At 58.4% G+C, this 56692-nt stretch carries 49 protein-coding genes and 5 tRNA genes (2 of these 54 running past the window's edge); 36 read left to right on the forward strand and 18 right to left on the reverse strand.

The window, feature by feature from the left end; translation table 11 throughout:
- Positions 1 to 224, reverse strand: the 5' portion of a protein-coding gene (locus tag ACIX8_RS03715) for an SDR family NAD(P)-dependent oxidoreductase (protein ID WP_044177712.1). 529 nt of this gene lie to the left of the window's left edge; 224 of the gene's 753 nt are visible here — the first part of the coding sequence; its start codon is at positions 222 to 224; its stop codon lies beyond the left edge, outside the window.
- 16 nt (positions 225 to 240) lie between these two features.
- On the opposite strand from ACIX8_RS03715, the gene ACIX8_RS03720 reads away from it, so the two are divergent.
- Positions 241 to 909, forward strand: a complete 669-nt coding sequence (locus ACIX8_RS03720) for a TetR/AcrR family transcriptional regulator (RefSeq protein ID WP_052310561.1) — start codon at positions 241 to 243, stop codon at positions 907 to 909.
- Between the two features lie 331 nt (positions 910 to 1240).
- Here the strand turns inward: ACIX8_RS03720 and ACIX8_RS03725 are convergent, their stop codons facing one another.
- Genes ACIX8_RS03725 through ACIX8_RS03735 form a run of 3 tightly spaced genes read right to left on the reverse strand, consistent with a single transcriptional unit; the run spans position 1241 to position 4120 of the window.
- Positions 1241 to 2023, reverse strand: coding sequence for a LytR/AlgR family response regulator transcription factor (locus tag ACIX8_RS03725; RefSeq protein WP_014263985.1), 783 nt, complete (start codon positions 2021 to 2023; stop codon positions 1241 to 1243).
- Positions 2020 to 3132 (reverse strand): sensor histidine kinase, encoded by a 1113-nt coding sequence (locus ACIX8_RS24325; protein WP_014263986.1) that lies wholly within the window; start codon positions 3130 to 3132, stop codon positions 2020 to 2022. The genes ACIX8_RS03725 and ACIX8_RS24325 overlap by 4 nt, the downstream gene beginning before the upstream one ends.
- A gap of 7 nt (positions 3133 to 3139) precedes the next feature.
- On the reverse strand, positions 3140 to 4120 hold the full coding sequence (locus ACIX8_RS03735) for a tetratricopeptide repeat protein (protein ID WP_044176105.1): 981 nt from the start codon (positions 4118 to 4120) through the stop codon (positions 3140 to 3142).
- 390 nt (positions 4121 to 4510) lie between these two features.
- Between ACIX8_RS03735 and ACIX8_RS03740 the strand changes: the two genes are divergently transcribed.
- The 3 genes from ACIX8_RS03740 (at position 4511) to ACIX8_RS03750 (ending at position 7924) form a co-directional block, all read left to right on the forward strand.
- A complete protein-coding gene (locus ACIX8_RS03740) occupies positions 4511 to 5293 on the forward strand; it encodes a HipA family kinase (RefSeq protein WP_014263989.1) in 783 nt (260 codons plus the stop codon).
- Positions 5271 to 5660, forward strand: a complete 390-nt coding sequence (locus ACIX8_RS03745) for a DUF3037 domain-containing protein (protein WP_014263990.1) — start codon at positions 5271 to 5273, stop codon at positions 5658 to 5660. Before ACIX8_RS03740 ends, ACIX8_RS03745 begins: the two co-directional genes overlap by 23 nt.
- 335 nt (positions 5661 to 5995) lie before the next feature.
- Positions 5996 to 7924, forward strand: coding sequence for an NHL repeat-containing protein (locus ACIX8_RS03750; protein ID WP_014263991.1), 1929 nt, complete (start codon positions 5996 to 5998; stop codon positions 7922 to 7924).
- Positions 7925 to 8576: 652 nt separating this feature from the next.
- Here the strand turns inward: ACIX8_RS03750 and ACIX8_RS03755 are convergent.
- Both ACIX8_RS03755 and ACIX8_RS03760 read right to left on the reverse strand, forming a co-directional pair.
- A complete protein-coding gene (locus ACIX8_RS03755; protein ID WP_014263992.1) occupies positions 8577 to 9953 on the reverse strand; it encodes a PQQ-dependent sugar dehydrogenase in 1377 nt (458 codons plus the stop codon).
- 86 nt (positions 9954 to 10039) lie between these two features.
- Entirely contained in the window at positions 10040 to 11053 is a 1014-nt protein-coding gene (locus ACIX8_RS03760) for a hypothetical protein (protein WP_014263993.1), read from the reverse strand.
- 223 nt (positions 11054 to 11276) lie between these two features.
- Here ACIX8_RS03760 and ACIX8_RS03765 point away from each other — a divergent pair.
- From ACIX8_RS03765 to rplK, 12 genes are all read left to right on the forward strand, one after another.
- Positions 11277 to 11352: transfer RNA gene (locus tag ACIX8_RS03765), tRNA-Thr, on the forward strand.
- A 167-nt stretch (positions 11353 to 11519) separates the two neighbouring features.
- Positions 11520 to 11606 (forward strand) — tRNA-Tyr (locus tag ACIX8_RS03770).
- Between the two features lie 44 nt (positions 11607 to 11650).
- Positions 11651 to 11818, forward strand: a complete 168-nt coding sequence (locus tag ACIX8_RS25830; RefSeq protein ID WP_014263994.1) for a hypothetical protein — start codon at positions 11651 to 11653, stop codon at positions 11816 to 11818.
- A 45-nt stretch (positions 11819 to 11863) separates the two neighbouring features.
- Positions 11864 to 11938, forward strand: a tRNA-Thr gene (locus ACIX8_RS03775).
- A 24-nt stretch (positions 11939 to 11962) separates the two neighbouring features.
- Positions 11963 to 12037, forward strand: a tRNA-Gly gene (locus ACIX8_RS03780).
- Positions 12038 to 12072: 35 nt separating this feature from the next.
- Positions 12073 to 12423 carry a hypothetical protein gene (locus tag ACIX8_RS03785; RefSeq protein ID WP_014263995.1) on the forward strand — a complete coding sequence of 117 codons (351 nt, stop codon included), beginning with the start codon at positions 12073 to 12075 and terminating at the stop codon, positions 12421 to 12423.
- A gap of 104 nt (positions 12424 to 12527) precedes the next feature.
- Positions 12528 to 13715, forward strand: a complete 1188-nt coding sequence (gene tuf / locus ACIX8_RS03790; protein WP_014263805.1) for an elongation factor Tu — start codon at positions 12528 to 12530, stop codon at positions 13713 to 13715.
- A 290-nt stretch (positions 13716 to 14005) separates the two neighbouring features.
- Positions 14006 to 14155 carry a 50S ribosomal protein L33 gene (rpmG, locus tag ACIX8_RS03795; protein ID WP_014263996.1) on the forward strand — a complete coding sequence of 50 codons (150 nt, stop codon included), beginning with the start codon at positions 14006 to 14008 and terminating at the stop codon, positions 14153 to 14155.
- Positions 14156 to 14239: 84 nt separating this feature from the next.
- Positions 14240 to 14315: transfer RNA gene (locus ACIX8_RS03800), tRNA-Trp, on the forward strand.
- 81 nt (positions 14316 to 14396) lie between these two features.
- A complete protein-coding gene (secE, locus tag ACIX8_RS03805; RefSeq protein ID WP_014263997.1) occupies positions 14397 to 14660 on the forward strand; it encodes a preprotein translocase subunit SecE in 264 nt (87 codons plus the stop codon).
- Between the two features lie 76 nt (positions 14661 to 14736).
- The gene (gene nusG, locus ACIX8_RS03810; protein WP_150110479.1) at positions 14737 to 15411 is read left to right on the forward strand and encodes a transcription termination/antitermination protein NusG; all 675 of its coding nucleotides are present in this window, start codon (positions 14737 to 14739) and stop codon (positions 15409 to 15411) included.
- A 145-nt stretch (positions 15412 to 15556) separates the two neighbouring features.
- Complete coding sequence (rplK, locus tag ACIX8_RS03815) at positions 15557 to 15994, forward strand: 50S ribosomal protein L11 (protein ID WP_014263999.1); 438 nt, start codon at positions 15557 to 15559, stop codon at positions 15992 to 15994.
- A gap of 156 nt (positions 15995 to 16150) precedes the next feature.
- On the opposite strand, the gene ACIX8_RS03820 is transcribed toward rplK, so the two are convergent.
- Positions 16151 to 17425, reverse strand: a complete 1275-nt coding sequence (locus ACIX8_RS03820) for a tetratricopeptide repeat protein (protein ID WP_014264000.1) — start codon at positions 17423 to 17425, stop codon at positions 16151 to 16153.
- Between the two features lie 397 nt (positions 17426 to 17822).
- On the opposite strand from ACIX8_RS03820, the gene ACIX8_RS03825 reads away from it, so the two are divergent.
- Positions 17823 to 20111: a sulfatase-like hydrolase/transferase gene (locus ACIX8_RS03825; protein WP_083836610.1), complete on the forward strand. Its 2289-nt coding sequence runs from the start codon at positions 17823 to 17825 to the stop codon at positions 20109 to 20111.
- 103 nt (positions 20112 to 20214) lie between these two features.
- Here the strand turns inward: ACIX8_RS03825 and ACIX8_RS25530 are convergent, their stop codons facing one another.
- On the reverse strand, positions 20215 to 20412 hold the full coding sequence (locus tag ACIX8_RS25530; protein ID WP_150110480.1) for a hypothetical protein: 198 nt from the start codon (positions 20410 to 20412) through the stop codon (positions 20215 to 20217).
- A gap of 120 nt (positions 20413 to 20532) precedes the next feature.
- On the opposite strand from ACIX8_RS25530, the gene ACIX8_RS24330 reads away from it, so the two are divergent.
- Positions 20533 to 20895, forward strand: coding sequence for a hypothetical protein (locus ACIX8_RS24330; protein ID WP_150110481.1), 363 nt, complete (start codon positions 20533 to 20535; stop codon positions 20893 to 20895).
- 40 nt (positions 20896 to 20935) lie between these two features.
- Here the strand turns inward: ACIX8_RS24330 and ACIX8_RS03835 are convergent, their stop codons facing one another.
- Positions 20936 to 22126, reverse strand: a complete 1191-nt coding sequence (locus tag ACIX8_RS03835; protein WP_190273743.1) for a retropepsin-like aspartic protease — start codon at positions 22124 to 22126, stop codon at positions 20936 to 20938.
- Positions 22127 to 22359: 233 nt separating this feature from the next.
- Between ACIX8_RS03835 and ACIX8_RS03840 the strand changes: the two genes are divergently transcribed.
- The 3 genes from ACIX8_RS03840 to rbsK all read left to right on the forward strand — a co-directional run bounded on the left by ACIX8_RS03840 (position 22360) and on the right by rbsK (position 25757).
- Positions 22360 to 23580, forward strand: a complete 1221-nt coding sequence (locus tag ACIX8_RS03840; RefSeq protein WP_044176123.1) for an acyltransferase family protein — start codon at positions 22360 to 22362, stop codon at positions 23578 to 23580.
- 93 nt (positions 23581 to 23673) lie between these two features.
- The gene (locus ACIX8_RS03845) at positions 23674 to 24654 is read left to right on the forward strand and encodes a GRP family sugar transporter (RefSeq protein ID WP_014264005.1); all 981 of its coding nucleotides are present in this window, start codon (positions 23674 to 23676) and stop codon (positions 24652 to 24654) included.
- Between the two features lie 161 nt (positions 24655 to 24815).
- Positions 24816 to 25757 (forward strand): ribokinase, encoded by a 942-nt coding sequence (gene rbsK, locus ACIX8_RS03850; protein ID WP_014264006.1) that lies wholly within the window; start codon positions 24816 to 24818, stop codon positions 25755 to 25757.
- 8 nt (positions 25758 to 25765) lie between these two features.
- Here the strand turns inward: rbsK and ACIX8_RS03855 are convergent, their stop codons facing one another.
- Positions 25766 to 26485: an SDR family oxidoreductase gene (locus ACIX8_RS03855; RefSeq protein WP_014264007.1), complete on the reverse strand. Its 720-nt coding sequence runs from the start codon at positions 26483 to 26485 to the stop codon at positions 25766 to 25768.
- 82 nt (positions 26486 to 26567) lie between these two features.
- Here ACIX8_RS03855 and ACIX8_RS25535 point away from each other — a divergent pair, with 82 nt between their 5' ends.
- Positions 26568 to 27506, forward strand: coding sequence for a LysR family transcriptional regulator (locus tag ACIX8_RS25535; protein WP_014264008.1), 939 nt, complete (start codon positions 26568 to 26570; stop codon positions 27504 to 27506).
- A 7-nt stretch (positions 27507 to 27513) separates the two neighbouring features.
- On the opposite strand, the gene ACIX8_RS03865 is transcribed toward ACIX8_RS25535, so the two are convergent.
- Entirely contained in the window at positions 27514 to 28626 is a 1113-nt protein-coding gene (locus ACIX8_RS03865; protein WP_014264009.1) for an SPL family radical SAM protein, read from the reverse strand.
- Between the two features lie 185 nt (positions 28627 to 28811).
- Here ACIX8_RS03865 and ACIX8_RS03870 point away from each other — a divergent pair, with 185 nt between their 5' ends.
- A complete protein-coding gene (locus tag ACIX8_RS03870; protein ID WP_014264010.1) occupies positions 28812 to 30893 on the forward strand; it encodes a phosphocholine-specific phospholipase C in 2082 nt (693 codons plus the stop codon).
- Positions 30894 to 31424: 531 nt separating this feature from the next.
- Here the strand turns inward: ACIX8_RS03870 and ACIX8_RS03875 are convergent.
- Positions 31425 to 32309: a sugar phosphate isomerase/epimerase family protein gene (locus tag ACIX8_RS03875; RefSeq protein ID WP_014264011.1), complete on the reverse strand. Its 885-nt coding sequence runs from the start codon at positions 32307 to 32309 to the stop codon at positions 31425 to 31427.
- A gap of 146 nt (positions 32310 to 32455) precedes the next feature.
- Between ACIX8_RS03875 and ACIX8_RS03880 the strand changes: the two genes are divergently transcribed.
- Positions 32456 to 32956 carry a DUF2062 domain-containing protein gene (locus ACIX8_RS03880; RefSeq protein ID WP_014264012.1) on the forward strand — a complete coding sequence of 167 codons (501 nt, stop codon included), beginning with the start codon at positions 32456 to 32458 and terminating at the stop codon, positions 32954 to 32956.
- Positions 32957 to 33064: 108 nt separating this feature from the next.
- Positions 33065 to 35032, forward strand: coding sequence for a glycoside hydrolase family 88/105 protein (locus tag ACIX8_RS03885; protein ID WP_014264013.1), 1968 nt, complete (start codon positions 33065 to 33067; stop codon positions 35030 to 35032).
- A 97-nt stretch (positions 35033 to 35129) separates the two neighbouring features.
- Here ACIX8_RS03885 and ACIX8_RS03890 read toward each other — a convergent pair whose 3' ends face one another.
- On the reverse strand, positions 35130 to 35888 hold the full coding sequence (locus ACIX8_RS03890; protein ID WP_014264014.1) for a lysophospholipid acyltransferase family protein: 759 nt from the start codon (positions 35886 to 35888) through the stop codon (positions 35130 to 35132).
- Positions 35889 to 35984: 96 nt separating this feature from the next.
- A complete protein-coding gene (locus tag ACIX8_RS03895) occupies positions 35985 to 37598 on the reverse strand; it encodes a hypothetical protein (protein ID WP_044176126.1) in 1614 nt (537 codons plus the stop codon).
- A gap of 109 nt (positions 37599 to 37707) precedes the next feature.
- Between ACIX8_RS03895 and rplA the strand changes: the two genes are divergently transcribed.
- The 10 genes from rplA (at position 37708) to ACIX8_RS03940 (ending at position 52372) form a co-directional block, all read left to right on the forward strand.
- Positions 37708 to 38421, forward strand: a complete 714-nt coding sequence (gene rplA / locus ACIX8_RS03900) for a 50S ribosomal protein L1 (protein ID WP_014264016.1) — start codon at positions 37708 to 37710, stop codon at positions 38419 to 38421.
- Between the two features lie 88 nt (positions 38422 to 38509).
- Positions 38510 to 39214, forward strand: coding sequence for a 50S ribosomal protein L10 (gene rplJ, locus ACIX8_RS03905; protein ID WP_014264017.1), 705 nt, complete (start codon positions 38510 to 38512; stop codon positions 39212 to 39214).
- A gap of 153 nt (positions 39215 to 39367) precedes the next feature.
- Positions 39368 to 39742 (forward strand): 50S ribosomal protein L7/L12, encoded by a 375-nt coding sequence (gene rplL / locus ACIX8_RS03910; RefSeq protein WP_014264018.1) that lies wholly within the window; start codon positions 39368 to 39370, stop codon positions 39740 to 39742.
- Between the two features lie 751 nt (positions 39743 to 40493).
- The gene (rpoB, locus tag ACIX8_RS03915) at positions 40494 to 44990 is read left to right on the forward strand and encodes a DNA-directed RNA polymerase subunit beta (RefSeq protein WP_014264019.1); all 4497 of its coding nucleotides are present in this window, start codon (positions 40494 to 40496) and stop codon (positions 44988 to 44990) included.
- A 223-nt stretch (positions 44991 to 45213) separates the two neighbouring features.
- Positions 45214 to 49404 (forward strand): DNA-directed RNA polymerase subunit beta', encoded by a 4191-nt coding sequence (gene rpoC / locus ACIX8_RS03920; protein WP_014264020.1) that lies wholly within the window; start codon positions 45214 to 45216, stop codon positions 49402 to 49404.
- Between the two features lie 128 nt (positions 49405 to 49532).
- Positions 49533 to 50135, forward strand: a complete 603-nt coding sequence (locus tag ACIX8_RS03925; protein ID WP_150110483.1) for a retron St85 family effector protein — start codon at positions 49533 to 49535, stop codon at positions 50133 to 50135.
- Positions 50135 to 50422, forward strand: coding sequence for a hypothetical protein (locus ACIX8_RS03930; protein WP_044176130.1), 288 nt, complete (start codon positions 50135 to 50137; stop codon positions 50420 to 50422). Before ACIX8_RS03925 ends, ACIX8_RS03930 begins: the two co-directional genes overlap by 1 nt.
- Before the next feature lie 162 nt (positions 50423 to 50584).
- Positions 50585 to 51613, forward strand: coding sequence for a retron St85 family RNA-directed DNA polymerase (locus ACIX8_RS25050; RefSeq protein ID WP_014264022.1), 1029 nt, complete (start codon positions 50585 to 50587; stop codon positions 51611 to 51613).
- Between the two features lie 115 nt (positions 51614 to 51728).
- Positions 51729 to 51986 (forward strand): type II toxin-antitoxin system Phd/YefM family antitoxin, encoded by a 258-nt coding sequence (locus ACIX8_RS03935; protein WP_014264023.1) that lies wholly within the window; start codon positions 51729 to 51731, stop codon positions 51984 to 51986.
- Positions 51983 to 52372: a type II toxin-antitoxin system VapC family toxin gene (locus ACIX8_RS03940; RefSeq protein ID WP_014264024.1), complete on the forward strand. Its 390-nt coding sequence runs from the start codon at positions 51983 to 51985 to the stop codon at positions 52370 to 52372. The genes ACIX8_RS03935 and ACIX8_RS03940 overlap by 4 nt, the downstream gene beginning before the upstream one ends.
- A gap of 231 nt (positions 52373 to 52603) precedes the next feature.
- On the opposite strand, the gene ACIX8_RS03945 is transcribed toward ACIX8_RS03940, so the two are convergent.
- Positions 52604 to 53218, reverse strand: a complete 615-nt coding sequence (locus ACIX8_RS03945; protein WP_014264025.1) for an REP-associated tyrosine transposase — start codon at positions 53216 to 53218, stop codon at positions 52604 to 52606.
- A gap of 59 nt (positions 53219 to 53277) precedes the next feature.
- Here ACIX8_RS03945 and ACIX8_RS03950 point away from each other — a divergent pair, with 59 nt between their 5' ends.
- Entirely contained in the window at positions 53278 to 54018 is a 741-nt protein-coding gene (locus ACIX8_RS03950; RefSeq protein ID WP_014264026.1) for an SDR family oxidoreductase, read from the forward strand.
- Positions 54019 to 54027: 9 nt separating this feature from the next.
- Here ACIX8_RS03950 and ACIX8_RS03955 read toward each other — a convergent pair whose 3' ends face one another.
- The 3 genes in view from ACIX8_RS03955 to xseA are tightly spaced (at most 49 nt apart) and all read right to left on the reverse strand, a layout consistent with a single transcriptional unit that may run on beyond the window.
- Complete coding sequence (locus ACIX8_RS03955) at positions 54028 to 54864, reverse strand: S1/P1 nuclease (protein ID WP_014264027.1); 837 nt, start codon at positions 54862 to 54864, stop codon at positions 54028 to 54030.
- A gap of 29 nt (positions 54865 to 54893) precedes the next feature.
- On the reverse strand, positions 54894 to 55379 hold the full coding sequence (locus ACIX8_RS03960; protein ID WP_014264028.1) for a VOC family protein: 486 nt from the start codon (positions 55377 to 55379) through the stop codon (positions 54894 to 54896).
- 49 nt (positions 55380 to 55428) lie between these two features.
- Positions 55429 to 56692: the 3' portion of an exodeoxyribonuclease VII large subunit gene (xseA, locus tag ACIX8_RS03965; protein ID WP_223295459.1), read on the reverse strand. It continues 452 nt past the right edge of the window; only the last 1264 of its 1716 coding nucleotides appear in the window; its start codon lies off the right edge, out of view — the gene reads right to left on this strand; its stop codon occupies positions 55429 to 55431.

Raw genomic sequence — 56692 nt, forward strand, 5'->3', positions numbered from 1 at the left:
ACCGCTTCGTAAACCCGATCGAGGTCGGCTGGTTTGGACACGTCGGCTTGCACAGCCGTCACGTCGCCACCGATCTCGGCAACTGCCGCGTCCAGGATGGACTGGCGACGGCCCACGATGAAGACAGATGCTCCTTCTGCAGCAAGCCGCTTTGCGGATGCCAGTCCGATCCCTTCACCACCACCCGTAACCACAGCTACTTTGCCCTGTAGAGAACTATTCATATAGATCACTCCAATAATGATGATGGTCATCATTGATATGTTGACATTAACAATGATGACCGTCATCATTGTCAAGCGGGCAATTTGTTTTTCACGCGGAGCAGATCACATGCGTTTGACCGGCGAACAAGCCAAACAAAATCGGCAGCTCATCCTTGAAACCGCATCGCGGATGTTTAAGCTGCATGGCATGGAAGATGTCAGCGTCGCTGACATCATGAAGCAGTCTGGCTTTACCCACGGCGGTTTCTATAACCACTTCAATTCCAAAGAGGAGCTTGCGGCTGAAGCGGTTGCGTGTGCCTTCGAAAACTCCGCGCAAAGATTGTCGGAAAAGTTTGCCTCAGCCGGAAGTCCGCGGAAGGGCTTTGAGAAAGTGATCGCGGAATACCTCAGTCCGGCGTATCGCGATTCATCTACTGGAGGATGTCCGGCAGCGGCGCTGCCAGCCGATGCTGCCCGCAATGGCAAAGAGGTTCAAACGGCTTTCGCCGACGGAATTGAATCCTATCTTGATATATTCGCCGCCGGGATGGACGGAAACAAACAAGAGGCACGGCAACAAGCCGTAGCGTTGCTGAGTAGCCTGGTGGGCTCATTGATGTTGTCCCGGGCCGTGAAGAAAAGCAATCCGAAGCTTTCCGACGAATTGCTCAGCTCCGCGCGGAAGCAGCTCTGTAAATAGAGCACTTTGGCGAACGCTAGCGGCGGTTCCAAAGGAACGTGTTACCCCAAGCAAACTAAGCCCCGAAGGGGCGCCCTATCATAGCCCAGGGTGAAACCCTGGGTTCCGAAGCAAAAATGAAGATAAGCCCTGAAAGGGCGTCCTATCGATGCCCGACGAGATAGGACGCCCTTTCAGGGCTATGTCTCCCGTTCGGCATCGTTCCCCAGGGTTTCACCCTTGACGCAGAGCGCGATGCGAATGTTTGTGGCGCGCTTTGCGTCCTCACCCTGGGCTATGATAGGGCGCCCCTTCGGGGCTCAACTCTGGGCTTGATTTGCTGGGTACCCATTCAAAGACTTCGCGCAGTGCCCGTAGTCAATAAATTCTCCCACCCGGCCTTGCTCATCTTGAGCCTTTGTCCGTCTGTCAGCACAACCCACAGATCCGCGCGACCCTCGCGCAGAATCTCCTTCACCCGATCGATGTTCACAATCGTCGATCGATGCACGCGAACAAAGCGAGCAGGGTCGAGCGAATCCACGAGCTGCTTGACGGTCTGGCGCAGCATGTAAGTCTTAGTTCCGAGATGCAGGCGCGAGTAATAGTCGGCGGCTTCGATCCAGTCGATGTCCGCTACCTGGACGATCGTCTCGCGGGCACCGTTCGGAACAAGAAGGCGTTTCACGTAAGGTTCGGCCGGCGCCTCTCCACGTTGCAGGCTGGAGGCGATAGCCTGCATCTGTTCCTGCGTGATCAAGGCGGCTTTGGAAGCAATGCGTTCGCGCACATGCTCCAGCGCTGATTGGAGGCGTTGTAGTTCCACCGGCTTGGTCAGGTAATCGAGGGCATGGACCTCAAAGGCGCGCACGGCGTACTCATTGTGTGCGGTGACGAAGACAGTCGGCGGCATCCGCGCAACGCCAATCTGTTCCACTACTTCAAAGCCGGTATTGCCGGGCATCTGGATATCCAGAAAGAGCAGATCGACCGGTTCGGACTTGAGCAGTGAGACAAGCTCTCGGCCATTGCGGCACTCGCCTGCTACCTCGATCGAAGTCTCTCCCGCGAGCATGGCCTTGAGCCGATCCCGGGCGAGTGGCTCATCGTCGGCGATGACGGTTCTAAGTCTCATACCGCCAGCTCATAGGGAATCTTGATGGAGACCTCGAAGCCGCCCTCTGCAAGGGCGTTTGCGCTCATGGCGTAATCGTCGCGATAGAAATGAGTAAGCCGGTCACGCGTATTCCTGAGCCCGATTCCATGCCCGGGTTTTGTCGGCGCGTTGCTGCCGGGGCCATTGTCACGGATACGGAGTTGCAGGTGCCGTCCCTCGCGTCTTGCCGAGGCCTCGACTACGCCATCGCTTTCGCAGTGAGCGATGCCGTGGCGGATAGCATTCTCTACCAACGGTTGCAGGAGAAAGCAGGGAACCAGTCCTCTTAGCGCGTCGGGCTCAATGCGCACGTCTACGCGAAGCCTGTCGGCGAAGCGCACCTGTTCGATGGCGAGATAGCTTTCGATCATCTGCAACTCTTTGCCGAGGGTCACCTTCTCCGGGCTGTTACTGGCGAGCGTGGTGCGCAGAAGAGTGTTCAAACTTCCAAGCGTTTCCAGGGCCTCGTCCTTGCGATCGAACTCAACCAGCGCGGTTACGGTGTTCAGCGTATTGAAGAGGAAGTGAGGATCGATCTGCATCTGGAGCGCGCGCAGGTGTGCCGTAGATAACTGCTTCTCCAGTTCGATAGAACGTACGTTGTCTTCCTGGGACTTCAGATAGAGATGAACGGCAAGGCAGGCTCCCAGGATGAAGCCGTAGAGCAGAAGCTCCAGGCTGAAATGTCCCAGGTTGAGATACTGCAGCTCGGCATAGCCTGCCTGGTACAAGCCGGGCCATGTACGGAGACACCAGGCGATGGTCTCCTGCAGCAGGTAAGAATGCACGACACTGACAGTTACGCCGAGTACAAGATGAAGGAGGAGTAAGCGCCAGGAGAGGAACGAGGCCTTCGGCCAACGCCTCAATCCGATCCACAGGCAGTAAGCCACCACGCCCCACCAGCTCCAGAGAACCAGGCCATACGCAAGCGAGGGGAGAAGAGGCGCTACTGCATGGGAGGCCACGACGGCTGAATGACACTCCGCCGCCGCCGCAAGGGCCAATAACGAGGAAACGCACGCGATCAGGGTGAAGGCGTGAACATGGCCTTCGCCGGTGTTGGAAGATTTGAGGTATCTCAGCATGACAACCTCATCGCAGCGTCTCGACGTCTCCGATTCCGCCGGTCTGCCGCAGGGAATCTACGCTGATAGTACAGCCGGAGCATTGCCTTTGGATCGCCCTTTCTCCCTCGGCTCTGTACTGTGCGGCCTCGGTATGCCGTCCCACCTGGTCCAGGACGCGAGCGTAGACCACCTCTGCGATCAGGTATCGAGAATCCTTCCGCCCAGCTGTGCGGTCGAGCAGATGAACTCCCTGCCACAGGGCCTGCAGGGCTTCTGCCCTCCTTCCTGCCTTGGCATAGGCATCGCCCAGCATGACATAGCCCCAACCACTCATCGGCGTCTCCTCTCCGTGACGGTTCCGAAACAGATCGAGCGATTGCCGATAGTCAGCAATGGCCGTGTCAGTATCCTGCCGTTGAAGCGCGAGCCGGCCCTGGGCGAGAAGAATATAAGAACGGTCATCGTCATCGAGATCGGCGGTCAGTCGCGACTCAGCTTCTACCTGTAACAGGTACCGTTCCGCACCTTTGGCATCTCCCTGATCCAGAGACAGATCGGAGAGTCCTACAAGGGCTCTCGTAATAGCAGCATGGTCCTGACTTTTCTTGAAAAGTTGCAGGCTCTGAAGCTGCAGATTTCTAGCGAACGTAAACTCACCCATCTCCCGATAGAGAGCCCCTGAAGTCTCGAGAACCAGGGCATAGTCCTTGGTAGCGAGAGGATCGTCTTTGAGAATCGATATTGCTTTCTCATAAGCACTTTGCGCAGGCAGATACTGCCCCTCCGCCTTGTACGCGAAACCTAATAAGATCCATGCTTTCCCTCGATCTGCACCCTGGAGGGTGTTGGATCGAACAATAGGTTTCACGATGTCGATGACAGAGGCGCTGTCACCTCGTCGCATGGCGGTGAAGGCTTCATCGAACTGCTCATGCAGAGTTTTCTGTGCCGCAAGAGGAGACCCGATGAAAAGAACGATCCAGAGGGTTAGGCCGAGACACTTCATATCTCTACACTGATCGTCGGCAGAGGGGGAGGACAGCGGTTTGCTGTCAACCGTGCGGCTTTTGCAGGGAAGGTTCGTTTTCGTGCAGGTAGCGTCTGTGGCACTGTCGTTGCTTTTGTTTTTCTGGTTGTCATTCCGAGTGCAGCGAGGAACCTGCTGTCTCCCGCTCTTTGTGTTGCCCAAAACATAGAGGCCAAGGCCGAAATGTTATTGTTTGTGCCAAAACATAACGTCCGTGGCGAAGCTGGCGAAAAACGGGAGACAGCAGGTTCACTCCCCTTCGGCTTCGCTCAGGGTCGGAATGACAACCAGAAAAGCAAAGGCAAAAGCAAAAGCAAAGGCAAAGGCAAGAACAGGTAGATGCTTCATCACGCGAGATAGACTAGGCCCATGCTTCGAAGCGTCAACGGCATACGGTATGTAACTCCTCTGCGAGAGGGCGGATCGCTGCCTGCCATCGTGGAGGCGGACGACGGCAGAATGTACGTCGTCAAATTTCGCGGCGCGGGGCAGGGAGCTCTGGCGCTGGTGGCTGAGTTGATCTCAGGAGAGATCGCTCGCCTGCTGGGCCTGCGCGTTCCGGAGATTGTCTTCGTACAGATCGATTTTGCGCTGGGAAGGAATGAGCCGGATGCAGAGATTCGCGATCTGCTGAAGGCTTCTGTCGGTCAGAACATTGGTCTTGAATATCTGCCTGGAGCAACGACCTTCGATCCGGCGGCGGGCGATGAAGCCTCCTCATCGATAGCTTCTCTGTGTGTCTGGCTCGATGCCTTTGTATTGAACGTAGATCGCACCGCCCGCAACGCGAACCTCCTGCTGTCGGAGGGGACGTTGTGGTTGATCGATCATGGAGCCTCGCTGTACTTTCATCACAACTGGCCGACCGCGAAGGAAAAGGCTGTCTCAAGGTTTGAGCCGATTCGCGAACACATTCTTCTGCGCTGGGCCGGAGACATCGCGGCTGCTTCCCATACGGCGCACGCGAGCCTGACGGAGACAAAGCTGAACGAGATTCTGCGGCTTCTTCCCGACGAGTGGCTGATCCTGGAGAGCGATGAGGTTACTCCCTCGCAACGGCGCGAGGCGTATCGCGACTTTTTGCTTCGGCGGCTGGAAGCATCGAATATCTTTGAACAGGAGATGATCCATGCCCGTTCCCAACTCGTTTAATTACGCGACAGTGCGCGTGGTTCCCCGCGTCGACCGGGACGAGTTCGTGAATGCGGGGGTGATCGTCTACTCCTCGGAGCAGAACTTTCTCGGTGCGCGCATCGAGGTCAATGAGGCGCGTCTTCGTGCGTTGTGGCCTGCGTTGGATGTGAGCATGGTGGAGCGGCACCTGCAGGCGATCTGCCGTATCTGTGTGGGCGATCCTGCGGCCGGGCCGATTGCGCGCCTGTCGAAGAAGGAACGCTTCTACTGGCTGACAGCGCCGCGTAGCGCGGTGATTCAGATCTCGCCTGTACGCACAGGGCTTTCGTCCGATCCGGAGAGCCTGCTGAATCGGCTGGCGCAGGAGCTTGTAGCGACAGTCTGAGGTTCGTTCACGTGCGTTAATCGCGCAAAATAAAGCCTCTCTCGATGATCCTTTGCAGGTGGCTACCGAGCCCTTTCCTGTCCTTGCTGCAGGTTTTGCGGACCGCATGTCGTCCCCTTTCAAGGACTGGTAAAAATCTCGGTTTTTCACTCCATCTTTACGTCTATTTATCCCATTCTTCCGTCTATGGTCGCATGTTGATTTTTAAGCTCTGCGCATCGCGCGGATTTTGGGAAACAACTTCCATTGCGATTCTTCGGGCCCCAGTGGCAACAACGTAAGTGGATTGTTTGCCTCCCTTCCATGAGATTCATTCACCCTGAGGAGTTTTTAGAATGAAATCCATCATTTCTCGTCTACGTGTCGGTGTGGGTCTTCTCACACTGAGTGGCGCTGTATTTACATTGAGCGGATGCTCGGCCAACTTTGGCGGGTCTACCGGCGCTGCCGATCAGGTTAGTATGCAATCGATCTCGGGTATCGTGCACGGTGGCCAGCAAGGCCTTGTCGGCGCGCAGGTCTTTCTGTACGCGGTCGGTACCGGTGGTTATGGCTCAGCCTCTACCCTGGTGGCGGGTCCGGTTACCACCGACTCGTCAGGCAACTTCAGCTTCAGCAGCGGATTCAACTGCACGGCAGGCCAGCAGCTCTATCTTTACGCCCTGGGCGGCGATCCGGAGCTGGGTCAGGGAGGCACTGCCAGCGGCAACAATCCGGGAGCCGGACTTCTGGCCGTGGCAGGGCACTGCACCGGCGGCACAGGCATCACGAACTCCCAGGGGGCCACGATCGGTGCGATCTTCATGGATGAGGTCAGCACGATTGCCACGGCTTATTCTCTGGCGGCTTATGCCACCGATGCGACACACATCGGCAGGTCCGGCACGGCGCTGGCCGCCACGAACCTCAGCAATGCCATCGACACCTCCTTCAATCTGGTAAATCCAGCCGCGGGCACAGCGCTGTCGGCGCCGCTGAGTGGTAACGGCACGGTTCCGACCACGGAGATCAATACTCTGGCGGACATGCTGGCGTCCTGCATCAACTCGACCGGGGGACCATGCAGCTCTCTCTTCGCCAATGCCATGAATGGCAGCGTGGCTCCTACCGATACGGCAACGGCAGCGATCAATATCGCGCACAACCCGATCGCCAATATCAGCCCACTGCTGAACCTCACGAACAACGCAAGCCCCTTCCAGCCCATTCTTACCACTGCCACCAGCTTCACCCTGGCGGTCAACTACACCGGTGGTGGCCTTGCGAATCCAGTCGGTATCGCTGTGGACGCCACCGGCAATATCTGGCTGGCCAATCAATCCAATGGGACGACGCCCAGGTTAAGCGAGTTCAATCACATCGGGGTTCCTGTCAGTGCCACTGGTTTCACCGGTGGCGGTCTTGCCCTGTCGCAGAACGTCGCCATCGATCCTTCCGGCAATGTCTGGGTTTCCAATACCGAGCCTGACCTCTCGATCAATAACTTGAGCAAGTTCACCCCAGCGGGAACGCCGATCTCCGGTGCGAATGGTTTTACCGGCGGCGGGCTGGTTAATCCGATCGGTCTCGCTATCACCCCCAATGGCAATGCCTGGACCGCGAACGACGGCAGCGGCCCGAGCGAGTTCAACGGTGCTACGGGGGCGGCGATCTCTCCTGCGAGTGGGTTCCCGCTCGGCGGCGTCGTTGAATCGGTGGGCATCGCTATTGACCCCGGTGGGGATGTCTGGATCGCCGGCATCGGTTCGAACGTTGTGAGCAGGCTCAACGGTTCTACGGGTGCTTTGCTCTCTCCCGCCGGCGGTTTTACCGGTGGAGGTCTGGATGCCCCATGGGGTCTTGCCTTCGACACCTCCAGCAACATCTGGGTCGCCAACCACGCTGGCAACAGCTTGAGCAAATTCAATGGTCCTACGGGGGCGGCGCTCACCGGTACGGAAGGTATCGTCGGCGGGGGGCTTAGCGCTCCAGAGCAGCTTGCCATCGATGGTTCTGAGAATCTCTGGACCGCTAATACCGCGAGCGGTGTCAATTCGGTGACCGAGCTCAACTCCGCGGGGACGCCCCTCTCCCCTCCCGCAGGTTTTACTGGCGGCCCTCTGAAGGGCCCGACTAATCTCGCTCTCGATGGTTCCGGCAATGTCTGGGTTGCAAGTGACGGAGGAAATACCCTGACGGAGTTTATTGGGGCTGCCACTCCTGTGGTTACACCGCTGGTTGCGAATTTCCTCACTGGGACGAAGACAGCCGGCCAGAAGCCGTAAACCACTTACTGCCTCCGCAGCTCTTGCGGGTGCAATTACCTTCGCCCGCCACGGAGAAACTCCGTGGCGGGCGTTTTGATTGGGCTCTCGTAGCCTGCGTCCTAAGGAGTGTCTAAAAGCTTGCAGAGGGTTTGAAGGGCATGGCCTTTACCCAGCGGAAAAAGTCCGTATTTTGATCCTTAGTGCCAAGGGCCCGTTTCATCCCAGCCTGGGGCAAAGCAAACCCGAGCCAACACGCTATCGCGTGGTGACTCGGGGAGCGACGCCCCAGGTTAGGCGCAAGAGTAGAAGTTAAGGGCTGTAAGCCCGACTCATCTTCTGTGCAGGGGACGATGAATCGGGCTTACAGCCCTCTGTTTTCGAGTTGATCCTGTACCTGGGGCTACGCTTGCAGCGAGCTAAAAACCGCTCGCTGCCGCGCTCCACCCCAGGCTGGGATGAAACGGGCCCTTGGCCCTAAAGATCAAGAGACTCTCTTTTCCTCTACGAGCTTTCCGCAGCCTCTTTAGACCGTACGCAAGCCAAAATAGATGCGGCTTCAACCGCTGAGGAATGTTCGCCTGGATACATTCCCGCAGCGGCTGAAGCCGCATTGTCAGATAGGCATTACGGCGGGACTGAAGTCCCGCCCCTTCAAAACAACAGCTTTCTGTTACTTGCCCGTGTAGACCACGTGCCAGACGCTGCGGCTGCCGTCGTCGGTGACGAACAGGCTGCCGTCGTTGCCTACGGTAACTCCTACGGGACGTCCCCAGACCTGGCCGTCAGCCGTGACGAAGCCGGTGAGGAAGTCATCGTATTCGCCAGTCGCGTGGCCGTTCTTCATGGGGATGCTGACCACTTCGTAGCCCGCACGATTCAGGCGGTTCCACGAGCCGTGCTCAGCGGCGAACGCATAGCCGCCATACTCCGCCGGGAAGGCATCCGCTTTTTTGGCCGTCGGGTAGAAGGTCATCTCCAGCGAGGCCATGTGCGGCTGCACGAGGACGTCGGGGGTGATCACCTTGGACTGAAGCTCAGGGTGCTTGCCGGCGTGCCGCGGGTCCTGATGTCCGCCCATGTAGAACCAGGGCCAGCCATAGAAGCCGTCTTCCTTGACCGAGGTCACATAGTCAGGGACGAGATGGTTGCCGAGGTTATCGCGCTCGTTGACCGAGCACCAGAGCTGTCCGGTGATGGGGTTGATGGCCTCACCGACGCAGTTGCGGATGCCGTAGGCGTAGATCTTGATGAACTTGCCCTCGGGGGTGTACTCGAGGACATCGGCGCGGTGGAACTCCTTGGGGTGCGTATCGGGATCATCGACGTTCGAGCCCGAGCCGACGGAGACCAGCAGATGCTGGCCGTCCGCGCTGAAGATAACGTCGCGCGTCCAGTGGCCGCCGCCGGTGAGCTGAGCGTAGCCCGGGATATCGGGAACGATGGTCTCGGCAGCGCCGGAAGCGTGCAGGTCTCCGGTCTTATAGGCAAAGCGCTGGACGGTGGTGGCGTTGCCGACATAGAGATACTTCGGATTCTTGGCCGGATAGAAGGCGATGCCGAAGGGATGATCGAGACCTGTAGCAAACTTCTCAATCCTGGCAGCCTTGCCGTCGGGTCCGATGCCGCGAAGGACGAGGAGGACGCCGGCGCCGGAGTCGGCGACGAAGAGGTCTCCGTTCGGTGCAGTGCGGATGACACGCGGCTCGGTGAAGGTGCCGCCGCTGAGCGTCATGTGCTCTTTGTTATCCGCGCGCTGCATAGGAGTGGCGTCTCCACCGGCATAGAGCGTGACCTTGAAGCCTGCAGGGGCAACAGGCCAGGCGTTTGCGGGCTTCGCAATGACACGGGGGGTGTTGTTGACCGACTCGTCGGGATGGGGTTCGGGCAGATCGCCGACAGTGATCTTATGGCGAACGCCGGGGGCCTGTTGGTTGTAATCCGTGAAGGCGGCCTGGCCTGTCAGCAGGGGCTGCTGTGCGACGGCGTTCGCCGACATCAGGGTAGCGGCTGCGGCCGTGGCGAGAAGACTGAGAAAACGTTTGCGCATGTGGACTCCGTGGGAGGGTTGGTCGTGAGCGTCGATGAGGGACGTCCTTGTATGACAGGACGATGATGGAATTGTACGAGTTTCGTTCAGGGATGCGCTGGGGGCGCTGAAGATGGCGGATTCTCTGTTGCCGTCGAGTTGGCTGAAGCCAGGGCCTTGATCTGCTCCAGGCTGGCGGTAGCCTCCAGCACGGCGCGATCTTTGTGTTGCTCAAGCGTGGTGGAGGTCAGGATGCTGCGCATGGCGGAGTCGGCGGCGTTATGCGGCTCCGCCGCGCTGCCCAGACCGCGCAGGATGTTCAGCAGCGTGGTCAGCGTCTCTACGGTGTGCTGGGCGGCCGCCGGATCAGGGGCGATCTCTTCGATGCGGAGACGAACAGACCCGCTGTAGCGAAGGCTGGCGACGAGGTCGGTGTCTTCCGGCAACGGCAGTTGCAGCCCCAGAATCGAGATATAGCCGTCCTTCGCGAAGGGAAGGCCGATGTGGCCGATCCCCCAGGCCTGTGAGAGCAGAGGGACCTCGGAGTAGCGTGCCGCCAGCAGCGACGATCCTGGCGTGCTCAGCGCTGAGGCCCGTGAGCGGTCGAGCATCGAGTGGATCTGCTCTGCCGTGGGGGTGTTGGATGCGGCGATGGTGTCATAGCCGAGCTGCGTCACGCGCAGCGTGCGGCCTTCGAGGGGGATGCAGTAGATGTCTCGTCCGGCGTAGCTCTCGTGCGAGGTCGCGATGCTGGCAAGATACTTTGCCAGGCGCTGTCCGTCGAAGCTTCCGACGAAGACCTCGGAGTAGGCCACGGGGCCGTTGGGGCCGTTCGGATTGGCCATGCGGTGCAGCGCGAAAGCCGCGTCGTCGATGTCGCGTTCGGGCACGATGCCTGTGGCGTCGATGAAGTGCTGGAAGTCGCTGCTGCGCTGCACGGGCGTCGCGTCGAAGTGGGTTGCGGCGCGCACGGTCTTCAGGTGGATGTAGACGATAGCGTCGGCTTCGGGGAGAAGCCGCGCAGCTTCGGGGGGAGAGTTCGCCCGCAGGTAAAGTGAAATGCCCAGCGCTGCCAGCACAATCAGGACGACTAACAGGGGAATGAGGGTACGTTTGCGCATAGGTGGTTAAGGGAAGAGCTTGCTTGTCCTAACGGTGAAACGAGTGCCGGGGGCCCATGCTGTGTGATTTTACTCGTGCAATCGTTTGGGGTAATGCAGGCAATAGAGAGCACTGCGTGATTTTGCGAATCATACCGTTTCGCCATGGGTTTCTTGCAGGGGGCGTGCTGTGATAAAGTCAAAACTGCGCTGCGCGGTTCTGGCAGCGTAGTTTGCTGTTTGGGCTGGCGTAGCTCAGCTGGTAGAGCACCTGATTTGTAATCAGGCGGTCGGGGGTTCAAATCCCTTCGCCAGCTCCAGATTTTCCGCAGCATTCGTATGAGAGTTTGGTTGTACCTGCTTGTTGTTCCAGCCTGCAGTGTCCGCCAGCCACATCTGGATTGAATTCTGGCGCGAATCTTCGTGTTGGGCATTTGTACGGAGTGTGGCAGGGCATTTGTTGGATTGGGCCAATCGGCGGGGTAGGGCACAGGTGGCCGAGTGGTTAATGGCAGCAGACTGTAAATCTGCCGCGCTTTGCGCTACGGAGGTTCGAATCCTCCCCTGTGCACCATTTTTCCGCGGCTTTGTTTCCGCCGCCAAAAGGAGTTCGGTTCCATGAACCCTTCGGGCACGGGACGCATGGTTGTCGCGCTGGTAGTGTTTGCATTGCTGGCGGTGTTAGTCTGGCGCACGATGGAGCCAGGCAGGTACCAGCAGTTGGCTTGGCTGCTGCTGGGGTTTTTCGCGTTTCGGGTCGTCCTCGGACGGCTGCGTTCGCGATAAGCTAGAGGTAAGCGCTGACGGCGAAAGCCGCCGGTGTGCAAGAAGGCTGATGTAGCTCAGTGGTAGAGCACTCCCTTGGTAAGGGAGAGGTCATGGGTTCAAGCCCCATCATCAGCTCCAGATTTTAGATTTGCAGCACTACGGGCGGGAGTAACTCAGTGGTAGAGTCACAGCCTTCCAAGCTGTTGGTCGCGGGTTCGATTCCCGTCTCCCGCTCCAGATTTACAAGGCTTTGAAGGCAGGATTTCAAAACAATGGCGCAGCAGACAGCCTTTCAGGTAGACCGTTCCAGCGCTCTGTACGAGCGGCCGGCCATGAGCATCCTCGATCAGCCCACCTTCACGGCCGTGAAGCAGGCGATTGAGGCCTCTTTCGCGTCCCGTAACGTTGAGAAGTTTTTGAAGTCGCTGGAGCGCTCCAGTCTGCGCATCCGCAGCTTCGAACTGGTTCTCAAGGCTGGCAAGCTCGGCACGGAAGCAGCGGCGCAGTATGCGAAGCTGTCCAACGGCGACCAGGGGCAGATTCGCGAGTTCTATCTGGCCTCGCTCGAGCAGGTGGAGCTTGCTCTTCGCGATAAATTTTTCAAATTGTACGCGTACTACTAGGACGCGGCAGGGGTTGAGGTCACGGCCTCCGGGCCGGAGCGGCACAGTGTGAGCTGTGTCAAACGACAGGGTTTAGCAGTTCAAAAGGCACTACGGAGAGAGTCATGGCGAAGGAAAAGTTTGATCGCAGCAAACCGCATGTGAATATCGGTACGATTGGTCACATTGATCACGGCAAGACGACGCTGACGGCGGCGATTACGAAGGTATTGTCGAAGCACAACCCGAAGAACAGCTTCCGTTCGTTCGACACGATCGACAATGCTCCTGAAGAGCGCGAGCGCGGCATCACGATCTCGACCTCTCACGTAGAGTACGAGACGCCGAACCGCCACTACGCGCACGTAGATTGCCCGGGCCACGCCGACTACATCAAGAACATGATCACCGGCGCAGCGCAGATGGACGGCGCGATTCTCGTCGTTGCGGCCACGGACGGTCCGATGCCCCAGACCAAGGAGCACGTACTGTTGGCTCGCCAGGTAGGCGTGCCGTACATCGTGGTGTTCCTGAACAAGTGCGATGCGGTGGAAGACGAAGAGCTGATCGAGCTGGTCGAGATGGAAGTACGCGAGTTGCTGTCGAAGTACGAGTACCCTGGCGACGAGACTCCGATCATCCGCGGCTCTGCCCTGGGCGCGCTGAATGGCGAAGCACAGTGGGAAGCCAAGATCGACGAGCTGATGGCAGCGGTGGACAAGTACATTCCGCAGCCTGACCGCCTGGTCGACCTGCCGTTCCTGATGCCGATCGAAGACATCTTCTCGATCTCGGGTCGTGGAACCGTAGTAACAGGCCGTATCGAGCGCGGCAAGGTGAAGGTAGGCGAGGCAGCTGAAATCGTCGGGTTCCGCGACACGCAGAACACGGTGGTTACGGGCGTTGAGATGTTCAAGAAGCAGCTGGACGAAGGTCTGGCTGGTGACAACGCTGGACTGCTTCTGCGCGGTATCGCGAAGGAAGACGTGGAGCGCGGGATGGTTCTGGCGAAGCCGGGATCGATCAAGCCGCATACCCAGTTCAAGGGCGAGATCTACGTTCTGAGCAAGGAAGAAGGCGGACGTCACACACCGTTCTTCAACGGCTACCGCCCGCAGTTCTACTTCCGCACCACGGACGTAACGGGATCGGCGAAGCTTCCTGAGGGAACCGAGATGGTGATGCCTGGCGATAACATCTCGCTGGAGATCACGCTGCACACCCCGGTGGCGATGGAGAAGGGCCTGCGCTTCGCAATTCGCGAAGGCGGTCGTACCGTCGGCGCGGGTACCATCTCCGAGATCATCAAGTAAGCAAGTCAGTCGTCAGCGAGTCAGCAGGTCAGCGAAAACAGAGCTGATGCGAAGCAAGTTGGCTGGCTGATTGGCTAAAAGCAAAGGAGGGCTGCCGGATAATCGGCAGCCCTCTTCCACTCTCCAGGCTTTTCGTGGATAATAGATGAGGAAGAGCGTGTGCCTGACCGCTTTGATCCCAGCACCACAATTTCAGGAATAGGGCAGCAGGGGCCCATAAGCCCTGCGTTGCGGCGTGTCATACACGCTGCTTGCCAACCGAGGTGGTTGGCCAAGTTAGGAGAACTCGAATGCGCGAAATCGTAACCCTTCAGTGCCCGGTCTGTAAGAACCGGAACTACTCGACGACCAAGAACAAGAAGACGACCACCGGCCGCCTTGAGTTCTCCAAGTTTTGCAACGCGTGCCGCAAGCACACGGATCACAAGGAAACGAAGTAAAGCCAAGCGAGTCAGCAAGTCAGCCGTAAAGCTACAACTGACTTGCTGACGCGAAGCAAGCTGACTCGCTGACTTGCTTTTTACAGGGGCGTAAGCTCAACGGTTAAACTGTCGGTCTCCAAAACCGAACTTCTCGGTTCGAATCCGAGCGCCCCTGCCATCTCTTTCCCGGTTATTTGAAACCGGAGTAGCATAGACTGTGCATCGCATAACGGTGCACCAAGGTTCAGGACGAGTAACGATGTCAAAAGCAGCCGTAGTGGAAACGAACGATTCGAGCTCCGGTCTTCAGCGTGTGGCTTCTGGCCCTGAGCGTCTCACTTCCTTTTTGAAGGATGTTCGCGAGGAGATGCGCAAGGTCGTTACGCCTACGCGTGCCGAGGTTCAGTCGACTACGATCGTCGTGATCGCCACGGTCTTTATCTTTGCCGCGTACTTTGAGATCGTCGACCTGATCCTGGGCAGGGGCGTTGATCAGCTCTTCGTCTATCTCACCAAGCACTAAGCGATATACCCATCGCAAGATTTCGCTCGCAGATTCTTGCGAGCCAGCAGTACCCAGTATTTTAGGCAATCCATAGATGCGCGAAGAAGGCACAGCAATGGCAGATGAGTTGAATCCGGAAGAGCAGATTACCCCGGAAGAGCAGAACGTCGAGCAGAATCTCGAGGCTGCCGCACCCGCGGGCGAGCCGGAAGCTGATGCCCCTGCGGTGAATGAGAACTTCAAGTGGTACATCATTCACGCCTACTCCGGCTTTGAGCGCAAGGTCAAGGAGTCGCTGCAGAGCCGCGTCGCCGCCTATCACCTTGAGGATCGCGTCGGACGCATCGAGATTCCGACCGAGCCGACCACCGAGCTGCGCAACGGCAAGAAGTACACCATCGATCGTGTCTTCCTTCCCGGCTACGTCTTCGTCGAGATGGCTCTCGACAACGATCTCTGGCACGTGGTGAAGAACACGCCGCGCGTCACTGGATTTTTGCAGACGGGCGATCAGCCCAACGCTCTCTCCGAGGCCGAAGTCAACGCGATGCTGAATCGCTCCGACGCGACCAAGGAAAAGCCGAAGCTCAAGATGAAGTTCTCCAAGGGCGAACAGGTACGCATTACCGAAGGCCCCTTTGCGAACTTCAACGGCGCTGTCGACGACATCAACGAAGACAAGCAGACGCTCAAGGTCATGGTCAGCATCTTCGGACGCCCGACACCGACCGAGGTTTCGTTCTCGAACGTTGAGAAGTCCGAGGAGTAGCACACAAGTTTTGCAATAGGTTTTGGGAGCTTTCAGCCCAATCAGTTTTGGGAGTCACAGCCCGGCCGCTTCACCGGACCTTCTAACTCCCCGCAGTACAAAATCATGCGTGGTTCAGCCACGTAACATTTAGAAGGATACGAACATGGCACCGAAGAAAATCACTGGATACGTCAAGCTCCAGATCACAGCCGGCAAAGCGACGCCGGCTCCCCCGGTTGGCCCCGCGCTCGGTCAGGCTCAGGTCAACATCATGGAGTTCTGCAAGCAGTTCAACGAGCGCACCAGCAAGGATCCCAATGTCACCGGCATGACGGTTCCGGTCGTCATCACCGTGTACGCCGACCGTACGTTCAGCTTCATCACCAAGACGCCTCCGGCGCCGGTGTTGCTGCTCAAGGCTGCGGGCATTGAGAAGGGTTCGGGCACGCCGAACAAGGACAAGAAGGGCAAAGTCACTGAGAAGCAGATTCTCGATATTGCCAAGGTCAAGATGCCGGACATGAACGCGAACACGGTCGAGGCTGCTGCAAAGACCATTCGTGGCACCGCGCGCTCGATGGGTATCGACGTCGTCGCGTAAGCGGCAGCTTACAACCTGACTCAAGGTTCTCGAAGGAGGATGTGGGAGTAGTTGGTAACGGATCTTCCGTTGCCGATTGCTCCTGCATCCTCCTTCTCTGTTTGAGCCGAAGGGCAACGAGTCTCTACCTGTGAGGTTGGTGTGATCCAATTTGCTCTAATGGATCAGGTAACCGTTGACGTAGTCGATCAGGTGCTTGCGATGATGGGCGCGATACTCGGGATAGTCTGAGCGGATGCCGGCATCCGCGGCATTGATGGCGATCCAGGCTCCGAGGGCGTTAGCCGCTTCAAGTTTTCGGAGATTACTGATCGAAGGATCGAGGTTGGTTTCGAGAAGCGTACCGGCCTTGAGCTTCGAGTCGATGTCGGAGAGCATAGCGCGCAGGGCCTCGTGTTCTTCGGCGATGGTATGTTGATACCCACTGGGGTGAACAACCGCATTCGCGTCCGAGGCTCCGGCAACGATGGTCTGGTTGAGGGTGCGAGCGCCATGAGCGACGCGGTATTGCTGGTACACAATCCAGGAAGACCGGCCATCTTTGGTAGAGGCTTCAAGTTCAGAATCAATCTTGAGTACGCCGTCAGGTGTGTTGAATTCAGGGCGCGTGATAGCAGGCTTCACGAGTTGATGGCCTGTGCGTTGTGCCCATTGACCGAGTTCGAGGAAGGGCGGCGTTGCATACGGCTCGGCGACGATGGCTTCCACAAACTTCTCGCGTGAGCCGATGGGATCGCCTGTCTGGAAGAGTGCATCGCCCCAGTAGCGGTAGGCGGTTTCACGGTCTGGGTCAATGGCGATAGCTTTGGCAAACCAGATACCAGCATCGGTACCGTTCTTGAGTCGAAAGTAAGTGTCTCCCGCGTAGAGGGCGGCGTCGTACCAGGCAGGATCGAGGGCCTCGGCCTGTGTGTAAAGTTGGACGGCAGCAGCCCAGTCAGATCGTCCGAAGGCGGCCTCGGCCTGATGAAAGACAGCTTGCGCGTCCGGTTTGCCTGCATAGGTGTAGCCCACGGTGAGGGGAATGCCGGCGATGATGCCCCCCACAAACGTCTTGGTATTGGCAGAGAGCACCGTGCGAACGTAGGCACTGTTATCACCCAGAGACTGGGCACGTTTGAGCTCATTGATCGCCTGGAGGCGGAGCTTCGACTGGGCGGCAGGATCCGAGAGAGTAGCTTGTTTGGCAAGAAGCCCGGCACCGTGGCGCTCGGCGAAGACAGCCACCGTTGGGTCCTGACGGCAGAGATCTTCATAGAGGGGAAGGGCTTCCAAAGGCTTTTGTGCGAGGAAGAGTTCGTTCGCCTGCTTGCGCTCGGAATCGAAGTTGGGTTCATGGTGTACTACGGATATCGATGGAGTTTGAGGGGCAACCTGGGCCTGGAGGGTTGAAGAGGCCATGGCGAGGAAGATGAGACTGGAACGCATCATGCTTCTGAGAGACTCCTTAGCCGGGATCGAGTGCCGCCGGTTCATTATAGGGGGAGTCTGAGGGTCTCATCTCTGGTTGAAGGTCTTTCGTCTTTCAGCTAACTCCTTCGTCGCCGGCAAACAGGAATCACTGAAATTCATAGAGCCATTTCAAAGAGCTCGTCAGCGGGGAGGCACTGTCGCTTCCGGGAAGACGACTTACCGGTACTCATCCGAACCTTGATGAGCGCATTGACGATTTATCATTCGCCCAGGATGGGAGGCAGTAAAGTAAACGCGTTGGTGACGATTGGGGCTCGAAGCGCGATGAGTGATACTTGCTGTAGACATCCTCGGGAGGTATGCATTGTTGAAGTACAAATCCACATTGCTGCTCTGTGCATTGGCGGCGAGCGGTATGTCTATGTCTCCGGCGCTTGATGCTCAGGCGCCAGACCGGTCAGTTCTGCCGATTCAGCCAGCGCCCTTCAGAGGAACAATCAGAAGTAGCTTTACAAGCTCTACCGGCGTGCCTCCGCCGGTCATCCGACCACCAGAAGGTGCGCCCAACGTTCTGGTGGTGCTGATGGATGACGCGGGTTATGGGCAATGCGGTACTTTCGGCGGGCTCATCCCGACGCCGACCCTGGACGCGCTTGCCTCGTCGGGCCTCCGCTACGATCGTTTTCACGTCACTGCGCTTTGCTCGCCCAGCAGGGCCGCCTTGCTGACAGGCCGGAATCACCATGCTGTGGGAATGGGCACAATTACAAACCTTGCAACCGACTTCCCCGGATACACAGGAGCTATACCGAAGAGTGCCGCTCTTCTGCCTCAAGTGCTACAGATGAACGGCTATGCCACCGCGGCTTTCGGGAAGTGGCATTTGATTCCTGAGAATGAGGACACGCCTTCGGGGCCGTTCGATCATTGGCCCACACGGCAAGGGTTTGACGAGTATTACGGTTTTCTGAACGGCGAAACGGATCAGTGGTTTCCAGAGCTTACATCCGGCACTCAGCCAGTGGAGATGATTCCACCGCCGGGCAGAAGAGCTGATTTCACCCTGAACGAAGACCTTGCCGATCATGCGATCCGCTGGATCAAGTCTGAAAAGTCGTTAGCGCCGGACAAGCCGTTCTTCGTATACTTCGCGCCCGGGGCAACACATGCGCCGCTTCAGGCTCCAAAGATGTGGATCGACATGTTCCGAGGCAAGTTCGATATGGGGTGGGACCGATATCGTGAGCTTGTCTTTGACCGCCAGAAGGCATTGGGGGTGATTCCTGCTGACGCGAAGTTGACACCGCGCCCGAAGGAGATTCCCGCATGGGATTCGCTTACCCCCGATCAGAAAAAGGTTGCCGCCCGGCTGATGGAGGTGTTTGCGGGCTTCATGGCGCAGACCGATCATGAGGTCGGGCGCGTGATTCAGGCTATTCACGACACAGGCCAGTTCGACAATACGCTGATCTTTTTTATCGCCGGTGACAATGGCGCAAGTTTGGAAGGCGGCCTGAATGGAACAGCCAATGGGATGGCTGCGATCAATGGCGTCCCCGAATCCACCGATGACGTCTTGAAACTGCTGGACCAACTTGGCGGTCCCACAACGACGCCACATTATCCTGTCGGCTGGGCGTGGGCTGGGAACACCCCGTTTCAGTGGGGAAAACGAATAGGCTCACATCTTGGCGGTACTCGCGACCCTCTGGTCGTGTCCTGGCCGAAGGGAATTCACGATCACGGCGGAATACGTGAACAGTTTGAAGACCTTACCGATGTAACTCCAACGATTCTCGATGCCGCACATGTTCCAGTCCCCGTTGAGGTAAATGGCGTCAAGCAGCAACGGATGGATGGTATCAGCATGTTACCTACGTTTGCCTCCGCGTCAGCACCCGGTCTGCGCACAAGGCAGTACTTCGAAATGCTGGGAAATCGAGCGATCTACAACGACGGGTGGATGGCGGCGTCCTCGAGTGGCCTGCTTCCGTGGGTATACACGAATCAGCCTCCTCCAGACCCAAATTCCCGGCCATGGGAGCTGTATCACCTGAGTCAGGACTATTCCGAAGCGGACAATGTAGCCTCGCAACATCCCGAAAAGGTTGCCGAACTTGCCACGATCTTTGACGCCGAGGCAAAGAAGAACAATGTCTATCCTCTGGATCCCAGGTTCGGAGGCAGGCAGCCTCGACCGGAAGGCAGACATTTCACGTACTTTACGAACACAGGACACCTGTATCTTTCACTTACACCTGCCTATGAGAATCATTCTCATAAAATTACGGCTTATCTGAATATTCCCAGCGGCGGCGCGAACGGTGTTCTTATGGCCGACGGCTCAAAGAATGGGGGCTTCAGTCTCTTCCTAAAGGATGGGAGACCGACGTACACGTATAACTACTTCAAACGTCACGTGACTACGTTGTCCTCACCTCAACCACTTCAGCCGGGTCGAGCTAAAGTGACATTGGAGTTTGCCTCCGACGGGCACGGCCCAGGCAAAGGTGCGAACGTTACGTTATTCGTGAACGATAAGCCCGTGGCGGCAGGCAGACTGCCCGAAACGGTTAAAATGGCGTTCTCGTTCGAAGATACGTTCGATATCGGCGAGGATACTGCATCGCCCGTTGGAGACTACGAGGGGCCCTTCCCGTTTACCGGCACCATCGAGCATATCGATCTGGATATTGAGCCCTAGTTGATAGAGCAAGATTTTAGTCTTGTCGTGAACAGGCCAATGCACTCACCGATGTCGGTTTACGCTTCCGCGTCTGGATAGGTAAAGAGAAACGCTCTTCTTTTTACTTGAACTCCCAGATTGTTGGCAGGTCGGAAAAGCTGATGGCGCTGTTTCCGATCAGTACGTCATCCAGTAACTTGCGATCACTTGAAACACTCGGGCCTCGATGGCAAGGTGCAGCGTTTTGAATAAACTGACGGAGATGGAGTAAGAGCGTGGAGGTGATGCCGTGCATGCCTTTGACATGCGAGCTTTGCATGCGGCACTCGATGACGAGCGACGCGCCCGGGGCTTGAGCTGGGAAGAACTCACCGCAGAGATCAATGTGCCTTTCAAGGGCACGACTTCGATCCCTATCAGCCTAAGCACGATAAGAGGTATGTCGAAGAAACGCTCTGTAACAAGTGCTGTTGTGCTTCAGGTTCTGCGATGGCTCGATCGCTCTCCTGAGAGCTTCCTGTCGGAACGGTTGGGGCAGTCGAACCCTGAGGAGAGACTGCCGGATGCGGGTGCCTCCCGGATTCTGCGCTTTGATACGCAGGCGATGTATGCGGCGCTCGACGAGGAGCGTCATCGGCGAAATCTGACATGGAAACAGCTTGTGGCTGAGTTGCCGGGATTTACGCAAAGCATGGTCGCAAATCTTGCTGAAGGACCGCTCATCGGGTTCCCGCGTGTGATGATCCTTACGCAGTGGCTGAAGCGCCCTGCGGCTACCTTCGTGCGCGTTCGGGGTCGGTAGATCTCATTTGTGTCAATCCAATCTTTGAGCGACCGAGATCCTAAAGCATATTCCTTAGAGTTACTTTGAAATTCCGCACGATGTTATCTCGCTTCACCGTGAGGCGCACGATTGTTCCCGCTGGCTGCAGGAAGGCAGGATCATTTTGTTCAAGTGGATCGCCGCTGGGCACATGGCCATCGATCTGCAGGATTACATCTCCGACCTTCAATCCTGCAATATCGGAGGGGCTCCCCGGAAGTATGGTCACGATCTTCTGGTCCTGGATGATTGAATCTGTCACGATGCCCGCACGGTTGAAGATCCCGGGTTTACCCCAGTTGGAGTTTTTCTCCAGGTAGAGCATGCCATGTGTGCAGTCCAGCACGACATTGAATTGCCGAAGCAGACCCGTTCCAATATTGCCGTCATTCTTATTCCCTGGACTCATAGAGCCATCGAGGAGCAGGGAAATCACATCATCTACCTCTGCGCGGCCGATGCGGAGTGTGCCAAGTCGGGCGTAGTAGGCCGTCGGCATTGGACCTGCGGCGCCTGACCCGGAATAGCCGTGATAGTGTGCCTGCAATCGGTGTACAAGATCGTTCTTCTTCACAAATCCCGGTTCCATCACCAGGCTGGCTTCGTTCCCTGTATCGAGGGTGAAGATTCCATCTGCCCCGGCCACACTTCCGCGTACCTCCAGCTCTCGGTCTACAACTTTCAAGGGCATCTTCATGCCGGGGCCAGAGTATGCAAACGAGGCTGGATCGCTAAATGTAAGTTGTTGATGTTCGTAATCGATCTTGATCGCAAGTCTGCTCCACAGTTCGTAGCCCACCGCGCCGGCCAGATTGCTACGATGCTCCCACGGAAGGGCCATGACATAGAACGTCTGGTTATGCAGGACAAGACCAGCAATCTGTAGAGTTTCGACCCGTGCTCTGCGTACGGTGGCATAGCCGCCTGCTGCAGCTACTTGTAGAGGGGCACCTTCTACCTGCAATCCCAATAGCTGTGCCGTCTCAGCGCTCAAAATATTGACACCTGCTCCCGTATCGAAGAGGAGCGTGAAAGGGCCACGTCCGTTAATTTGAGCATTGAACTCAACTCCGTCCTTTGAGGGGACCATGATCGAAGAGGGCATCTCGAAGTCCCGGCGGATTGGGGCTGCCGAGGAGCTGCTTTGTGCAACTCCGGCACCAAGACTCATGAGCGCGAAGATTGAGATTACAACGGCTGAACGTTTCACGATCGATGGCCAACTCCAACTGGTTTTGTGAAGAATACCGGGGATACTTCCCTTATACATCGTTCTGAATTTACCTCCCTCCTCAGCAGGGCGCATCGGCTTTGCTTTACGCGTAAGCCCAGTGGGGCAATGATGAAGAGAACCTGGTTTTTATTGTCTCGACTGGAGGTGGAGAGAGTCTGTATATTGGACAATCGATTGTCTTATACAACTTGCTTGAGATTGAGGCCGCATTGGCGAAGCCTGATTTATCTCGGAATCTTTCACAGCATCCAGAGGCTGGAGATGCTCGCCTTCTTTCCCTCGACGCGTTTCGCGGCATGATCATCGCGGGGATGATCCTCGTTACCGATCCCGGAACTTATAGCGCTGTCTATCCGCAGTTAATGCATGCCCAGTGGAACGGAGCTACGGCGACGGACATGATCTTCCCGTCGTTCCTCGTGATCATCGGCGTTGCGATGACGTTCTCCTTTGCCTCGCGCATAGAGCGTGGCGCTGACCGGAGGCAGATCCTGTGGCATGTTCTTACCCGCAGCGTCCTCCTTATCTTTCTGGGGCTGCTGGTGAACGGATTCCCCGAGTACAACCTCCATACGATTCGCATTCCGGGAATTCTGCAGCGCATTGCGCTGTGCTACTTTGCGGGTTCTCTCCTCTACCTGGCGGTGAGCGGGAAGAAGGATGCAAATACCGAGAGCCAGCGTTTGCGTAGAGGTACTGTGATTGGAGCCGTGCTGGCTGGGCTGCTCGTTCTCTACTGGGTGTTGTTGAAGGGATATCCGGTTCCCGGCTTTGGGTCGGGAAGACTCGATTCTCTCGGCAACGTCGCAGCCTATTTCGATCGGAAGATCTTTGGAGTACAGCACCTCTGGGCCTATGGACTTACGCCGGGTTATGGGGTGACGTTCGACCCTGAAGGACTTTTGTCGACATTGCCCGCACTGGCGACTTTGCTGTTCGGTGTGCTTGCCGGGGAGTGGCTGCGGACAAACCAGGCGCGCGGAAGGAAGGCCCTTGTGCTCGCAGTCGCAGGTGTTGCGTTGGTGCTGGTTGGCCTGGCGCTTAGCCCGTTGCTGCCGCTCAACAAGAAGATCCTGACCAGTACCTTTGCGATCTTTAGCGGGGGAGTGGCACTGCTGTTGTTCGCAGGTTTTTATTTTGTGCTCGATGTGAAGCGTTGGCGCCGCGGCGTAATGCCGCTCCTTGTCTTCGGTACGAATGCGATCTTTGCTTTCGTGGTTTCCAGCATCATCACCACGTTATTAGATCGATGGCATCTGGCACTCGGCGATGGGACGCTCGTAAAGGCCCACCAGTGGTTGTATGCCAAAGGATTCGCAACGTGGATGCAGCCCATCCATGCCTCGCTCGCTTATGCCGTGGTGATCGTTCTGGTGAACCTTGCGATCGTGTATCCGCTGTATCGCAAGCGCATCTTCCTGCGAGTCTGACATCTCCTGGTTGAATTCGGCATAATGGCTGTTCGTTGCGTGCGAAGGTGCGTGGCGTTACGAGACATTAGATCTGAGCCGGAGCCCTGCCTCATGTTCGTTCCTTCGACCTTCGCCGTCGCGCTGCTGATGACGGTCCTCAGCACGATCTGCTGGGGTTCGTTTGCCAATACCTTCAAGGGCACGCGTAACTATCGCTTCGAGTTGTACTACTGGGACTACGGCCTCGGCATCTTCCTCATCTCGGTGGTGCTTGCGCTTACGATGGGCAGCCATGCCGGAGGGCCGACGGCGTTCTTCGCCAACCTTCATTCCGCTGACCCGCTCAATCTCTTCTACGCTGCGCTTGGCGGCTTCATCTTCAATATCGCGAATGTACTGCTGATTGCAGGCATCGAGATCGTTGGACTGGCGATTGCCTTTCCTATCTCCATCGGCATTGCGCTGGTGGAGGGCGTGGTGATGAGCTACGCGCTGCAGCCGCGCGGCAATCTGACGCTGCTCTCCTGCGGGGTGCTGATGGCGCTGGTCGCGGTGATCCTCGTTGGCAAAGCTTATGGAGCGTTGCGCTCAGGCGAATCGAAGGTGTCGCGTCGTGGGGTGATTGTCTGCGTTATCTCCGGTCTGCTGATGGGGATCTTCGCGCCGTTCGTAACCCGCGCCATGACGCACGGCAACACGCTCACACCCTATACAACGGCCGTGTTTCTTACCCTCGGCGCGTTCCTGTGCTGCTTCGTCTTCAACCCGATCCTCATGCGCAAGCCTATCGTCGGTACGCCGGTTGCGGCGGGAGATTACTTTCGCGCGCCGATGTCGTATCACGCACTGGGTCTGCTGGGAGGCGCGATCTGGGGACTTGGCACGGTGTTCAACTTCGTCGCCGCAAGCCTGGTAGGGGTAGCGATTTCGTATGCTATTGGGCAGGCCTCGCCGATGGTCGCGTGCCTGTGGGGAGTGTTTGTTTGGAAGGAGTTTCGCGGCGCGAATGCGCGTGCCAAGGGGTATCTCACCGCTATGTTCGCGGCGTATGTCTTCGCGCTTATCCTGATAGCTCGTGCCTATGCGGCGTAAGTCTCTTCTAGAGAAAATTTCCTGTTACTGGGAAGTTGAATCGGGCGTGCAGTACCGTTTTTCTGGGGAAAAACGGCCATAAATATCAGGGTTTCGCTATACACCTACAGGAAATTTACTCTAGTCTGTTCATCGTTTTAGGAAAGAAAGTCGATCTACGAATGAGTCATAACGTTCTTGTGCTTGGAAGCTTTGTTGCCGATGTGGCGTTTCGCATGTCCCGTCTGCCGGCGTGGGGTGAGACGCTGATGGGAGAGACCTTCGCCCTCGGGCCCGGCGGCAAGGGCTCGAACCAGGCCGTCGCGGCTGCGCGTGCTCTTGCCGGTTCGGATGCAAAGGTGCTGTTTTTGTCCCGGGTAGGAGAGGATGCGTTTGGCACGCTGGCTCGCGATACCTGGAAGGAGGCCGGTGTGGACGCCTCGCTGGTCAGCACCTGCAGCACGGCGACCGGAGCCGCAGCGATTCTCATCGACGCTGTGAAGGGTGAGAACGCGATCATCGTTGTGCCGGGCGCCTGCTTCACGCTTGAGCCTGCCGATGTCGAGAGCGCTGCAGCGGAGATCGGCGCAGCCAGTGTCTTCCTCACCCAGCTTGAGCTTCCGCTCGACACGGTCGAGCGCGGTCTACAGATCGCCCGCAAGGCCGGTGTGCCCACGATCCTGAATCCCGCACCCGCGCCGGCGACTCCGCTGCCGGCATCGCTGATAGGTCTGGCCGATTACCTGATCCCCAATGAGACTGAAGCCGCGTTGCTGACGGGCCTGCCTGTCGAGACGGTCGAACAGGCCGGGCTGGCTGCCGCGGCACTCCTCGCTGCCGGAGCGCGAAACGTGATTCTTACGCTTGGTGCGCGAGGAGCGCTGGTGGCTACAGGCGACGGCCAGACGACGCTGGTTGCTTCTTTCAATGCAGGCCCTGTTCTCGAAACGACGGGCGCTGGCGATGCCTTCTGCGGCGGCTTTGCGACGGCACTTGCCGAAGGGCAGCCGCTGCTCGATGCGGTACGTTTTGGTTGTGCGACGGCGGGTATCTCGGTCACGCGAGCAGGCACCGCACCCTCGATGCCGCATCGGCATGAGATTGAGGGCCTGCTCGCCCGTTGACCGCAGCTCTAGGCGATGACGGCGCCGCCATCGATGACGATGATCTGCCCGGTGGTGAAGCCCGACTGCATCAGGTACAGGTAGGCTTCGGCGATGTCCTGCCCTTCGCCCACCCGGCCCACGGGCAGGGCTTTGGCCTGCTGGGCGTAGAACGCCTCGCGCTCCGACTCGGACATGCCGCTCCAGAGAGCTGTCTTCACCACGCCTGCACAGACCGCGTTGACGCGGATGGGAGCCATCTCAAGCGCCAGAGCGCGAGTCAGTGCCTCCATGGCACCGGCACCTGCGCTGGCGGCACTCCATCCCTTCCAGGGCCTGATGCCGACGATGCCATTGGTGAGCGTGATCGAGCCGCCGGGACGGATATGTGGGAAGGCGAGCTTCGCCGCGATGTACGCTCCCCAGAACCGCACCTCGAAGACCTTGCGAGCCGCTGCGGTGGATGAGAGGTCGGTGGGCAGGCTGTCGCCTGCGGTATACACGAGATGGTCGAACTCTCCGAATCCGTCGAAGAAGCTGGTTACTGCGGCCTCATCGCTGACGTCGAGTGCCACGCCTTCCACGCCGGCGGGCAGCTCCTTCAAGGCCTTCTCGATATTCGCTTTGCTCCTGGAACTGATGACTACCGATGCTCCTTGCTGGGCGGCTGCTTTCGCCGTTGCCAGGCCAAAGCCTGAGGTCCCCCCGAGCACAACAACCTTCTTGTTCTTTAGTTTTCCGATCTCCATGACCATCTCCTTTTTCGTTGGGGCCAACGGCCCACACATAGGATGGGCACGCAGTGCATGTGCGTCATGCATAATATGCATCATGGACATGCGATGGAAGCATCTCCGCCAGGCCGACCTCAACCTCCTTGTTGCCTTTGCCATCTTTGCCGAGGAGTTGAGCATCACGGCAGCGGGCGAGCGGCTGTTTCTCAGCCAGCCTGCCGCCAGTCGCACGCTGCAGCGACTGCAGACACTCTTCAACGATGACCTGCTGATTCGGGGCGCTGGGGGGTATCAACTGACGCCCGCAGGGGTTCGGCTGCAGGCGGAGTTGAATCGTCTGTTGCCACAGCTCGATGGCCTGCTGGGGCATCCCAGTTTCGATCCTGCCAGCGAGGAGGCCAGTTTTCGTCTCTCCGGCCCGGACAATGTGTGTAGCGCTCTCTGTCCGCTGCTCTGCCAGGAGTTGCTGCCCTCTGCGCCCCATGTCGATCTGAATTTTGTGCCGTGGAGCGAGACGAGGATCGGCGATCTCGATCGCGGCCGTCTGGATATCGCGTTATCGAACGATGATGTGCTGATTCCATCGCATCTGCGCGCTCAGGCTCTCTACCAGGAGCGGTGGCACTGCATCGTCTGGCGCGGCAACCGATTGCCGGCGCGGCTTTCCCTGGAGCAGTATCTGGCGGCAGAGCACATTATGGTGTCTACGCTCGATTCCGTGCAGACGATTCCTGATAAACGGCTGGCGGCCCTGGGAAAGACGCGCCGTTCCGCCCTGCGTCTGCCCTACTTCGGCACAGCGCTTGAGTGTCTTCCGCATACGAAGCTGATTCTGACCGCAACGTCATCAATGGCACGCATCGCACGAACGAACCCGGAGCTTCGAGTCATCGCAGCGCCCTCTGAGGTGACTCCGTTTTCCTTTCAGGCCATCTGGCATCCGCGGCTTAACTCGGACCCGGCACAACTCTGGTTGCGGCAGCATATATTTCGTCTTGGCGAGAAGCTGCAACGTTCGCTTGGGGCGAAGGGTTAGCGGGTTTTCAGGCGAAGAGTTGCTGTTGCAGGTCAACCGTATAGACCGGCGCGGGAGTCTTACGGGACGGAGCCTGTGACGTGTCCGCGTCCTGTTCGGGCAGTGACTCTATCGTGCGTTTGCCCAACCCATGCCTTTCGCAGACGCGTTTCACCATCTGGGCCAGTTGACGGCGATAGGGGGCGGCGGCAAAGTCCATCGTGGCAAAGCGGCGGTCATAGTCGGCTGACAGATGAGGAAAGTTTTCGCGAACAAAGTTCAGATACGTCGGGCGCGAACAGGACTTTAGAAACAGGGGACCCGCTCCGAGAAAGCTGGCTCCAACCTCGGCGGCTCGTTTGGCGACGGCATCTACAGAGAGCTCATGGTCGGTAATGCCGGGCAACAGGGGAGAGCACAGGACGCCGGTCATCACTCCGGCTTCACGCAGCTTGCGGACGGCTTCGAAGCGCAAGTCGGGACGGGGTGCGCGGGGTTCCAGCATGCGCGCCAGCGCGGCGTCCGTTGTCGTAATCGTTATGTGGACGACGAGCTTGTTAAGCTTCGCAATCTCCTGCAACAGGTCGACATCGCGTTCGATCAGCGTCGACTTCGTAATGATGCCCAGTTCATAGCCCTGGTTCTTGGCGAAGACCTCCAGCAGGCTTCGCGTGATGCCCATGCGGCGTTCGATCGGCTGATACGGATCGGTGGCCGTTCCCAGGGCGATGACCTCGCGCGGGTCGATGTGCCGAAGCTCCTGCTCGAGTAGCCATGCGGCGTTCTCCTTCAGATAGATCTCGCGCTCGAACGCCAGCGCCCAGGGTTGCTGGGGAGCGTCGTATGTTCCCGGCGCAACCTGGGACACCGGCGAAGGTTGCAGAAACTCATGCGTGTAGCGGGCGTAGCAGTACTTGCAACCGAACTCGCAGCCGCGATAGGGATTGATCGAATACCCCATCCAAAGCTGCCGCTTGGAGTTGGTGCGGTTCAGGATCGACCGGGAGTGCATGGCTTTGAACTCGATCAGGTGGCCGTCGTCGGCGTGCTCGGCCTCCGCTGCCAGCCGGGCCATGCCTACGGGCGCCTGCGACAGAATGGGAAAGAGTTCGGCGGAGTTCTGGGTCTTAGTTTTCGCCATTTATTCGCCTCTTGAGGTCGAGACTATGCTTCCTGGGCGAACGCGTCAAGGGAATAAGGCTATCGAGTGAGGCAACCCTTAACAGGTTGCAGAATTGCAACGCAATCGTCACATCTCCGCAATAAATCGCGCCTATGTTCTGGGGAACGTACCCGCAACAGACTTTTCTGACGAGGTTTTTTGCTATGCCTACTGACCGCCGTACCTTCCTCCAGTTGTTGAGCACGGGCGCTCTCTCCGCTGCTTTTCCGGCCAGCATTGCCCGGGCACTGGAGATTCCAGCCAATCATAAGACCGGTTCCATCAATGACATCGAGCACATCGTCATCCTGATGCAGGAGAACCGCTCCTTCGATCACTACTTCGGTACGCTGCGCGGTGTACGCGGATATGGCGACCCACGGGCCGTTACACTCTCTTCCGGCAAGCCGGTCTGGAATCAGCCCAATGGCTCGAGCGAAGTGCTGCCGTTCCATCCTGGCGCTCCCAACCTCGGGCTGCAGTTCATTCAGGATCTGGCGCACGACTGGACGACGACGCACGCGGCCTGGAACGAGGGCAACAACGATCAGTGGGTGCCGCAGAAGGGCACCACGACCATGGCACATCTGAACCGCAGCGATATTCCGTTCCACTACGCGCTGGCCGACGCCTTTACGATCTGCGACGCCTACCACTGCTCGCTGCTTGGCCCCACCGATCCCAATCGCTACTACATGTGGACGGGATGGGTGGGCAATGACGGTTCGGGCGGCGGTCCGGTCGTCGACAACGCTGAAGCCGGATACGGCTGGTCGACCTTCCCGGAGCGCCTGCAGCAGGCCGGTGTGTCGTGGAAGATCTATCAGGACATCGGCTTGGGCCTGACGGCGGCTGAGTCCTGGGGCTTTACCAGCGATGCTTACATCGGCAACTACGGCGACAACTCGCTGCTCTACTTCCACCAGTACCAGAACGCAGTAGAGGGCAGTGCGTTGGCGAACGGAGCGAAGACGGGAACGGATATCTCGGCTTCGGGCAAGCTGTTCGACAACCTGCGGAGCGATGTGGCCAGCGGCAAGCTGCCGCAGGTCTCGTGGATCGTTGCGCCGGAAGCCTACACGGAGCATCCGAACTGGCCGGCGAACTATGGAGCCTGGTACGTCTCGCAGATCCTGGACGCGCTGACATCAAACCCCGAGGTTTGGAGCAAGACCGCATTCCTCCTGACGTACGACGAAAACGACGGGTTCTTCGATCACGTGGTGCCGCCGACGGTTCCGCAGACGCGGGCACAGGGACTCTCTACGGTCAGTATTGCCAACGAGATCTTCGAAGGCAGCTCCGAATATCCTGCCGGTCCTTACGGCATGGGCATGCGCGTTCCGATGATGGTCATCTCGCCCTGGAGCAAGGGCGGTTGGGTCAACTCGGAAGTGTTCGATCACACCTCGATCATCCGGTTCATCGAGCAGCGTTTTGGCAAGCAGTATCCCGGCTTGCAGGAGTCGAACATTACTCCGTGGCGGAGGGCGGTTGCGGGAGACCTTACCTCGGCGTTCAACTTCGAGTCGCCGAACTCTGCCAACGTGCCGTTGCCGAGCACCGTGGCCTACATGCCACCGGACGATCAGCGTCATCCGGATTACGTGCCCGCACCTCCCGCGGTGCAGGCCGTGCCGGTGCAGGAGTCGGGAACGCGTCCGGCCCGTGCGGTTCCGTATGAGCCGAACAGCTATGCGGTGGTGGATTCCAATGGCTCGGTCGAGATCTTCTTCCAAAGCGCCAGCCAGGCCGCCGTTGTCTTCCAGGTGCGCTCCGGAAACACGCAGACGGCTCCTCGCACCTACACGGTAGGCGGAGGAAAAACTGTCTCCGATACCTGGACGACCTCGGCAACTGCAGGCGCCTACGACCTTTCGGTCTATGGTCCGAACGGTTTCCTGCGCAGCTACAAAGGCAGTGCTTCCGGCGGCGGCAAGGCGAACTTCGAGGTCAAGAGCACCTTCGATCCAGCTCTCAACCTTGTCCTTCTGACTTTCCGCAATCTGGGAGAGACCTGCAAGCTGAACGTCGAAGACACTTACAGCGGAAAGAGCTATTCGGCGCACTTCGTGCATGGACAGACCGTGACCCAACCCTGGCTGCCGACTGAAACCTTTGGCTGGTACGACTTCATCGTTACGGTCGATACCGACTCGAGCTTCGAGCAGCGCCTCTCGGGTCATATCGAAACCGGCCGGGACAGCATGACCGATCCGGCCATTGCGGCGACTCCGAAGCAGTAGGAATTATTGAAGTGCAAACCGGCCCTCAGCGAGATTCGCTGAGGGCCGGTATTTTTGGCTCGTAATTAATACCGTTGCTGTTTATCGCGCGAAGCGCGTTCCCTGACGCTTTAGCGTTAGGGAGTCGGAGGGAGCTATTCATAGCTTTTGTTTTACGTCTCCCCACAAAGGCGTCATCCTGAGCGGAGCGTCCCAGCTTTTGGGGACGCGGAGTCGAAGGACCCCGAGGGCGGTAACCTTGCCCAAATTTTTCACACCTTTTCTACCTCAAGCGCTCGAGCCTGGACGTTAGTGCTGGAAAAGGTCCTAACAGCAAGGGTGGGATCGAGTCCCTCGGGGTCCTTCGACTGCGCACCTCGCAAAAAGCGCGAGGCGCTCCGCTCAGGATGACGCCTTTGTGGGGGCAATACTACCCTGATCCCGTGCTCTTGTTCGCAGCCGAAAGAAGGCCCGGGCCTGAAGGCTACGGCTCCCTCCGCCCCGCAACGCTAAAGCGTCGCGGTTTGCGCTTCGCGCGATTTGCAGACTTACCTAGGCCTTGTATCCCATTCCGGCCAGAACGCCGCGCATATAGGCAAAGCTCTCGGTTGTGCCGGGGAGGGGATTGTCCGGGAAGATCTCGTATTCGAGATCGACGTTGCCGGGGTACTTGATTTTGATGAGTGCCTCAAAGATCTCGCGCACAGGCATAATGCCCTGGCCCACGGCGACCTGGCTTTCCTTGACGTTCGACTGGGCCAGATCCTTCATGTGCACATCGAACAGGCGCGGCCCGACCTTGTGGATGGCGGAGACAACATCGGTTCCCGCGCGCATCGTATGTCCTACGTCGATGCAGCATCCCATGCGGGGGTCCATGTTCTTTACGGCATCCAGCACGGTCAGCGGCGAGGGCCATAGCTTGTCTTCCGGTCCGTGGTTGTGAATGGCGAAGCGGATGTCGTACTCCTTTACAAATTTTTCAATCCTGGGCAGTGTTGCCGCGGTCGGGTCTCCGGCCACAATCACTTTTACGCCTGCTGCTTTTGCGTACTCGAAGTTTTTGCGAACGGCGTCATCGTTGTCTTCCCGGAAGTAGACCGCGCCGACGGCTGTCACCTTGATCCCTGCCGCAGTGTAATCCGCAAGCGCTGCTTTTTCTTCATCGAGCGATGCCATCGGCAGATGGTCTTTGGTGTCCTTGCAGTTCAACAGCGTCAGCCGCAGGTCTTTCATGGCGGCGATCACCTGCGCGCGTGTCAGGGTGCGGAGCGTATAACTCGCGAGCCCAAGCCGGATGGGCGAGGTTTTACCGGGGGCCTCCGTGGGAGAGGCAAGCGCAAGAGCTGCGCCTGTCGGCAGGCAGCCTGCGGCGGCGATGGCAGCACCAGAGCGTAGAAACGCGCGACGACTCGAAGGCGAAGGGGTGTTCTTCATGCCGGAAATCCTACGCGACTCCTTCCTCAATCGTCTACAGCCGGATCGATATTCAAGCGGGTGAGCAGAACCCCCGGTTTAAAAATCAATACGGCCCGTGATATTCCTGAACAGATGCGTTGTATGGGTGGTGGTGCCGGTCGAGGATGATGAATTTAGAGCGATCGGGTTTCTTTCGAAGGCGCGTCGTTGAGCCTGTGCTGCAACTGCTGCGCATGGGGGCGACGCCGCAACGGCTGGCATGGTCGATTGCGATGGGTGTCGTTATTGGCATCAATCCGCTCCTGGGCTCGACGACGGTGCTCGCCCTGGCGGTTGCTTCGGTGTTTCGGTTGAACGTGGTGGCGTCGCAACTCGGCAACCATCTTGTTTATCCATTGGAGTTATTGCTGCTCCCGGTGTTTCTGCGGGTGGGGATCGCGGTCTTTCATTCTCCCGGGCTTCCTCTGGAACGTGAGGCCCTGTTCCATGCGGTCAAGCGGCATCCCTGGGATACGACGCGGCTACTGTGGCGCTGGGAGTGGCATGCGTTGATCGTGTGGCTGGTCTTTGCCGTTGTCGTTGCGCCTCTGCTGCAGATGGTGCTGCGGCCTGTGCTGGAGCACATGCTGGCGAAGCTCCATGCCGAGCCCGTGATGGAGAAGTAGCGGAGGGTGGGGCACCAGTTCTGTTGTTGTTCGAACCCTTGACGCAGCGTGTGCACTTTCCTTTTGGTACTTTCGCTCCGGTATGCTTGTTGGCGTCGAGGTGAATCAATGCGGATGGTAGCAAAGCGGAGTGTGTTGGCAGGAGTTCTTCTGCTGACAAGCGCAGCCTGCACACAGGCCCAAACCAAAGCCAGTGCGGCGCATGCGGCCGGCGAAGCAACGAACCCCGTCGTCGAACGCGTACTGCGTGAGTGGCCCGAGGGCCGCATCACGACCGTTGGGCATCCCGGAGCCTGGGGCTACGAGCAGGGTGTGCTGCTCGACGGCATGATCGCCGAGTGGCGCGTGACGGGCGACGGCAGACTGTTCGATTATGTGAAGGCCGCGGTCGACCGCTCAGTGGACAAGGATGGCGTGATTCGCTTTGATAACGGCGCGCCGTATCCTGTCGACGCGCACTCGATGGACGATATCGAGATGGGCCGCAGCGCCATTGTGCTGTACCGCGTATTGCAGCAGCCTAAGTATTATCTTGCAGCAAAGTTTCTGCACGACCAGATGCAGCAGCAGCCCAAGAATGCGAGCGGCGGCTACTGGCACAAGCAGATCTATCCCGATCAGATGTGGCTCGACGGCGCTTACATGGCGGAGCCGTTTCTCGCCAACTATGCCCGTACCTTCGATCGGCCGCATGAGATGGATGGCGTAGCCGAGCAGCTTCTCCTGATGGATGAGCATATGCGCGATCGCCAGACCGGCCTTCTGCGTCATGGCTGGGATGAGTCGAAGAAGATGGACTGGGCGGACAAGCGCACGGGCATGAGTCCCGAGATCTGGGCACGAGCGATGGGCTGGTATGCCATGGCGCTGGTCGACGTGCTGGAACAAATGCCTGCAGACGATCCGCAGAGAGCGGCTATCGAAGACCTGACGCGCCACATGCTCACCTCCATCGCGCGCTACCAGGACCCCGCGACGGGTCTGTGGTGGCAGGTCATGGACAAGGGCGGTACCAAGGGCAACTACCTTGAAGCCTCGGCGAGCTGCATGTTTGTCTATGCCTTTGCCAAGGGCGTGCGCATGGACGTCCTGCCGCTGAACTACGAGACCAATGTAAAGCGTGGCTGGGCGGGGATTCAGTCGCACTTCGTGAAGCCGGATGGAACGCTCTCCGGAACGGTTAAGGTTGCGGGTCTGGGTGGAAAGCCCTATCGCAGCGGCACGTATGACTACTACATCGGCGAGCCGGTGGGAGACAACGATGCCAAGGGTGTGGGTGCTTATCTGCTGGCGTTGAGCGAGGTCACGCAACATGAGCGTGCGGGCGATCTGCTCGGTAAGGCTCGCGGCAAGACCGTTCTGGTGGACGCGTGGTTCAACTCGCAGCAGCGCAAGGTCGCCGACGGACACATGGAGTTGTTCCACTACAAGTTCTCCGACGACGCGAACAGCGGCTACTCGTTCCTGGGCCGCATGTTTGCTCAGTACGGCATGCGCACGGAGTCGTTGGATCACGCTCCGCGTGCGGCGGATCTTAAAGGGGTCGCGGTTTATGTCATGCCCTCGCCGGACATCACGCTGTGGAATCCGAACCCAAACTATATGGAGAAGGAGAGCGCCGACGCGATTGAGGCCTGGGTCAAGGCGGGTGGTGTGCTGATGTTGATGGAGAACGATGGAGACCACTCCGAGTTCACCCACTTCAACATCCTCAGCGACCGCTTCGGCATTCACTACAACCAGGTCGACCGCAACAAAGAGGTGGGGGCCGACTACTCCACGACACTGGTGCAGATTCCGGCGGGGACGGGTGGGATCTTCCATGAGGGGTACAAGGCGCTGGAGAAAGAGATATGCACCATCACCGTCTCAGGACCGGCGAAGCCTGTCCTGGTTGATAGCGGGGATGTCCTGATGGCGGTTTCGCACTTCGGCAAGGGATTGGTCTATGCCAACACCGATCCGTGGATCTATAACGAGTACACCGATGGGCGCAAAAATCCGCTGGGCGAACAGAACTTTGCAGCGGGGCAAGAGCTTGTGCACTGGATTGTGGGGCAGGCGGTTATTCGGTAGTGTCGCCCAAACTCTGTGATCTCGACCGAAGGCGCGGTTTGCGCCTTCGGTCGAGATCACAAAAGACACTACAGAGGCTATGAAACTTCTCTAGTCCTTATCCTTGAGCCTTCAAAGCCACTACAGCCGCTTGCGCTTCAACTGCCGCGATCTTTCTATGCAGGATCGCCTCTTCGGAGAACGCAATCGGCGATTCTGCAAACTGAATGGTCGCCTTCAACGCATGCAGGCCGCTGAAGCTCCATAAGTGAGAGATCAACGACTGTGGGCCCCAATGAACGTTCTCGCGCAGGGTCTTGCCCTGCGCTACATCCTTCAGCGAAAGCTCGTAGTGGATGAACGCGGCGACGATGGGAACTTCGGCCTCCAGCGTCTGTGCAATCAAGCCACTGCGAAAGGGAAGCGTGGGTTCATCGCCGACTCCAGTGGTGCCTTCGGGAAAGAACACGACGGGCAGGCCATCGCGGAAGCCTTTGGCCATGCCTTCGGCAGCCTTGGCGGCGCTGCCGCCCACGCCACGCGCGACATAGACCGTTCCACTCATCATGCTCATCCATCCCAGCAGTGGCGTGGATCGCAGCTCGATCTTAGAGACAAACACGCAAGGCCGTATCGCCGAGTGGAGAAGGATGTCGACATAGGTGAGGTGGTTGGAGACCACTGCTCCCTGCATGGGGATCGGACCGACGACGTCGAAGCTAACCGCCATCGCGCGCAGCACGCGCCCGCAGAAGTGGCTGAGCCACGCGGCTCGTGCGGCCCGTGTCTTAGGTTGTGTCACGGCGAGTTCAACCGCCGCGTAGCTGAAGTGTGCGATGACCTTTGTCGTTCGATAGAGCTTGCGAAGCAGACTCAAGTAGAGATTCCCTCGATTCGTTCCTCCGCAAAGTGTACCTAAGCTGCAGCCTGGAGGGTTGTAACTGGAACGGGTTGCCACAGGGCGGCGGAAGCGTTATTGACCTGCAGGTGGCTGCGAAGCACGTGGTTTGTAGACGTCGATCAGTTCGGTTCCCGGCACCTGCACATATTTATCCTGCAATTCGTCCTGGATGGCCTGTGGCGTATTGGCTCGAAGGTCATGAACAAAGATCACGGTATCGAATCGATCTTCATCCCAGGCGCGGTTAATCTCGGCGAGATGTCCAAGAGGGTACGAGGTCCCGGGATGCCACCACAGCGGCAGATGCAACGGAGAGACGATGTGGTTGCGGGCGTACATGAACTCGAGATCAGGGCCGAAGAAGACTCGTTGATTTGCGGGGCCTGACGCCAGGGTTCGATCCGCCTCCTGCATGACCGAACCAAATACGGCGCAGTTATGAAACGTGCCGAAGAAGGGATCGTGCAGGGTGATGCGCGCTCCGCAGTCCTCGTTGGCCCAGAGGCCGATCGTCTGCCCACGCTGGCGGGTGGTTCCGGTCAAAAAGCAGAAGTAGACAAGAGGAAGGGTCATCCAGATCAGGCGCCGACGAATGAGAAGCGCGCGGCTGGCCCCTGTCACGGAGAAGAGAGCGATACCGAGCAGAACCAGCGGGGTATCGGTGAGCTTCAGATCGAAGTTGGTGGCCATGCCGAGAATCCCGGTCGCGCACGCTCCCAGGGCCAGCAGGTCGAGTGGACGCTTCAACAGATCGTGGCGTTCGCGCCAGTAGGTAAGCCCAAAGAGCGTGAGTACGGGGGCGATCATCGCGTAGACGCAGAGGTTCGCCAACCCGATGATGGCCGGAACTCCGGGGCGGTTCAACAGGATGCCGTAGACGAGCGGGTGGGGAACCAGCCTTCCGGAGAGCCCTCGATAGCCATCGAGCATGCCCAGCAGGGAGATGTGAGCGGTAGACAGCACGGCCGAAGCCGCTACCAGGGAGGCCGCCAGCGAACCCCAGACGAGCCATTTGGGTGTCCGGGCCATCATCAGCAGGACGAGGCAGAGGAGGATGGGCGGGTAGGCCGTGTTCGGCTTGGAGAGGATCAGCCCGGTCAGGCCGAGGGTCAGGTGCAGGAAGAGTTCGACGCGCAGGAGCGTCGAGGGGTTCTCTCTCTTCAGCAGAACGAACGTCGTCAGGGTGGTGTAGCAAGCGATGCTCTGGGCGATGGAGGCGTGCCAGGGCATATTAATGCTGATGAGCGGGATCATCTGTCCCACAAAGTAGAAGAGGAAGACGAAGAAGGTATCCGTCGTACCCAGGACCGACCGCAACAACCCTGTGAGACGCCAGCCTAAGAGGCAAAGTACGGCAAAGAAAAGTGCTTCCCCCAGCGCCAGGCTGTGCCAGGTTACGCCGAAGTGCCGATACATCGTGGCGATGAACAGATAGAAGGACGGAGGAAAGGTGCAGACAAAGTCACGGCCCGGCACCTGGCCGGAGACGATACGCCAGCCGCTGTCGATCATTTCGCTGAAATCGGAGGCGCCGAAGCGATAGGTGCTCAGCTTCAGGCTGAGGAGGATGCACAGGACTCCGAAGAGGAGCAGCCCGACGCGGCTCACGTGGTAGGTGACAGTGCGCATGGAGAGGGGGATGGCAATTTTAGCTTTGGCGGTTGCTTTTGCCTTTCTGGCTTGCACGCCAAACAGTTTTCCGTCATACTGGAAAGGTTGTCTGCACTCCCGTGCAGACTGGTCGAGACCACGCCCATGCGGAACAGAGCATGAAGGGGTGGGAGACGAGGATTGAATGGCTAAGAAACTTTCCAAGAATTTGACGAAGGCGCGCGCCCTTGTTGAGCCGCGTCCGTACACCATTGGGGATGCGATTCCCCTGCTGCAGAAGGCAAAGTATGCGAAGTTCGACGAGACCGTCGACCTCACCATGCGCCTTGGTGTCGATACCCGCCACGCCGACCAGATGGTTCGCGGCACGGTGATCCTGCCCCACGGTCTGGGCGGTAAGAGCAAGGTTGTTGCGGTCATCGCTTCGGGCGAGAAGGTTCGCGAAGCTGAGGCTGCCGGCGCTGAGTTCTTCGGCGGCGAAGAGCTGGTCGAGAAGATCCAGAAGGAAAACTGGACGGACTTCGACGCTCTGATTGCTACGCCTGACATGATGCGTTCGGTCGGTCGTCTCGGTAAGGTGCTTGGCCCCCGCGGCCTGATGCCGAACCCCAAGACCGGTACGGTGACCACTGATGTTGCTGCTGCGATCCGCGAGATCAAGGCCGGTAAGGTTGAGTTCCGCGCCGATAAGACCGCGCTGGTGCATGTGCCCGTCGGCAAGCTCTCGTTCGATGTCCAGAAGCTGCAGGAGAATGCGCTGACGGTGATCAACTCGGTCGTCAAGGCGAAGCCTTCGGCTGCCAAAGGCAAGTACATCAAGCGCATCGTGCTCAGCTCCACCATGGGCCCCGGCATCGAGCTTGAAGCTGCTGTTGCCGAGGTTGCTACCAAGGCGTAGTTCTGATCCTCTAGATTTTCCCGCGCGTAGTTCGCGCAATAAGACTTGAGCCGGATTTACAGGCCGGCAGCGAAGGTTAGGTTTCCCCATGGCATTGACCAAGGCGAAGAAGAACGCAAAAGTAAAACAGCTGGCCACCGAGCTTGAAACCTCGACGTCAGCCATCATCGGCACCTTCAAGGGGCTCACGGCGTCGAAGGACTTCGAGCTCCGCAAGGTGATCCGCGCGGCGGGTGGTAACTACCACGTTGTCAAGAACAAGCTGGCGGCGAAGTCGGCCGAGGGCACCAAGGTTGAGGCTGCGTTGCAGGGTCTCAAGGGTGTTTCCTCTGTTGCTTACACCTCCGGTGACCCGGTTGCGCTGGCAAAGGCGCTTTCGACCTGGGTGAAGGACAACGCAGAGTTCACCTTCAAGCTCGGCATCGTCGACGGCAAGGTAATCGACGTTGCCCAGATCGACTCGCTGGCAAAGCTTCCCGGCAAGGAAGAGCTCTTCTCGAAGCTCCTCTTCCTCATCCAGTCGCCCGCACAGCGCCTGGCTACGGTCATCAACGCCACCGGTCGCAATCTGGCTGTCGTGGTCAATATGGCCGCGGAGCAGGGCAAGTTTGGCGCACCGGCAGCTCCGGTAGCGGCGGCTGCACCGGTCGCAGAAGCGCCTGCGGCTGAAGCTGCGGCAGCTCATGTCGAGGAGTCGGCGGCAGGTGAGCAGCCCTCGGGTGCGGAACAGCCTGAGAATGGCACGGCTTCACAGGCTGGCGAAGCTGCCAGCTCGGAAGCGGCCGAAGGCTAACAACTTTCGTCGCGATCTTCGACGGGTGCGCAGTCTGGGCGCAACGGAAACCTGAAGAGATTGCGGCAACTCGGGGCGGAAGTCGGTCCCGGGAGATGCAAATCAGCAGTAAAGACTTTAGTTGTAAGAATTTAGCAATAAATGGAGAGAATCATGGCGGACATTCAGCAGTTGGAAGATCAGATCGTTAGCCTCAGCCTGCTTGAGGCTTCAGAGTTGGTGAAGAAGCTCGAAGAGCGCCTCGGCGTTTCGGCAGCAGCAGCAGTTGCAGCAGCCCCCGCGGGCGGCGGTGCAGCAGCAGCGGCACCGGCAGAAGAGAAGACCGAGTTCACCGTCATCCTCAAGGATGCAGGCGCGAACAAGATCAACACCATCAAGGCTGTACGCGAAGTCACCGCTCTTGGCTTGAAGGAAGCCAAGGACCTGGTCGACGGCGCTCCCAAGCCCTTGAAGGAGAACATCTCGAAGGAAGACGCGGCTGCCATCGCCAAGAAGTTCGACGGCGTCGCGACTGTCGAGATCAAGTAACAGCTTTTCGACGAGCTTTGCGGACCTGTATTTTTGGGTTCGCAAAGCCTCGGCTTGCACGCCGGGGCAGATATGCGGTATCCTCATCGATGGGGATATCCGTAGCTGCCTCGGTGCGCAGCATTTTTGCAAGCGGATCTCTAAAAATTTAGTTTCAACGCATTTTTAGCAGCTTTCGTGCAATTACTAGCTTTACACCGGTTCATCCTGGCAATGCGAAGCAGGTTATGGAGCCGGCCACCTTACGGTTCGAGCGGCGGGCCCGCAAGGTGAAACGTGTGACAAGCGGCAATCTCTTGAGGCCTCGGCCAGGTCTCAAAGGGCGGCGACAATCCACAGCAACTGTACTTATCCAGCACTCAGGAACGCATTTGCGCTCTCCGGGCACACTGCCCCGCAGGGCGTTTTCGTCATTTCTGGAACCCGTTAGTCCCCTGGCCCCATGTTTTCCGCTGAGGCTGGCGGTGCGTGTGGTTGTTTTGTAGCAGCTTTCCGCTTGTGGATTCTCAAGACGAATTCAGAACGGAAGCAACATCAAGTTTTCACCCCGCAGAATGCTTCGCTGGGGTTCGCAACATGCGCTAAAGGAGTGGTCGCTGCGAGGAGCGGCTGCACCGGAATAGGCGCACAAAGAGTCCAACGAGAGGGTGCGCTAAACAGCGCATTTTCTCCCTTCTGAACCGGTTGCCGGTCTGCCTTGTGCAGTGTCAGCGACTTTTAGAGGGCCTCGAGCCAAGTAATAGGAGAGAGCATGTCGAATTCGACCACCAACGAAATGCGCGCGATCCGCAGCCGTCTCGACTTTTCCAAGATTCCAACCAGCATCCAGATTCCGAATCTCATCGAGGTTCAGCGCCGCAGCTATGAGCGCTTCCTCCAGATGGACAAGCTCCCCCAGGAGCGCGAGGACAACGGCCTCCAGTCTGTCTTTACCTCCGTGTTTCCCATCACCGACTTCCGCAATGTCTCTGAGCTCGAGTTCGTCGATTACTCTATCGGCAACTGGGAGTGCAAGTGCGGTTACCTCAAGGGTCTGAACCACCTGCGCACGGCCTGCACCAACTGCGGCCACATGGTCATCACCGACCCCTTCCACCCGGGCGATGTGCTCTGCAAGTTCTGCGGAACCTACAACAAGAACACCCCTGATTTCTGCACCAAGTGCGGCGATCCTGTCGGTCTGCAGCTGAAGTACGACCAGGCCGAGTGCGAAGAGCGCGGCATGACCTACTCGGCTCCGCTGAAGGTCACCATCCGCCTGAAGATCTACGACAAGGACCCTGAGACGGGCGTCAAGAGCCTGCGTGACATGAAGGAGCAGGAAGTCTTCTTTGGCGACATCCCCCTGATGTCGGCGAACGGCACCTTCATCGTCAACGGTACCGAGCGCGTCATCGTCAGCCAGTTGCACCGTTCGCCCGGCGTCTTCTTTGAGACGGCGAACAACCGTACCTACTTCCTCGGCAAGATCATTCCGTACCGCGGTTCGTGGGTCGAGTTCGAGTACGACCAGAAGAACACCCTCTACGTCCGCATCGATCGCAAGCGCAAGTTCCTGGGCACCATCTTCCTTCGCGCGCTCGGTCTGCGCACGGACGAGGAGATCCTCAAGACCTTCTACACGGTCGACACCATCAACGTGAAGGACGGCAAGCTGTCGTGGACGGTTGGCGCGGAAGAGAAGCCGAGCCACCTCGTCGGCACTCGCTCGACCGCGGCCCTCAACGGCGCGGACGGCAAGGAGCTCGTCGCTTCCGGCAAGAAGATCGGCGCCTCCGCGCTGAAGCATCTTCGGGCGGGTGGCGTCACCTCGGTTGAGGTGGAGACCAGCGAGTTCGACGGCGCCATGATCGCGGCCGATGTCATCGACATGGGCACCGGCGAGCTGCTGTACGAAGCCAACGCCGAGCTCACCGCCGACAAGCTGCACAAGATTCTGCAGTCCGGCGTTGCCACGTTCGAGGTCTTCTTCCCCGAGCGCGACGATGTAGGTAACATCATCTCGAACACCCTTCGCCGCGACTCCGTGCGCAAGCCGGAAGAGGCGTTGATCGAGATCTACCGCAAGCTGCGTCCCGGCGACCCACCGACGCTCGACACCGCGACCGCGCTCTTCGAAGGCATGTTCTTCGATCCGCGCAAGTACGACTTCTCGCGCGTTGGCCGTCTCAAGTTCAACATCAAGCTGTATGAGGACCAGGACCCCAGCGGGCTCGACAAGCGCACGCTGACCCCTGAGGACTTCTACGGCACGATCCGTTACCTCCTCAAGCTGCGCAAGAACATCGGCGTAGTGGACGATATCGATCACCTTGGCAACCGCCGCGTCCGCGCGGTCGGTGAGCTCATGGAGAACCAGTTCCGTATCGGCCTGGTTCGCATGGAGCGCGCGATCAAGGAAAAGATGTCGGTCTACCAGGAGATGTCGACGGCGATGCCGCACGACCTCATCAACGCCAAGCCGGTCATGGCCGCGATCCGCGAGTTCTTCGGTTCTTCGCAGCTCTCGCAGTTCATGGATCAGACCAACCCCCTGTCCGAGATCACGCACAAGCGCCGCCTGTCGGCCCTTGGGCCTGGTGGTCTGTCCCGTGAGCGCGCCGGCTTCGAAGTCCGCGACGTTCACCCGACCCACTATGGCCGCATCTGCCCGATTGAGACGCCTGAAGGTCCGAACATCGGCCTGATCTCGTCGCTGTCGTGCTTTGCGCGCATCAACGAGTACGGCTTCATTGAGAGCCCGTACCGCCGCGTCAAGGATGGCCGCGTACTCGACTACGTCGCCGTCACCAACGCCGGTGAGTCCGGTCTGCGTCAGGGCGACTTCCTCGAGATCTCCGAATCGATCAAGCAGAACAAGGAGCTCAAGAAGAACGGCAAGCGCACGATGGACCTGGAGCCCTTCAGCTTCTATCTGTCGGCGTGGGAAGAGGATCGCCACACGATCGCTCAGGCCAACATCGAACTCGATGCTGAACTGAACATCGTGGAGGACCTGGTCAACGCGCGTAAGCAGGGCAACTTCGTACTCGTGCCCAAGGCCGAGGTCGACTATGTCGACGTCTCGCCGAAGCAGCTCGTATCGGTGGCCGCCTCGCTCGTTCCGTTCCTCGAGCATGACGATGCGAACCGCGCCCTGATGGGTGCGAACATGCAGCGCCAGTCCGTTCCGTTGCTCGTTGCCGAAGCTCCTTTCGTCGGCACCGGCATGGAAGGCGTTACAGCACGCGACTCCGGCGCTGTGATCCTGGCCAAGCGCAACGGCATCATCGACTCGGTCGACTCCGAGCGCATCATCGTGCGCGTAGAAGGCGAGCACCACCCCACGCAGCTCTCGCGTGAGGTCGGTTCGGACATCTATCAGCTCACGAAGTTCAAGCGCTCCAACCAGAACACCTGCATCAACCAGAAGCCGATCGTTCGCAAGGGCGACCGTGTTCTCAAGGGTCAGGTGATCGCGGACGGTCCGTGCACGGAGCAGGGCGAGCTTGGTCTCGGCCGCAACGTGCTGGTTGCGTTTATGCCGTGGCGTGGTTACAACTTCGAGGACGCGATCCTCATCTCGGAAAAGCTGGTCCGCGAGGACTACTACACCTCGATCCACATCGAGGAGTTCGAGATCGAAGCGCGCGACACGAAGCTGGGGCCGGAAGAGATCACGCGTGATATCCCCAACGTCTCCGAGCACGCTCTGCGTGATCTGGACGAGTCGGGCATCATCCGTATCGGTGCCAAGATCGGCCACAACGACATCCTCGTCGGCAAGGTCACGCCCAAGGGCGAGACCCAGCTCACGCCGGAAGAGAAGCTGCTCCGCGCCATCTTCGGTGAAAAGGCCGGCGATGTTCGCGACGCTTCGCTGACGTGCCCTCCGGGCATCGAAGGCACGGTCGTCGATGTTCGCATCTTCTCGCGCAAGGGTCAGGAAAAGGACCAGCGCGCGTTGCAGATCGAGCAGGAGATGGTCGAGAAGCTGGAGCGCAACCTCGCCGATGAGATTCGTATTCTCACCGACGAGCGCCTCAAGCGTCTCGAAGGCATCCTGGGAAGCAAGGAAGTTCTTGCCGACCTGCACGACGAGCGCACCAACAAGAAGCTGTTGAGCAAGGGCGACATTCTGACCCGCGACATCATCGAGCTGATCTCCACGCGTAACCTGAAGCGTATTCGCTACGCCGACAAGGATCCCCGCGTGAACGAGCAGATCGACGAGATCGAGGAGATGACCTCGCGCCAGATCGACGTACTGCGCAAGATCACCAACGAGAAGATCGGCAAGATGCAGAAGGGCGATGAACTCTCGCCCGGTGTCATCAAGATGGTCAAGGTCTATATCGCGATGAAGCGCAAGCTTTCGGTCGGCGATAAGATGGCCGGACGCCACGGTAACAAGGGTGTTATCGCACGTATCCTCCCCGAGGAAGACATGCCGTATCTGCCCGATGGAACCCCGGTCGAGATCGTTCTGAACCCGCTCGGTGTGCCTTCGCGTATGAACGTCGGTCAGATTCTCGAAACGCACCTCGGATGGGCAGCACACGAGCTCGGCGCGAAGGTTGCCGCTCTCGCTGCGCAGCATCAGGAGGCCGGTGAAGTTCGCGAGATCTTCAAGGAAGCGTTCAAGAACACGGCAGCGCTCAACCAGCTTCTGACCCTCGACGACGAGCAGACCATGCGCGTTGCCGCCGGTATGAAGCGCGGTATCTGGTTCGGCACGGCAGTGTTCGACGGCGCACGCGAGACGGAGATCAAGGCGCTGCTCGCAGCGGCCGGTCTCCCCAGCTCCGGCAAGAGCATGATGTTCGACGGCATGACGGGCGACCAGTTCGAACAGCCCGTTACGGTCGGCTACATCTACATGCTCAAGCTGTCTCACCTTGTCGACGACAAGATTCACGCTCGCTCAATCGGGCCGTACTCGCTCATCACCCAGCAGCCGCTCGGTGGTAAGGCGCAGTTCGGCGGACAGCGCTTCGGTGAGATGGAAGTGTGGGCGCTTGAAGCTTATGGCGCCGCTTACATCCTGCAGGAGCTGCTCACCGCGAAGTCCGATGACGTCTATGGCCGTACCAAGATCTACGAGGCCATCGTCAAGGGTGAGGCCGCGATCGAACCGGGCGTGCCCGAGTCGTTCAACGTTCTCATCCGCGAGCTGCAGTCGCTTTGCCTCGATGTCGAGCTGGTCAAGAAGACCAGCACCGACGAATCAGAGGTCATCGCACTGCCCGAGCTTGCGGTCGCCGACTAGCTTCTATAAGTCACCGCCTTTGGCTGTCAGCTCCGAGCTTGTGTAACGGCAGGAGCTGGCAGCAAGGGCGCAAGTACTAAGTGATGAGTGTGGAACACGGCCTTCATCGCGAAAGCAATAGCAGCAGAAACAGCAGCGAAGCTCGCAACACAGGCTCTCAGTAGATTGAGAGTGAAGCACAAAGTTGGTATCGAGCTAAGTACTGCATACGGAGAGAAAAAATATGTTCCGCTCCAGCCCTTTTGAACTAACCGGACCGATCACCGACTTCGACTCCATCAAGATCCAGCTCGCCAGCCCCGAGAAGATCCGCTCATGGTCGCACGGTGAAGTCACCAAGCCTGAAACCATCAACTACCGCACGTTCAAGCCCGAACGTGACGGCCTCTTCTGCGCGCGCATCTTTGGACCGATCACCGACTGGGAGTGCCTCTGCGGCAAGTACAAGCGCATGAAGCACCGCGGCGTGATCTGCGACAAGTGCGGCGTTGAAGTCACTCTGTCCAAGGTCCGCCGTGAGCGGCTTGGCCACATCGAGCTCGCTTCGCCCTGCTCGCACGTCTGGTTCTTCAAGGGCCTGCCGTCGCGTATCGGCCACCTGCTCGACATCTCGCTGCGTGAGCTCGAAGCCGTGTTGTACTTCGAGTCCTACGTCGTCGTCGATCCAGGCGACGCGCCCGTCAAGGAGCGCGAGGTCATCAAGGACGAGAACCGCTTCCGCGAGCTCGACCAGCAGTATCGCCCCTCCGGCTTCAAGGCCATGATGGGTGCCGAGGCCATTAAGGAACTGCTCAAGCGCGTCGAGATCACGGAACTCGCGATCGAACTGCGCGAGCGCATGAAGACCGAGACCTCGCTGCAGAAGAAGCTCAAGTACGCCAAGCGTCTCAAGGTCGTTGAGGCCTTCCGCCGCTCGGACAACAAGCCCCAGTGGATGATCCTCGACGTGATCCCCGTGATCCCGCCTGAGCTGCGCCCCCTGGTGCCGCTGGACGGCGGCCGCTTCGCGACCTCGGATCTCAACGATCTGTATCGCCGCGTGATCAACCGTAACAACCGCCTCAAGAAGCTCATGGACCTCCATGCGCCTGAGGTCATCGTGCGCAACGAAAAGCGCATGCTGCAGGAGGCCGTCGACGCTCTGTTCGATAACGGCCGCCGTGGCCGCGTGCTGCGCGGTGCGAACAACCGTCCGCTCAAGTCGCTCTCCGACACCCTCAAGGGCAAGCAGGGCCGCTTCCGTCAGAACCTGCTCGGCAAGCGCGTCGATTACTCGGGCCGTTCCGTAATCGTCGTCGGTCCCGAACTCAAGCTGCACCAGTGCGGCCTGCCCAAGAAGATGGCGCTCGAGCTCTTCAAGCCGTTCATCTATCACCGTCTCGAACAGACCGGCCACTGCACGACCATCAAGCAAGCGAAGGAAATGGTCGAACAGCAGGACCCGATCGTCTGGGACATCCTCGAAGAGGTCATCAAGGATCACCCGGTCCTTCTGAACCGCGCACCGACCCTCCATCGTCTGGGCATCCAGGCGTTTGAGCCGGTGCTCGTCGAAGGCAAGGCGATCAAGATCCACCCGCTCGTCTGCACCGCCTTCAACGCGGACTTCGACGGCGATCAGATGGCTGTGCATATCCCGCTCTCGCCCGAAGCCCAGATTGAGGCCTCGGTCCTGATGCTGGCTTCGCACAACATCCTCTCGCCGGCCAGTGGTCAGCCGATCACGGTGCCGACGCAGGATCTCGTGCTCGGTCTCTACTACCTGACGAAGGCCAAGGTCGGCGCTCAGGGTGAAGGCCGCGTGTTCGCCAATATCGAAGAAGTGCTGATGGCCCTCGAAGCCAAGCAGGTAGAGACGCTGACGCCCATTCGTCTGCGCTACACCGGCCCTGTGCTCGACATGACCACCGCCTACGACGATCAGGACCTCACGCACACCGAGCCGGTTGAGTTCACCAGGCAGTTCATCAACACGACCGTCGGCCGCGCCATCCTGAACGACCGTCTGCCGGAGGGCATGCCCTACGTCAACGGCCTGCTCAAGAAGAAGGGCATCGGCCAGCTGATCAACTACCTGTACCTGAACCTCGGTCTCGAGGTTACGGTGCATGCTCTCGATCGCATCAAGGAACTGGGCTTCCAGTACGCGACCAAGTCCGGCCTCTCGGTCGGGTTGGACGACATGGTCATTCCGGATTCGAAGTACACCGTTGTGCATGAGGCTGAGAAGCAGGTCATCGCGATGCAGCAGCAGTATCTCGACGGTTCGATCACGAACCTGGAGCGGTCTAATAAAGTTACCCAGATGTGGTCTGGCGTTACCGAGCGTGTTGCCGACGACATGTTCAACAACATGAAGCGCGCGGACAAGGAAGGAGCCATGAACCCGATCTACATCATGGCCGACTCCGGTGCTCGTGGTTCGAAGCAGCAGATTCGTCAGCTCTCCGGTATGCGCGGACTGATGGCCAAGCCCTCGGGCGAAATCATCGAGACCCCCATCACGGCGAACTTCCGTGAAGGCCTCACCGTACTTCAGTACTTCATCTCGACGCACGGCGCTCGTAAGGGCCTGGCGGATACCGCGCTCAAGACGGCCGACTCGGGTTACCTCACGCGTCGTCTGGTCGACGTCGCGCAGGATGTGATCATCTCCGAGCTCGACTGCGGTACGGTCGAAGGCATCTACGTGATGCCGATCATCGAAGCCGGCGAGACCATCGAGCCATTGCGCGACCGTATCATCGGCCGCGTCTCGCTCGAGCGCCTCAAGGACTTCGAAGGCAAGACCATCGTCGAGATCAACGAAGAGATCGACGAGGACAAGGCTTCCGCGGTTCAGGCAGCGGGTATCGAGCGCGTCAAGATTCGCTCGGTTCTCACCTGCGAGTCCAAGCGCGGTTGCTGCATCCTCTGCTACGGTCGTAACCTCGGTTCGGGCAAGATGGTCGAGATGGGTGAAGCCGTCGGTGTCATCGCGGCGCAGTCCATCGGCGAGCCTGGAACTCAGCTCACCATGCGTACCTTCCACATCGGCGGAACAGCGTCGCGTGTGCAGGATGCTTCGCACCTCGAAGCCAAGAACGCCGGCAAGGTCCACTTCATCAACCTCGTCACTGTCCGTTCCAAGGATGGCGGCCTGGTGGCGTTCAACCGTAACGGTTCGATCGCGATCATCGATGAGAAGGGCCGTGAGAAGGAGCGCTACGCGATCGTCTACGGCGCAAAGCTGAAGGTCGAAGACGGAACGCAGGTCAAGCTCGGCGACGTCATCGGCGAGTGGGACCCCTACACGTTCTCCATCCTCACGGAGATCGCCGGCACGGTCCAGTTCAAGGATCTGCAGGAAGGTGTCACGCTGAACGAAGAGATCGACGAAGTCACCGGGCTCTCGCGCCTGGTGGTCGGCGACTCCTCGGACGAGAAGCGCCAGCCCGCGATCATCATCAAGTCCGCGAAGGGCAACAAGCGTTACCTGATGCCCTCACGCGCCCACTTGATGCTGCAGGACGGCGATGAAGTCACCCCCGGTGACATCCTCGCGAAGATCCCGCGTGAAACGACTCGTACGAAGGACATCACGGGCGGTCTGCCGCGCGTGGTCGAACTCTTCGAGGCCCGCAAGCCCCGCGATCCGGCGATCATCTCCAAGATCGACGGCGTGGTCCGCTTCGGCGATGTTTCCAAGGGTCAGCGCAAGGTCTACGTCACGGCGGACAACGGCCAGGAAGAGGAGTACAGCGTTCCTCGCGGTGTCTACGTCAACGTGCAGGAAGGTGAACGCCTGCGCGCCGGCGACGCTCTGATCGACGGCCCCCGCAACCCGCACGACATCCTCGAGGTGTTGGGCGAGCGCGAGCTGCAGCAGTATCTCGTCAACGAGATCCAGGAAGTCTATCGTCTGCAGGGCGTGTCCATCTCGGACAAGCACATCGAGACGATCGTCCGCCAGATGCTGCGTTGGGTCAAGATCGAAGAGGTTGGCGACAGCAACTTCCTTCTGGAACAGCAGATCGACCGCTTCCGCTTCAACGCCGAGAATCAGCGCGTGCTGATGGAAGGTGGCCGTCCGGCCATCGGTCGTCCGCTGCTGCTGGGCATCACGAAGGCGTCGCTCTCGACCGATAGCTTCATCTCGGCCGCGAGCTTCCAGGAGACCACCCGCGTCCTCACCGAAGCCAGCATCAACGGCTCGGTAGACACGCTGCGCGGCCTCAAGGAAAACGTCATCGTCGGCCGCTTGATCCCCGCCGGTACGGGCATGGCATACTACCGCAACGTTCAGCTCTCTCCGGAGCTGGAAGAAGCGGCAGCCCAGGTCCAGCAGGAAGTCACTGCGGCGATCGAAGCCGAAGAGCGCGAGCTCGAGCAGATGCGCATGGAAGGCGAACAGGAAGAACTGGCCGCCGAATAGGACTACGCGTCCAGCGAGACGCGCTACGCGCAAAAGCAAAAACAAAAGGGCGGACTCGAAAGAGCCCGCCCTTTTATTTGCTAGTATGAGTTCGAAAGGCAAACAACTTCGTTCTAATGCGAAAAAGAGTGACTTCAGACTCGTCGTCCATCGATGCTGGAAGATTCGAAGCTTTTGTTGGCGGAAGAGCTAGAAAGATATTTGTTAATGTCTTCCTTTGTGGAAAAGCCTTTGACTCAACGCTCTCAGCCTCTGATTTGGTCAAAAGGGACATTCGAGCATACTTGAACGAGCGGCTAACAGCTACGAACAAAAACTGCAGGGTTTTCTTTGGTGAACACACGGATCTTATTAATCAGTACGCAAAAGCCATGGGAAATATCACAGGTATTCCTCTTAAGAATACAAATCTCGCTCTTTTTGAGATGCAGCTTGCCCATTTTGTCGACCTAATCGTGATTTTTCCTAGCAGTGCGGGTTCTTTTGCTGAATTGGGAATGTTTGTAGCGAAGGAGTCGTTGGGAAAGAAATTGTTCTTGATTCAAGAGCCAACACATCGCACGGCAAAAAGCTTCGTCGCGAAGGGGCCTGTCGACTTTGTTGTTAAGCGATCAGGTACTGTTTTGTATCTGGACTACACAGACATGGAATCAGTTTACAAGGCGGTTCAGGCAAAGATTACAGCGCTTCATGAGGTGAAACTCTCAGATGAACTATTTGGTGAATCCTGATGAATCAAGCCATCGAGAATTTGCGTCTTTTATTTTTTGCAAACTTGAACCAACCTGTAATGGTTGCGGAACTTCGTAGCGTGTACCTCAATGCAGGAGGTGATGTAGCAGCATTTGCACCTGCGTTAGCTTTTCTTAGGCAAAAGGAATTGTTAGCCCAAAGTGATCCAGTCTCATGTACTGAACGGGGCCTGAGGAAACTCCAGTCGCTACAAAACTTCAAAGAAAGAGATTCTGCGCGAATGTTCTTGTTGAAGGAACGGATAAAAAGGGCTACGTTTAAGTAGACAGGTGGCGTGGTTGTTTCACTTTGGTTGATGTTTCGTCAACCGATGTAGCAATCAGGTAATTCATACAAGGGTTGTCAACACGACGACTTGCAAAAGACAAAACCGCAACTCGTCGTGTTGACAACACAGTCGAGCAGTGTCAACACACTGGAATCCGAAGTGATCACGCCGCTTGTCTCTTTCACATCTTTCGCGCAGTTCGAACAGGCACTCCGTGACTCTAGGGTAAGTGCGCACAGCGGAGCTTCGTTTAGCAACTCCCTAGAAGTCGATCGACTTGTTAAATCTGCACGAGAGCTTTACGGGAGAGGTTTACCTCCGATCGTTTCTAGCCGTACTTTTTCGTTACTTTTTGGCGTAAGCCCTCGCTTGATTTCTGCGATGACCAAATCGCCCGAAAAATACTGGCGAACATTCGAGATCAAGAAACGCTCAGGTAAGGGCCGAAATATTGCAGCGCCCAGAGTTTTTCTCAAGACAGTACAGCGGTTTTTGTTGCGCTTTGTTTTGGAGAAAATCCCAATCCATCCCAACGCGTTTGGATTTGCTCCTGGCAAGGGGATTTTCAAACATGCTGAGCGGCACCTTAAAGCAAGATTTGTGCTTACACTCGACATAGCAGATTTCTTCCCCTCAATCTCATGGACGCAAGTTAGAGATATATTTGCGAACATAGGCTTTCCTGATGGGGTCCCTTCACTGCTTGCAGATTTGTGCACCCGTAATAAAGTTTTCCCACAAGGGGCTCCGACAAGCCCCTATCTGTCAAACCTAATCTTTCTGAAAACTGATGAGGCTCTCACTGAAGCGGCGAATCAATTTGAAATGCGATACAGCCGTTATGCTGATGACCTAACGTTCTCTTGTGACTCACAACCCAGCGATGAGGCTCGTCTAGCTTTCGAGCAGATAATCAGAGATGCCGGTTTTAGGATCCAGCATTCGAAGACGCGATTACGGGGGCCTTCGCAAGCACGCGAAGTCACAGGTCTACTTGTGAATGAAAAAATTCAACCATCGAGACACACCAGACGACTGTTGCGGGCGAAATTTCATAATCTTTTACGCTCGACAAGTCTGGAACAAGAGACTTTGCCAAGTCTTGGGGGATGGGCAAGCTATGTGAATAGTTATGATGTCGTGAAAGGCGAAGAGTATCTATCGATTGTCAGGTCAAAGGCAAGATGAGGTCCGAGGTATATGTCGAGCGTCTCATTTTGCCGCGACTTCATGCGATGAGTGGGCATTGCGCTCAAAACTCTCAGGTTTTGCACTAGCTATGCTTCTTAGCTAACATGTCTCCATGGAAGTCAACATCCATCACGCCAAGACCCATCTCTCCAAGCTCATCTCAGCAGCCGAGAGCGGGGAAGAGGTCATCATCGCGCGTAATGGTGCTCCAGCCGTTAAATTGGTTCCTGTTCATGCGGCGACGAAGAGACCCAGAAAGCAGATGTGGGGAGCCGGGATCGGCAAAATCTGGATTGCCTCTGACTTCGACTCGAAGGGAACCAACGACGAGATCGCCGACCTTTTCGAAAACACGAAGGACTTCGAGTGAGAGTTCTGGTCGACGGTCACGCCTTCGTCTGGGCGCTTCTGCAAGACCCCAGAGTCTCGAAGAAAGCGCGCAGCATCCTGTTCTCAGAGGAGCATGAACTCTTCTTCTCTTTGGCGACCCTCTGGGAACTCAGCCTGAAGATCCGGCTGGGCAAACTCCGCAACCTCACCTCGTCCATCGCCTACCTGAATGATGAGTTGGCAGAGTATCGAATTACCGTTCTTCCCATCACCTATCAGGACATCCTCACCGTCGAACATCTCGAGTCTCACCATCGAGACCCGTTCGACCGCGTTCTCATCGCACAGGCCATCAATAACAGCCTGACGTTGCTCACCAACGACTCCAACATCAAGCTCTACTCGAATGTAACGACCCTCTGGTAACCCACAAACCGGGTGCCCCATCCTCGACGCGCAGTTTTATCGCGCGGCAGGGTGGGGTATCGTTCGTGGTAGCGAACGACCGCTCTCCCTCATTGAGGCACGATTGCTGCTACAAGCTAAAGGCGGTCGTGCTTTGCACGATACCCCACCCTGCCGCGCATAAAGCCGCGCGTCGAGGATGGGGCACCCGGTTGGGCCTCGCGGCTTCAGTGGTATTCCGGACAATATGGATCATGGGCGCGATAAAGTTACAGGCCCGGGTTCCAGATATCTATAGGATCGAAAGCTGCTCCATAGCCACTCATCCGGCTCTTTTACGAGCCCATCTCTTACGGGGTTTCGGTGGATGTACTTCAACTTCTCGATTCGCTTTGCTTCGGTCCGCACGTTGAAGTCATAGTATCGCGTCTCCCACACGTCCTCTTCAGGGCGAGTCTTTGAGAACCTCTGCTTCAGAATCTGCATGGCCACAGAGAGAGGAGCTTTGTTTGGTTCGGCGACCAACATATGAACATGGGTCGGCATGACGACGTAGCCGAAGACATTCATGTCGTAGATCTCACGAGTTCGTTCGAGCAACTTAAGAAAGATGTCCCGAGCCTCTGGAGTGCCGAGGATCGGGCGATGGCGAACGCAGCTAACGGTGATATGGTGCAAGTCGCCGGCTTGTTGGTAGCGTCTCAAACCTGTTGGCATAGGAGAGAGTGTAGCCGAGGTGAGGAGGGCGGTCGCGCTGGTGCGCGATACCCCACCCTGCCGCGCATAAAGCCGCGCGTCGAGGATGGGGCACCCGGCTTTGGCGGTTCGGCTGAGCTTCAGCGGCGATGGTAAAAGGTAAGGGCGCATTGCAGGTTTTTGCGACGGCTTCCATGGAGTAATGGCTTTCAACCGTCTATCCTTCTGTCATGTCTCGTACTGCACTCGTTACCGGAGCCTCTCGCGGTCTTGGAGCCGCGATGGCTGTCTCTCTTGCAGAAGCTGGCCATCGCGTCGCGGTGAACTACTTCTCCAATGCCGCTCGTGCACAGCAGCTCTGCGAGGAACTGCACGCTCGTGGCTTTCAGGCTCAGGCTTTTCATGCCGATGTTCGCGAAGAGGACGATGTTGTCCGTCTGGTGCGCGAGGTCGAGTCCGCGCTGGGGCCTATCGATATCGCCGTCGTCAACGCGACAGGGCATCAACCGATGCTCTCGATCGAGCAGCAGACATGGCGTGCGTATCTCGATCAGCTTGAGTTCTTCGTCAAGTCTCCGCTGTTGATCGCGCAGGCAGTGCTGCCCGGGATGAAGCAGCGCGGCTTTGGCCGGATCATCCAGATCGGCAGTGAGGTAGTAGAGATCGGCAATCCGTGTTTTGCAAACTATGTCGCAGCCAAGGCGGCACAGCTTGGCCAGACGCGTTCGTGGGCGCGTGAGTTGGCTCCCTCTGGAGTCACGGTCAATCTGGTCGCTCCCGGCTGGATTCCCACGGAACGAGCTCTCGATGCTACCGAAGCAGAAAAACAGGCGTATACGCAGCGTGTGCCAATGCTCCGCATGGGGGTACCTGAAGAGGTGGGCCGAGTCGTCGCTTTTCTTGCAAGCGATGCTTCGGCTTTTATTACCGGGCAGAAGATCTCCGTGAATGGCGGCAATACGCTCGAGTAGGCTGAGCGATTACTTTGCAACAGGAGCCGCAGCGAACGCCGCATTGATCAACTTTGCCAGTCGTAAGCCGCCTTGCTCGAGCCGCTGGTTTACGGTTGCTATGTTCGCCTGGTAATAAGCTTCGTCGATATTGGTGCCGGGTTTTACCAGCGCTGCGCGGCCCAGATCGCGCGACTCCACGGCCCAGTCTCCCGAGGTGCCTGTTCCAGCGACCATGTTCTTCGCGGAGATCTCGGCTTCCAGCAGCTTGAGATACGCCGCGTCGTCCAGTCCGCGATGCTCAAGCAGTTTCTCGTCCCACACCGCATGGAGATTGCAGGGATGTGTGCCGCACGTCGGCGAGCCCCAGACACTTACGGCGACATCGTTGCCGCCACGGCCGACACCCAGGGCATGAAAGGGCTGGTGCAGATCGCCAACGATGTGTACCAGGAACTTCAGCGCTACGGTGCGGTCCGCCTTATCCAGGGAGGCACCGGCCACGCGCTGGTAGTTGTAATCGATCCGCTCTGGCGCGCAGTCGCGCCATTTGTCCAGGGCGCTGCCCCGCGTAACTCCCGGCTGTAGCAGGCAGTCACGATCGCGGTCGTACCCCGCCGCATCTGGAGGGATGTTGATGAAATGCCAATAGAACGTCTGGTTGTTGCCGACCAGGTAGTGATCGGCCCACGAAGACACATCGGCCAGACTCTCCGGTCCGAGCAGCGCCTGCACGCTTGCCCGAGCCTCCGGGGTCAGGTGGTCCCACGCTACTTCGGCGACCAGCCGATGTCCCTGCGGGCCCCAGGCCCACAACGGTTGCATAGAGGCGAACAACACTACAAGAGCGAGTACGAGGCGCTTCATGGCAGAAGTATATCGGCGGTGCATTGCTCTCAGGTTGCAGCCGCCAGCAGTCCGTGTAGATCGAGTGGACGTGTGTACATCGTCAACTTATCGTTGACATCCTTAGGCCACTCACTGCGTGGGCGATCCCAGTAGAGTTCAACGCCGTTGTTGTCGGGATCGCGAAGATACAGCGCTTCGCTGACGCCGTGGTCGGCGGTTCCGTCGAGAGGGATTTTGGCTGCAATCAACCTCTGTAGAGCATTGCCCAGTTCGCGCCGTGTGGGATACAGAATCGCTAGATGATAGAGCCCGGTCGTTCCCGGAGGCGGAGCGGAGCCGCCGAGGCTCTCCCAGGTGTTCAGGCCGATGTGGTGGTGATATCCACCCGCTGATAGAAATGCAGCGGAGTTGCCCATTCGCTGCATCACCTCGAACCCGAGCACACCATGGTAGAAGGCGAGGGAGCGCTCGAGGTCTGCGACGCGCAGATGCACATGACCGATGCGGGTTTCGGGATGAATGGTTTCGCTCATACAGGAGTGGATGCCTGGGAATTGGAAAAGAAGCTGGATGACTTACTGGTTATTCTTTGCTGGTGACGCGGGCTCGAACGCTGCCGTCCGCGAGCCGAGCGACGATGGTGTCGTAAGCTACAACGTTCGCCGTGGAGCGCAGCAGCTTGCCGTCGGGTCCGTACACGAGCGCGTAGCCGCGTTCCAGCACGCGCAGCGGACTAAGCGCTTCCAGCCGCGATACACAGCGTTCTACCTGCTGGTTTCGCCTCATGGTCGCGGTCGAGCCGACGCTCTGCAGGCGTACCTGCAGCCGCTCCAGGCGGCGCTTGTCTTCCGCAAGACGCAGGGCAACGTCCTGCCTCTGCAATCGAGATGTTAGCCGTGCCAGCCGCTCCTCGCGCGACCGCAAGGTGCGGGCTGCAGCAGATTCCGCGCGGAAGCTGAGTTCGTCCAGGCGCTGCTCGCGCCGGCCCAGGGCATCGCGCAAGCGGCGCAGAGCAGACTCCGCACTCAGGCGAGAGAAGCGCTGCCGTGCGCGCAGGATCTCGTAGTTGCCTGCGCGAAAGACACGTGAACGCAGACGCTCCACTCGTTCTTCAATACGGTATTGCGCTGCCGTTACAAGTTCTGCTGCTGCCGAAGGGGTTGGAGCGCAGACGTCCGCCGCTGCGTCGGTGATGGTCGTGTCGGTCGCATGGCCGATGCCCGCGATGACCGGGATTGCGCAGGCCGCAATCGCGCGTGCCACGCCTTCGTCGTCGAAGCCGTGCAGGTCTTCCCAGCTTCCTCCTCCGCGCGCGACGATCAGGACGTCCGCTAACTGAGGATGGGCGCTGAACCACTCCACTCCGGCGATGACCTCCTCCGCGCAGCGTGGGCCCTGTACCGCAGCCGGATAGATCAGCAGGTTTACCGCAGCATGGCGGCGACGGCAGACCTTTACGATGTCGCGCAGAGCGGCTCCCTGCAGGCTGGTGACGACGCCGATGCACTTGGGGAACGCCGGCAGCGGACGCTCGCGATCGAAGACCCCTTCGCGGCGCAGACGCTCTTTGAGGCGCTGTACGGCGGCGAGCAGAGCGCCCTGGCCAACCTCTTCCATCGTCTCGGCGATGAGCTGCATCTGGCCGCGGCTCTCGTACACGCTGACCTGTCCGTGCAGCCGGACGGCGTCGCCGTCCTTAGGGCGAAAGCGTAGCAGTGACGCCTGGCGGCGGAACATCACGACGGAGAGCTGCGCGTTGCCGTCCTTCAGGGTGAAGTAGCAGTGTCCACTGGCGGCGGGCCTCCAGTTGGAGATCTCGCCATCTACCGTGATCTGCCCATAGCTG

This window comes from Granulicella mallensis MP5ACTX8 (assembly GCF_000178955.2).
Lineage (GTDB): Bacteria > Acidobacteriota > Terriglobia > Terriglobales > Acidobacteriaceae > Granulicella > Granulicella mallensis.

What these genes read in the sequence shown, in the direction of transcription:
- secE (WP_014263997.1), top strand. Translation starts at nt 14,397, where the DNA reads ATGTCAAAAGCAGCCGTAGTGGAAACGAACGATTCGAGCTCCGGTCTT.
- ACIX8_RS25530 (WP_150110480.1), bottom strand. Translation starts at nt 20,412, where the DNA reads ATGCAAAGCTCGCATGTCAAAGGCATGCACGGCATCACCTCCACGCTC.
- ACIX8_RS24330 (WP_150110481.1), top strand. Translation starts at nt 20,533, where the DNA reads ATGTCGAAGAAACGCTCTGTAACAAGTGCTGTTGTGCTTCAGGTTCTG.
- rplJ (WP_014264017.1), top strand. Translation starts at nt 38,510, where the DNA reads ATGGCATTGACCAAGGCGAAGAAGAACGCAAAAGTAAAACAGCTGGCC.
- ACIX8_RS03820 (WP_014264000.1), bottom strand. Translation starts at nt 17,425, where the DNA reads ATGATGCGTTCCAGTCTCATCTTCCTCGCCATGGCCTCTTCAACCCTC.
- ACIX8_RS03725 (WP_014263985.1), bottom strand. Translation starts at nt 2,023, where the DNA reads ATGAGACTTAGAACCGTCATCGCCGACGATGAGCCACTCGCCCGGGAT.
- ACIX8_RS24325 (WP_014263986.1), bottom strand. Translation starts at nt 3,132, where the DNA reads ATGCTGAGATACCTCAAATCTTCCAACACCGGCGAAGGCCATGTTCAC.
- ACIX8_RS25830 (WP_014263994.1), top strand. Translation starts at nt 11,651, where the DNA reads ATGAACCCTTCGGGCACGGGACGCATGGTTGTCGCGCTGGTAGTGTTT.
- ACIX8_RS03745 (WP_014263990.1), top strand. Translation starts at nt 5,271, where the DNA reads ATGCCCGTTCCCAACTCGTTTAATTACGCGACAGTGCGCGTGGTTCCC.
- ACIX8_RS03855 (WP_014264007.1), bottom strand. Translation starts at nt 26,485, where the DNA reads ATGGAGATCGGAAAACTAAAGAACAAGAAGGTTGTTGTGCTCGGGGGG.
- ACIX8_RS03825 (WP_083836610.1), top strand. Translation starts at nt 17,823, where the DNA reads ATGTCTATGTCTCCGGCGCTTGATGCTCAGGCGCCAGACCGGTCAGTT.
- ACIX8_RS03955 (WP_014264027.1), bottom strand. Translation starts at nt 54,864, where the DNA reads ATGAAGCGCCTCGTACTCGCTCTTGTAGTGTTGTTCGCCTCTATGCAA.
- ACIX8_RS03930 (WP_044176130.1), top strand. Translation starts at nt 50,135, where the DNA reads ATGAATCAAGCCATCGAGAATTTGCGTCTTTTATTTTTTGCAAACTTG.
- rbsK (WP_014264006.1), top strand. Translation starts at nt 24,816, where the DNA reads ATGAGTCATAACGTTCTTGTGCTTGGAAGCTTTGTTGCCGATGTGGCG.
- ACIX8_RS03870 (WP_014264010.1), top strand. Translation starts at nt 28,812, where the DNA reads ATGCCTACTGACCGCCGTACCTTCCTCCAGTTGTTGAGCACGGGCGCT.
- ACIX8_RS03865 (WP_014264009.1), bottom strand. Translation starts at nt 28,626, where the DNA reads ATGGCGAAAACTAAGACCCAGAACTCCGCCGAACTCTTTCCCATTCTG.
- ACIX8_RS03760 (WP_014263993.1), bottom strand. Translation starts at nt 11,053, where the DNA reads ATGCGCAAACGTACCCTCATTCCCCTGTTAGTCGTCCTGATTGTGCTG.
- rplA (WP_014264016.1), top strand. Translation starts at nt 37,708, where the DNA reads ATGGCTAAGAAACTTTCCAAGAATTTGACGAAGGCGCGCGCCCTTGTT.
- ACIX8_RS03750 (WP_014263991.1), top strand. Translation starts at nt 5,996, where the DNA reads ATGAAATCCATCATTTCTCGTCTACGTGTCGGTGTGGGTCTTCTCACA.
- ACIX8_RS03945 (WP_014264025.1), bottom strand. Translation starts at nt 53,218, where the DNA reads ATGCGCCCTTACCTTTTACCATCGCCGCTGAAGCTCAGCCGAACCGCC.
- rpoC (WP_014264020.1), top strand. Translation starts at nt 45,214, where the DNA reads ATGTTCCGCTCCAGCCCTTTTGAACTAACCGGACCGATCACCGACTTC.
- ACIX8_RS03845 (WP_014264005.1), top strand. Translation starts at nt 23,674, where the DNA reads ATGTTCGTTCCTTCGACCTTCGCCGTCGCGCTGCTGATGACGGTCCTC.
- rplL (WP_014264018.1), top strand. Translation starts at nt 39,368, where the DNA reads ATGGCGGACATTCAGCAGTTGGAAGATCAGATCGTTAGCCTCAGCCTG.
- ACIX8_RS03740 (WP_014263989.1), top strand. Translation starts at nt 4,511, where the DNA reads ATGCTTCGAAGCGTCAACGGCATACGGTATGTAACTCCTCTGCGAGAG.
- ACIX8_RS03880 (WP_014264012.1), top strand. Translation starts at nt 32,456, where the DNA reads ATGATGAATTTAGAGCGATCGGGTTTCTTTCGAAGGCGCGTCGTTGAG.
- ACIX8_RS03885 (WP_014264013.1), top strand. Translation starts at nt 33,065, where the DNA reads ATGCGGATGGTAGCAAAGCGGAGTGTGTTGGCAGGAGTTCTTCTGCTG.
- ACIX8_RS03960 (WP_014264028.1), bottom strand. Translation starts at nt 55,379, where the DNA reads ATGAGCGAAACCATTCATCCCGAAACCCGCATCGGTCATGTGCATCTG.
- tuf (WP_014263805.1), top strand. Translation starts at nt 12,528, where the DNA reads ATGGCGAAGGAAAAGTTTGATCGCAGCAAACCGCATGTGAATATCGGT.
- ACIX8_RS03950 (WP_014264026.1), top strand. Translation starts at nt 53,278, where the DNA reads ATGTCTCGTACTGCACTCGTTACCGGAGCCTCTCGCGGTCTTGGAGCC.
- rplK (WP_014263999.1), top strand. Translation starts at nt 15,557, where the DNA reads ATGGCACCGAAGAAAATCACTGGATACGTCAAGCTCCAGATCACAGCC.
- nusG (WP_150110479.1), top strand. Translation starts at nt 14,737, where the DNA reads ATGCGCGAAGAAGGCACAGCAATGGCAGATGAGTTGAATCCGGAAGAG.
- rpmG (WP_014263996.1), top strand. Translation starts at nt 14,006, where the DNA reads ATGCGCGAAATCGTAACCCTTCAGTGCCCGGTCTGTAAGAACCGGAAC.
- ACIX8_RS03875 (WP_014264011.1), bottom strand. Translation starts at nt 32,309, where the DNA reads ATGAAGAACACCCCTTCGCCTTCGAGTCGTCGCGCGTTTCTACGCTCT.
- ACIX8_RS03755 (WP_014263992.1), bottom strand. Translation starts at nt 9,953, where the DNA reads ATGCGCAAACGTTTTCTCAGTCTTCTCGCCACGGCCGCAGCCGCTACC.
- ACIX8_RS03785 (WP_014263995.1), top strand. Translation starts at nt 12,073, where the DNA reads ATGGCGCAGCAGACAGCCTTTCAGGTAGACCGTTCCAGCGCTCTGTAC.
- ACIX8_RS03735 (WP_044176105.1), bottom strand. Translation starts at nt 4,120, where the DNA reads ATGAAGTGTCTCGGCCTAACCCTCTGGATCGTTCTTTTCATCGGGTCT.
- ACIX8_RS03935 (WP_014264023.1), top strand. Translation starts at nt 51,729, where the DNA reads ATGGAAGTCAACATCCATCACGCCAAGACCCATCTCTCCAAGCTCATC.
- ACIX8_RS25535 (WP_014264008.1), top strand. Translation starts at nt 26,568, where the DNA reads ATGGACATGCGATGGAAGCATCTCCGCCAGGCCGACCTCAACCTCCTT.
- ACIX8_RS03720 (WP_052310561.1), top strand. Translation starts at nt 241, where the DNA reads ATGATGATGGTCATCATTGATATGTTGACATTAACAATGATGACCGTC.
- rpoB (WP_014264019.1), top strand. Translation starts at nt 40,494, where the DNA reads ATGTCGAATTCGACCACCAACGAAATGCGCGCGATCCGCAGCCGTCTC.